Genomic DNA, 57671 nt, shown 5'->3' with positions numbered 1-57671 from the left:
ATGGACTCCTTCGTCTTCTTCCCCAACTTCATGCTGCTCGTCTGGCGGCCGAACTGGGTGCTCACGTACCACTACTGGCCGACCTCGTACAACACCCACATCTTCGAGGGGACGTGCTACTTCGTCCCGCCCAAGAACGCCTTCGAGCGGCTCCAGCAGGAACTGGCCGCCGTGTCGTTCAAGGAGTACGGCCTCCAGGACGGCAACACGCTGGAAGCGACCCAGACCATGCTCGAGTCGGGCACGGTCGACCGTTTCCCGCTGAACGACCAGGAAGTACTCCTGCGGCACCTCCACCGCTCCGCCGAGGAGCACGTCCGCGAGCACCAGCGCCGAACGTCCGGCGCCCCGGCAGCGTCCTGACCCCGAGGAGGACCCCACCATGGCCAGTGCATTCCCCGAGGGCTTCGAGGCCCTGGACCCGTTCGTCGACTGGGCGATCCCGACGGAGAAGGCCCGCTACGCCAAGCGGATCTCCAGCACGATGGACGAGCTCGACGCGTTCTACGACGTCGCCTTCCCGCTCCTGAAGTCCGGCACCGCGTACCTGGAGAAGACCCCGATGGAGGGCGTCTCCGAGCCCGACAAACGCCTGCTGTGGCTGTTCTGCTCGCTGGTGACTGTCGCTTTCTCCGTGGAAGCGTGGCGCCAGCCCAGGGTGCCCGACTCAGGAGCCTCCAGCATCGACGCGGTCCTCGAGCCGACGGTCTGAAGCACCGACAGACTCCGAGTTGACCGTTCGCCCGGCTTCAACGACGAGCTCACACCTAAGCGTGTCACTTGCCACAGTGCAGAATGCTATTCTCGCAGTTTGCAATCAGCCTTCTCAAGGTGTATGGGGGTCCGTATGCTGAGGGCTGAGCGGCCTCTGGTGCGCTCCAGGGGGGATGACATGAACGTGACATGACCAGCGTGTCACCCGCGGCGTACTCGGCCATCACCGATCAGCCTTACCCACCTGCCTCAATGGTCCTTATGGCTCCCGGAAGTGAGGTTGCGTCCAGATGCGGACAACCAGAAGGCGCCCCATCAGGCTGGGGTCGACAGCGACAGCGATCGCCGCACTCCTCGTCACTACGTCGGTTCAGTCCGTCGCGGCGCAGGCCGATGAGCCGCACGCGTCCATCTCCTCAGCGAAGGTATCAGTCGATTTCGGCTCGCAGCAGGGCGAACTGCCGCGTCCGGAGCGGCTGAACAACTTCGGCAACGTCACGGCATGGCCCAAGCAACGTGCCGACGACGTGGAGTTCCTGAACAAGCAGGGGCTGCACGGCGACGTCTACCGCGTGTGGGTCAGCAGTCCCAATGCCTCCGCCGCGGACAACGTCTTCAACCAGTGCGACCTCAAGACCCGGGCCTGCGACTTCTCCAGGCTAGACGCCTATCTCACCGAGGCGAGTACGGTGTCCGACTCGCTGCTGATCAACCTGAACCCGACGGACTTCGTCGAGGGCAAGAGGCCGATGCAGGACTTGGAGCCGATGCTCGAACTGATCCTGCAGAGGATCAAGGAGAAGTACCCGCGCGTCAAGTACGTCGAGGCGTTCAACGAGCCGGACTGGCAGTTCCACGGTCAGCAGCGCCAGCAGGGACGCCCGGCGGACCAAACGACGTTGCAACCCGGCGATCTGTACCGCTTCTACGAGCCGTACTACGAGGCCGTCCATCAAGTCAACAGGCACCTCCGGCGTGCGGACCGGCTCCAGCTCGGCGGACCGGCGCTGATGTACATGGACCCGAAGTGGATGAAGCCCTTCCTCGACGACTTCGCAGCCGACAAGGACCCGCACAAGCGTCTGGACTTCATCTCCTACCACGCCTACCTCTCTTGGGACGACAACTACCAGGTTCCGACGATGTACAACGGTGACCTGAGAGTGGTGGCGACGCAGCGGGAGACCCTCCGCGGATGGCTGGAGGAGCGCCGCATCCGCCGGGACATCCCGAGCTATGTCACCGAGACGGGCATCTATCCCGGTCCGGCCTACGACGACACCGATCCCAAGAAGGACTACATTCGGCAGGCGGCCGGCATGGCCACTTACGGCTACCTGTTCGCGAACCAGCCGGACACCTACATGTTCAACTGGTGTGTCCGGCACCGCGTCGAGGAACGCAAGGACCAGTTGGTGACCCGCACGCCGTACGGACCGGCCGCCGATACCTTCACTCCGTATGGGAACATGCTGCTGATGCAGTCGAGGATGAAGGACACTCGGGTGCCCGCTGTCTCGAAGGACAGCCTCGAGGGGGACAACGGCGTCTACGCGCTGGCGTCGAAGGACCGGACCGGCGCGTCCCTCATGGTCTGGAACTGGCAGCACGTGAACGACCGCAGTTACCGGGCCACCATCGACATGTCCCGGATGCCGTCGGACCTCAGGCACGGTCCGGTCCGCCGGCTCATGTACCGGATCGACCAGACGACGAGCAACTACTTCGCCGATCCAACCAAGGCAGAGCTCCAGCTGGTCGACAAGAGGGTCATCAGGCCCGGCAGAACCCACACCGAGATCGTCGACTTGCCGCCCAACGCGATCTATCTGATCGTCCTGGAGCGCGTGTAGACAAACCGGCGGGCGGGGCGGGCCGCTCAGCGTGGTGGAGGCGGGCGTAGGCGCCGAGTCTGGCGGCGAGGCATTCGGGGCGCCCATGGTGGCCCGGTCGACTTCGACGAAGGCTCGCAGCATCGAACTGCCCCCACCACCGTCGTCGGCGTGGTGCCGGTAGAAGAAGAGGGCGTCGGGGATGACGGCCTCACCCCCTCCGAAGGGAGTGAACCTCGGGGAGCCAGTCCAGGGGGAGGCTCGTCTCCCCGTTCCCGGGCGCTCTGGACGAACACGGGCCCGGCCTCGGGCACCGTCAGGGCATGTCCGACGCGCAGCCGGGCGGCGGTGCGGTCGGACACTGTCCGCGATGGTCGCCAGTTGCGCAGTTCGGGCCACTCGGAGGCGATCTGCGTCCCGTACTGGTGAGGAACCGGCAGCGCATGCGACTGGCCCGGGCAGCGTTGCCCCGTCCACCACCCCCTCCCGATCCGACCCCCTCAGGCTTCCTCAGCCCAGTGGTCATCCTCAGGTAGGAGAACGACGTCGTCGTTCTGCACGAGGATGGCCCACGCCTGCTGCGTAGCCACGAGGACCAGGTCACTGCACTGACACGATGCCCCGGCAGCACTTGGAAGGAGAGCCTTGGTACCTACCTGAGAACAGACTTTGGAGAGACCTTTCTCGTGGCTACCTTCCTTTACAGACTGGGCCGCACCGCCTTCCGGCGGCGTTGGCTGGTGACCTTGCTCTGGGCGGTGGTCCTCGGCGGTGTCGGTCTCGGCGCCGCCCAGGCCCCGGCCGCCGGTGACGACGGCACGTCGTTCATGCCCGGCATCGAGGCCCAGAAGGCGTTCGACCTGATCGGTGAGCGATTCCCCGGCTCGGATGCCAAGGGGGCCAACGCCCGCATCGTGTTCATCGCCCCCGGCGGGGAGAAGGTGACGGCCGAGGACAACCGCGTCGCCATCGACGAGCTGGTGTCGACGGCGGCCGAGGGCTCTCAGGTGGACAGCGCCGTCGATCCCTTCAAGGCCGGCGCGGTCAGCAAGGACGCCTCGATCGCATATGCCACGGTCACCTACAAGGTCAAGGCTGACGACCTGACCGACGCCAGCAAGGACAGCCTCGAGAAGGCCATCGAGAAGGCTCGGGGCTCGGGGCTCACGGTGGAGGTGGGCGGCACGGCTCTTGCCTCGCAGCCGGCCGCGGGAGGCTCGGCCGAGGCGATCGGCATCGCGCTGGCCGCCGTCGTCCTGCTGATCACCTTCGGCTCCCTGGCCGCGGCCGGGCTGCCGTTGCTGACCGCCGTCATCGGCGTCGGCGTCAGCATGTGCGCGATTCTGACCCTCGGCAGCGCTCTGGGGCTGTCCATGACGACCGGCACGCTCGCCTCGATGCTCGGGCTCGCGGTCGGCATCGACTACGCCCTCTTCGTGGTCTCCCGCTACCGCGAGGAGCGCGCGCACGGCCACGCCCCGAGGGAAGCGGCGGGGCTCGCGGTCGGCACAGCCGGTTCCGCCGTGGTCTTCGCCGGCCTGACCGTGATCATCGCGCTCGCCGGCCTGTCCGTCGTCGGCGTGCCGATGCTGACCAAGATGGGCCTGTGCGCCGCCGGAGCGGTCGCCATCGGCGTCCTGGTCGCCCTGACCCTGGTACCCGCCCTGCTCGGGATGTGGCCGAACGCCGTCCTGTCCCGGAAGGTCCGCAAGACAGGTAAGCGGGGCGGCGGCACCGGATCCCGTTCCGGGTCCGCTGTCAACGGCGGGACCCGGTGGGCGCGCTTTGTGATGAGGCGGCCCGTGGCGGTCATTGTGCTGAGTGTGGCCGGTCTGGGGGCCCTGGCGCTGCCCGCCGGCCAGCTGGAAATGGGCATGCCCGGCGATGAGGCGAAGCCCACGTCGACGACGGAGCGACGTGCCTACGACGCGCTGGCCGACGGCTTCGGTGCGGGCTTCAACGGCCCGCTGACCATCGTCGCCGACGTCAGGGGAGCCACTGACCCGCAGGCGGCTGCGGCCGCGATGGCCGACCAGATCAAGTACACCGACGGCGTCGTGTCCGTCACGCCCCCGCGGTTCAACGAAGCCGGCGACACCGCGCTCTTCTCCGCGGTCCCGGCCACCGGCCCCAACGAGGAGGCCACGAAGGACATCGTCCAGACCATCCGGGCGGAGCGCCCCGGTCTGGAGGCGGACACCGGTGCGACCTTCGAGGTCACCGGTAGCACCGCGATGAACATCGACGTCGCCCAGGCCCTGAAGGACGCCCTGGTCCCCTACCTGGCCGTCATCGTGATGCTGTCCCTGCTGCTGCTCCTGGTGATCTTCCGGTCCATACTCGTGCCCGTCAAGGCGGCTCTCGGCTTCCTGCTGTCGGTACTTGCCGCGCTTGGCTCGGTCGTCGCGGTCTTCCAGTGGGGCTGGGGCGCCGAACTGCTGGGCGTCGAGCAGACCGGCCCGATCATGAGCCTCATGCCGATCTTCCTAGTGGGCATCGTGTTCGGCCTGGCCATGGACTACGAGGTCTTCCTCGTCGCCCGTATGCGCGAGGCGTACGTCCACGGCGAGCGCCCCGGCCAGGCGGTGGTGAGCGGCTTCAGGCACAGCGCCCGCGTCGTCGTCGCCGCGGCCGTGATCATGATGGGAGTCTTCTCAGGCTTTATCGGGTCCGGAGAGTCCATGATCAAGACGATTGGGTTCGGTCTCGCTGTCGCGGTCCTCTTCGACGCCTTCGTCGTCCGCATGGCCCTGGTGCCCGCCGTACTCGCCCTGCTGGGTGACAAGGCGTGGTGGCTGCCCCGGTGGCTCGACAAGGCGCTCCCCCGAGTCGATGTGGAGGGCACCGGGCTCACCTCACAGGCTCAGGCGCCGACCCCGACGCTCCATGAGGCTCACCCGCGGGAATCGGCCCGCACGTTCTGAGACGAATCAGGCGCAGACGCGCCGCGGTGCCGTGCATCGGTGCCGCGGCGCTTCTGTCACCCTGAACCGGCTGGTCTCACCTCGGAGTATGACGATGAGTGCACGATGGAAAAACCGCGCCGCTGACCGTCCCTACACGGTTCAAGTGGCGACTACGGGCTTGCTGCTCGCCTTCACCGTGGGCGGTGTCTTCCTCACCCGGGCGGTCGCGGCCGAGGAGCCGCTCGTCCTCTGGCCCGGCCTGGTGCTGTCCGTCCTGGCCTGCGCGGCATTGCTGCTGCGCCGCCGCAGCCACCCGCTTCTCGTACTTCTGGTGACCACGGTATGCATCATGGCCGAGGGGTTCCTGGGGTACCTCATGACGCCGCTGCTCATGGGGCCGATGCTGCTCGCGCAGTACACCGTGAGTCTGCGTCCTGATCGTAGGACCACCTGGTACACCGCCCTGGCAGCCGCCGCCGGAATCGCGCTCGCCGGCTTCATTACCACAGACTTTCCGCACGAGTGGATCATCGGCTTGGTCAATCCGGCGGCCTGGGTCCTGATGGTCGCCTCCTTCGGCAGCTACGTGCGCGTTCGCCGCGAGTACGCCGTCGCCCGCGCCGAGCATGCCGCCCAGGAGCGGGACGAGGAGGCACGCCGGCGGGTGATTCAGGAGCGCATGCGCATCGCACGCGAACTGCACGACGTGGTCGCCCACCACCTCGCGCTCGCCAATGCCCAGGCCGGCACCGCCGCCCATCTGGCCCGGACCCGTCCCGACCAGGCCATCGCCATGATCGAGAAGTTGCCGGAAGTGACCGCCGCGGCCCTCCGTGAGCTCAAGGCCACCGTCGGCCTGCTGCGTCAGGAAACCGACTCGCAGGAGCTGGCTCCCGCACCGGGCCTCGACCAGCTGCCGCAGCTCGTCGAAACCTGCGCGTCAGCGGGCCTGGACGTATCCGTCAGCACCGAGGGCCAGCCACAAGCACTCACGCCCGGCCTGGACCTCACGGCATACCGGATCGTCCAGGAAGCACTGACCAATGTCACCAAGCACGCCGCCACACGCTCCGCACGGGTCCGGCTGGACTACACCGCTCACTACCTGACACTCACCATCACCAACGAAGCCGGCTCACCTCCCTCGGCTGCTGCCGCCTCCCGTGGCTTCGGACTGCTCGGCATGCGCGAACGTGCCTTGTCGGCAGGGGGAACGTTCCACGCCGGCCCGCGGCCCGGAGGCGGTTTCGAAGTCGCCTGCGCGCTTCCCCTTCCCAGCTCCGAGGAGAGCACCTCATGACCATCCGCGTTCTGCTCGCCGACGACCAGGCGCTGCTCCGGGCCACCTTCCGCATCCTTATCGACTCCGACCCGCACATGACGGTCGTAGCATAGGCAACTGACGGGCAGCAGGCCGTGCAACTGACCCTCGAGCACCACCCCGACGTCGTCCTCATGGACATCCGCATGCCGGGCACCGACGGACTGGCCGCCACTGCGGACATCTGCGCCCGGACCGAGCTGTCGAGCACCCGGGTCCTCATCCTCACCACGTTCGAGAACGACGAGAATGTCGCCGTCGCCCTGCGGTCCGGGGCGAGCGGATTCCTGGGCAAGGACGTCGGCCCCGACGTCCTGCTGGCGGGCATCCGCACCGTGGCGGCGGGGGACTCCCTGCTCTCCCCTACAGCCACCCGGGCATTGATCACCCGCTTCCTGGCCGCCCCGGCCGACCACGTGCCCCTCACCGCGCCAGAGCGTCTCACCCTGCTCACCGAGCGTGAACGTGAGGTCATGGCACTGGCTGCGCTGGGCAAGTCGAACCATGAGATCGCCGACCAGCTGGTCCTCAGCCATCTGACGGTACGCACCCACATCTCCCGCGCGATGACCAAGCTCGACGCACGTGACCGGGCTCAACTGGTCGTGATCGCCTACCAGAGCGGCCTTGTCCGACCGAGCCTCGGCGGTTGACCGGCCCCTCGCACGTTGTTGCCCGGTCGCCCCGATGACACGGCCGTGCTGCGCTACATGGGGCGTACTGTCCCGCCCGCCCGGGCGTCGGCCGCCGCGTTCGCGGGGGTGCTGGTGCCAGCGGTGGGCGGGCATCCGTGGACGGGGCGCACGTGCACTGCCGGTGGGATGCGCGCAACGTTCCAGCCGTCACCCTCGTTCCCCCTGGTGATAGTTGACCTGGACGTCGCCCGCGACGGGGTCGGCTGCTGGCGCCACCCGGTGCGTCTGCCCCGTCCTCGCCTCGACCCGGCCCTGGACGAGGCGCCGTTGTTCGATACGTGACCCAGATCCCTTTGTGCAGGTGCCGCATAGCCGTCTCGTCTTACCCGTGCAACCGACAGCGCAGCGCTGCGGCTGGCCGTACCGTGCAGGACGTCGGCAGTGACTGCGATGGTCTGAGCTGCACAGTCATGGTCGGGTGAGCAGGCCGTGGTCGGGATGGCGCAATAGTGTGAGGGTGAGAGCCTGGTGGCAAGCAAAGGCTTCATGCGTCTGGTGAGGTGCAGAACCGCTCTGCGTTGCGGACTGGCAGTCTGGCGGCTGCGGCTGCGGCGGCCTGCTCGGGTAAAGGATCCACCGATGTCGGTTCCCAGACGCTGGTCGCGTTCCTAGAGGGTAGGTGGGAGTTCAAGGGCGAGAGTGGTAAGGGGGCTGGGTCGACGTATTCGACGATGCAACGTATCTGGTGTTCGGAGGGGATGGATCCGAGTGGTCGGAACAGGGCACGTGGGAGTTCATCGAGGGCGGTGGCCTCTCCTACGCGGCGGAAGAGCGAGTTCCGTACATCCTCCGTCACATGCCGGAGAAGGCCGAGGATGCCCTCGGCGGCCCCTACACCGAGGTGGGGGGCTGATCGACAACGGTGGGCAGGGATCGGGCTATCCGCGGTTGTAGGTCACCGGTAGGACGAGGTCGTGCTCGCATTCGCCCAGAACGGTGAGGGAGAGCCGTGAGTCATTACCTGCCCCTGGGCACCGGGTGACGAGGCTCCTTGAGGTACGGGGCCGCAGGGGTTCGTCTGCCGAGGCCAGGTTCGTGGTGTGTCGGAGTTCGTAGACGTTGGAGCGGTCCGCGTTGACGGCGTAGAGGTGCTCCTCGGCGGAGACGGAGCAAGCGATGGGGTCACCGATGACGGTCCAGGTCTTCGCGGACCGTTCTGTTTCTGGAGTTCCCGCTGATGGTGTCGGTGGTGTTGGGCTTCGTGGGGCTGGTGAAGACCCGCTCGGTATATTTGCGCAGCACGGTCCAGACGCTGGGTTTGCCGGTGTACTCCTGTGCCTGCCTATCGGCGTTGATGCGATAGAGGTGGCTGGCGGTTGCGACCACGACGCCGGCTCCGCCGCCCCGGGGCTGTGCTATCTCGGGCTTGGTCGATGCGGGTGCGGACGATGCCGGGGCAGGTGACGACCGCGGCGTGTGCCGGACTTCCACCGGAGCCATCGGGCCGGTGTGCAGGGAACTCGGTCCCGCGGGTGCCGCGCTCTGCTGGACTTGCCGGCGGGGTCGCGGTCTCGGGCTGGTCGTTCGAGTTCTGGAGCCGGCTAGCGATGATGAGGACGGAGACCGCGATGGCCGCCCACTGCGCAGTTGCCGGGAGCGGATCGTTCGAGGCCGGCGGGTTGTCCGCGAACAAGCCCTCTTCTTCGCCGTTGCTGTTCGTAGGCTCCGGAGTTGAAGCCGGAGCCGGTCCTCATGCCTGGTCTCGATCGGCGCCGGCTTTGTCCTGGACGGACCGCGATGGTGGCGCAGCATTCGGTGCTGGTGCTGGTGCTGGTGCTGGTGCGGTGGCAGGGGAGGGGGCGTTGACCATGGCGGCAGCTTGGAGACGGCGTGCCTCCTGGAGTGTGGCGCTTCTGGTGCGGGCGCGATGCGGCGCCTTGCGGGAGTACCCTCTTCGCGTGACACGACCTCTGTCTGACGAACAGCCCTCCGGCAATCAGGGACGTAAGGTCGCCGCTCGCAACCGGGCCGCTCTCATCGCCGCAGCCCGGGAAATTTACGCGGAGCACGGTCTGGACGCACCGTTGTCCGCGATCGCGCGTCGTGCCGGCGTTGGTCAGGGTGTGCTGTACCGGCACTTCCCCGACCGGGCCGCCATCGGCACAGCGGTGCTGGAAGAGAATGTCAGGCAGATCGAGAAAGTCGCGGCGGCGGACGCCTCGGACATCGTGAGAATTCTGGGTGTGCTCACCTGGCATGTGACCGAGTCGACGGCCTTCCTGGGCATTCTCCACGCGCATGGTGCATCCAGCCGCTCTGGTGCCCTCGCGTATGCCGCCGCGCTGTCGAAGCGTGTTGAACAGGCTGTGCGGGCACGCATGCCGGGCGGTCACCGGCTCGCTGGCCATCCTGATGACCTGATGATCGCCATCGCCATGGTGTCCGGGGCTGCCACCGGCCCCACCCGCGAGCACCGGGAACACCGGGCACGGAGGGCCTGGCGGTTGCTGGGCGTCGAGGTGGGGCCGGTGCGGCCTTACGAAGAGTGACCGGGGTCAGCCGCCATTGGACTGCCGTACTCCCTCCGCGAGCGCGTCGAAGGCGTACAGGTAGCCTCCGTCCGGCCCGCTGACGGTCATGTAGGCCCGGGTCCCGCCGGGCGTGATGGCCACGTTGGTCGCCGATTCCAGCCCGGCGGCGGCATGGCCCGGGAGCTCCACGGTCGCCAGGCGTTCGCCGTTCTTGCTGTAGACCGCCATCGCGGGTCGGCCGTGCAGTCCCTGGTAGAGGTTGCCGTCGGCGTCCACGGCGATGGAGTCGGTCTGCGCGATGCCGCCGTCGACCCGGATCGCGGTGTGCCGGGAGGCCACGGTCCCCTCCTCGTCCAGGAGAAGGTAGGAGATGCGGTTCTGCGTCAGCTCGCTGAACCACAGTCCTCGGTAGTCCGCGTCGAAGGAGATGCCGTTCGGCGCGGCGAGGCCGTCCGCCAGGACGGTGGTGTCCTTCCCCGAGCGGTCGATGCGCACCACGCGTCCCTTCGCCTCGCCCTGCGACATGCCGCGTGAGTCACTGACGTACAGGTTGCCCTTCCGGTCGAAGGCGAGGTCGTCGGGATTCATCGGCGCGCCGTCGACCTCGCCGGAGAAGAAAGTCCGGGGATCGCCGCCGTCCGGGGCGAGGCTCACGATGTCGCCGCTGGAGAAGTCGGTCAGGTAGATCCGTCCGTCGTACGGGCTGATCTGGGCCGACGTGTAGTTTCCCCGGTCGTCGGTGTGGAACCGCTCGGACGTCTTCTTCCGGACATTCACGCGCAGCACCTTCGGCTCGCCGGCCGGGGCGGTGACGTCGACGACGAGCAGTTCGCCGTCCTTGTCGAAGACCGGCCCCTCCAGCAGCGTCATCCCGGTCTGCTCGTGCGGCTGCGTCAGCCGCATGACCTGCTGCGCGCGGAGAGTCCGGTCCCCTCCGGCGGCGCCCGGGTCCGCCGGGGCGCCGGCCGTCTGCGTACCGCATCCGGTGAGGGCCAGCACAGTGAGGCCGGCGAGCCCGGCGAGCGGGCGGATCGGGAGTCGTCGCATGCGAATCACTCTTCCTGTCCGAAAGTATGCGGAAGCAACCTGGAGGCCATCCGGACAACGCTGTCCGGTCCTTGTTACCGTAGTGCATGGCTGCTCAAGTCCCATGCCCTGTATCTCAGTTCATGGGCGAGGTGGCTTCCTGGCAGCGAACCGGAAGGAACGAGGTCCCCCCACATGGCACATTCACAGGAGCTGACTCCCGAGGAACTCGCGGGGCTCAGGGAGCGGTACCGGGCCGAGCGGGAGCGGCGTGTGCGCCCCGACGGCACCCGGCAGTACCTCGGTGCCGACGCCGAGTTCGGCTACTACGCCGCCGACCCCTACGCGGACGAGCCGGCCGCACGCGAACCGGTACGGGACCGGGTGGACGTCGCGGTCGTCGGCGGCGGCTTCGGCGGCATCCTCGCGGGGGCACGACTGCGGCAGCGGGGCATCGGCAGCGTCCGCGTGATCGAGAAGGGCGGTGACTTCGGGGGCACCTGGTACTGGAACCGCTACCCGGGCATCCACTGCGACATCGAGTCACACGTGTACCTGCCGCTGCTCGACGAGACCGGTTACGTGCCGGAGTGGAAGTACGCGCCCGGCGAGGAGATCCGTCGGCACGCGGTGCGGATCGCGGAGAAGTTCGACCTCTACGCGGACGCCCTGTTCTCCACGGCGGTCACGTCACTGACCTGGGACGACACGTCCGAGGCGTGGATCGTCACGACGGACCGGGGTGACAAGTTCCGGGCGACGTACGTCGTCACGGCCACCGGCACCCTGACCGAGCTGAAGCTGCCCGGCATCCCCGGCATCGAGAAGTTCGAGGGCCACACCTTCCACACCTCGCGCTGGGACTACGCCTACACCGGCGGCACTGCGGACGGCGGCCTGACGGGCCTCGCGGACAAGCGCGTGGGCATCGTGGGCACCGGTGCCACCGGCATCCAGGTCGTCCCGAAACTGGCCGAGGACGCTCGGCACCTCTACGTCTTCCAGCGCACTCCCTCCACGGTGGACGTGCGCGCCAACCGCCGCACCACCGCCCAGGACGTCGGCGCCGACCACCACGGCTGGGCGACCGAGCGCCGCGACAACTTCCTGCGCATCGTCTCGGGCGAGAGCGCGGAGGAGGATCTGGTGGCGGACCGGTGGACCCGGTCGGCCGGTCTCCTGGAGAAGCTCCTGCCGAGCTTCCGCCGGCCTGGCGACCGGGCGGCCTTCGAAGCCGCCTACGAGGTCGCGGACGCCGCCAAGATGAACGAGATCCGTGCCCGTGTCGAGGAGATCGTCACCGACCCGGACACGGCGGACAGGCTCAAGCCCTGGTACCGGTACGCGTGCAAGCGCCCCACCTTCTCTGACCTGTACCTCCAGGCGTTCAACCGGGACAACGTCACCCTCGTCGACACCGCCGACACCCATGGCATCGAGCGGATGACCGAGCGCGGCGTCGTGGTCGGCGACAGCGAGTACGAACTGGACTGCCTGATCTTCGCCACCGGCTTCTCCGTCGGCGTCTCCGGCATCCACTCGGGCCGGCTGCCCGTGCGCGGCCGGGACGGCACCCTGTTGCGGGACGCGTGGGCCGCGCGAGGACCGCGCACGCTGCACGGCTTCACCAGCAACGGCTTCCCGAACCTGATCCAGCTGGGAGGGACGCAGAGCGCGGCAAGCGTCAACTTCACGCATGTCCTGGACGAGCACGCCGTCCACGCCGCGGCACTCGTCGCGGCCGCCGAGGCGAAGGGCGCCCTCATCGAACCCTCCCGCGAGGCCGAGGACGCCTGGCTCGCCACCCTGGCCGAGGACGCCCCCGACCACGCGTGGTTCCACGCCGAGTGCACCCCCGGCTACTACAACGGCGAGGGACGCGGCCGGCCGAACGGCCCCACCGCCTACCCCCACGGAGCCTTCGCCTTCCACGCGCTCCTGAAGCAGTGGCGTGCACAGTCCATGGGCGAAGCGCTGCAGACCAGGAGGACTGTCCAGCTGTAGGGAAGGTCTTCGGACCACCGTCCGTCTAGGTGCGCCGCTCACCGGGCTGCCGGTGAGCGGCACGGGGTGACGCCGAAGGTAAGGAGCAGGATCGCTGCGACCAGCTCCTCCGGTTGTGACACACGGTCGAGGATGGCGAACCGGTCCACCGCCGCGGTTAGCGGGCTGCACCACCGAGCTGAGGCGACCCCAGCCACCCCAGTGACACAACAGGCAATGTGGGGGCAGAACCAGCACCCACACCGAGGACGGTCCTTGGAGCGCGAACGAATCGGTCATCCTCGCAGGGGGGCGGCGTCATTCGGCTGTCTCCTCTTCCTGCTGGACGCCGGATGATGGTGCGAGTATCCGCGTGAATGTCTCGGCGATGGCGACGATGTCTACGGTGGGTTCGTGCATTCACCGAAGCTGTAGGCCGTCCAGGAGCGCCAACATCGCCCTGGCCAGATGGTCGGCCGGTTCGTCAGCCCGGATGACGCCAGCCACCGTGGGCCTTCGTGGAGCCACGCACGCCGCAGGGTTTGGAGACGTCAACGTGATGCCGACTGCATGCTTCGTCCCTAGCCAATGTCACTGCCGGTATCAGCAACGACAGTCACGCTCGGGTTTGTAGAGCAGGCGCTTAGAAGGCACGTGCTCTATCCACTGAGCTACGGGGGCTGACCTGCGTAAACGCAGCTTCCGGAATCTGTCCCCCGGGTCGCGGGGGACACATGGGGGAATCGCGGATTCCCGGTGACCGGGGGACGCGAGCGCTCCCGGATCGGGCAGTACGTAGGGTCTCACACTATCTTCACGCCCCCGAAGGCTTTCGCTGAAACAATGCCGCACCCCGTCGGCGTTGGTGATCTTCGAGCCGAGGAGGGGAAGGTGTCGGGCCTGAAGCTGTTCCGCACGGACACGACGAACAGCGGCATGACGGAGGTCATGCCGCGTCTTGCTGAGATCGAGGCCGATGTGCAGGGCCTTGTCGAGGCGCACATGGAGACGCTGCTGGGCGTCCGGTTCCTGGCGAGCGAGTACAGCACGGGGCCCGCCCACGGGGGCCGGATCGACTCGCTCGGGCTGGACGAGAACGGATCGCCGGTCATCATCGAGTACAAGCGCGCCACGGACGCCGGCGTCATCAACCAGGGCCTGTTCTACCTGGCCTGGCTGATGGACCACCGGGCGGAGTTCGAGCACCTGGTCCGCGACCGGCTCGGGGTGACGGCCGCGTCCCAGGTCCTGTGGAGCGGACCACGCCTGATCTGCATCGCCGGCGACTTCACCCGCTACGACGTGCATGCCGTGCGCGAGCACCGGAGGTCGATCGACCTGGTTCGCTACCGACTCTTCGGCAGGGACCTGCTCGGGCTTGAGACCGTGGCCTCCGTGAGCGGCGGCGTGCAGGTGGCCCGCCGGGCACGGCGCCAGGCGGTTGCCCAGTCGGCGGCTGATGTCCAGGGCGCGGCGATGCGCGAGTTGGCGGGTGCGGTCGACGAGGTCCTGCTCGGGCTCGGGGACGGGGTGAACCGGGTGGAGCGCAAGACCTACCGGGCGTATCAGCGGCTTGTTCTCGCTTAACGACGGTGTCGCTTACCGTCTGAGGTACCACCTGACCTGCTCGTTTGTTTGTTGCACTCAGCTGGGTTGCATTGGTACTCATCGGCCATGCACCAATCGACGTACTCATCAGCGGGCTGGGAGTCCTGGGGACTTGCGTTCAGGCCGGCGATCCCGGAGGGGATGCCGTTGCTGTTCGACGACGACCTTCTCTTCGAAGACAGCAACGGCGTCCGTCCCACTACCGTGATCAACTGCTGGGCCTGCGAGCTGCCAGCGAATGGATGCCCATCGCCAAATTCGTGGCCCTACTACGTGCGTACGGTGCGTGAGTGGCTGGAGTTCATATCCGAGCACGGAGTCGCCCTGTTCGACACGCGGCGTCGTCTGAAGGCGGTGTTGGGCGCGTACTCCGTCTATCGAGCGCAGGGACCCATCAAGCATCGCTTCGAGGCGTCCACGTGGAACCAGAACATGGGGATTCTGGCGGGGTTCTACAAGTGGGCGAAGGATGAGGAGTACGCAGACTCCGAGCCGTTCACGTACCGGCAGGCGGTCTGGGCCTTCAAGGGGCAAGTCCGTCGCGGGCGGGTCAACCAGTCACGGCGGCGCCAGGCCAAGCCTCATGTGACGATCAAGTATCTCGACGACGACTTCACGGACATCTTTCTCAAGGCGTTGGCGGGGTTGGATCCTGACGGGGAGCGCGATATGCGCTACCGAGGACGGGAGTTGGCCCGGAACTCGGCGGTCGGCCGGATGATCGTCGCCAGCGGACTACGCAGCCAGGAGTACACGTACCTGCTGGTCTGCGAGGTACCCCTGCTTCCCTCGCGGCGGACTGCGGTGCCGGTCTCCTTCCCGGTCCCTTCCGGGGTCACCAAGGGAAGCAAGTACCGCGAATCGTGGATCGATTACGACTCGCTGGCTGAGCTGCACTCATACATCGCCCTCGACCGGGCAGCGGCGACGTTCGGATCGTCGTGGCGCCCGCCAGCCCGCTGGGGAGAGCCGCTGTTCGTGACGGACGCCGACCAGCGGGGCGGACGCGTCAACGGGGTTCGTGTGCAATGGAGTTCGCTCGGCCCTGACGAGCGGCGGCGTCTGGTCGCCCCGGAGGGGGGTTCGATGCTGCTGTCGGTGTGGGGCCAGGGACGTCCGTTCACCGGATGGGCCACGGTCTTCGCCAGGACCTCCGATCGCATCCGCGAGCGTTACGAGCCGCGTTTCCCGCACGTCAATCCGCACCGGCTGCGTCACACCATGGCGATGGCGACCATGGCGCGGCTGATGCGCGGCTGGTACGAGCAGGCTGCTCGGCAGGTCCGCGACACCGATGACGATGCCGCCCTGGCGCACTATCTGCGGACCCAGGAACCGCTGCTGATTCTGCGGGATCTGCTCGGACATACCAGTTCCCTGACCACGGAAGCGTACCTCCACCGCTTGGACGTGCTCCGCCTGTTCACATCCCTGTATCGGCGGGTCGGCAGGGAGTACGGTCTGCTAGACGGGGAGGCCGAGCTGGAGCTCGAGACTGAGTTCGACGACGAACCGGCGGTGGTCTGATGCCGGCCACCGTCACCCCTGACCCGCTGGGGGTGCACTGCATCTTCAGCGACGGATCGGAGTACCGCCGCCGCCTGCGCGTGCAGCGGCCAGTGGAGCTCCCGGGGCTGGCACGCACTCTGCTGGAAGGCGCTACGGATCTTGTCCATCCGCACGGGCAGGTCGACAGTGCGGGAGGCTTCGAGCTCTACCTCACGGCCGTCCGCGGCTTTACCGACTGGCTGGTCGAGTTCGGGTTCTCCGGCGGTGTCTCCGACCTGACGCGCGCGCTCCTCGCCCGGTACTGGCGGCAAGGGGTGCGTTCCTCCCAGGAGAGCGCGCTGCGGGCGATGTTGCGTTGCGCGGATGACCAGGCCCAGATTTTGGCGCCGGATGTGCGCGCGTTCGTCGATGGCCGGCTGTTCAACACGGGCGAGCGGTACGGCTCGCACCAGCCGTACAGCGAGGCCGAATGGGCTCGGCTCATCCGTACCTGCCGGGACGAGGTCAATGGCGCCTTCCGCGCGTTCTGCGCGGCCCGTGAGCAGGCTTCGTCAGCTGACGGTCCAGGGGCTTCGCTCCGCGAGCGCACTGCCCATCACTGGCTGGTGCTTCACGACGGGCCCAACCCGCTCGTCAGCGAGATGGCAGACTGCGGCTCCTCCCCCTTCCGGCAGAGATACGGGGTCGGTCTTCGCGCGGTGCTGGATCCGCTGATCCCGACCCTGGATGTGGTCATCGCCTATCAGCTGCTGTTCGGCGCCTACACCGGGGTCGTGCCGGACGGGATCGCGGAACTGGGACTTACCGACATCGAGTGGGCGGGTGACGAGAAGATCCTCCTCAGCTACGTCAAGGGCCGCACGGCGGCGGAGAGCCTTGCTCTGTCACGTCGGGCCACTCGCCTGCTGGAACAGTGGCTCGATCACTCGTCGGTGGCCCGCCGCTTCGCGCCCGAGGAACTGCGCTCCGAACTCTGGGTGCGTTTCACGCCGAGCGGCACATGGTCGGGGGAGCGATGGCTGGCCAAGCCGGCGACGCGCCTGTCCATATGCGCCTGGGTGGAGCGGCGCCAAGCCGTCGACGAGGACGGGCGTCCCACGCAGATGACTGGTGACGACGGTCTGCCCCTGGCCCTTCACCTGCACCGCATCCGCACTACCCACGATGCGCTGAAAGACCGGACGCACTGGCGCGGCAGCCGCCGGTCCACGCTGGATCCGAACCGGTCCCCCGGCGTCGAGGGGGACCACTACCTGACGAACACGACGCCGGCTCAGCGCGAAGCGGCGGAGGACATCATCGCCCAGGCGCAGCAGGACCTCGTCCGCCGGGCGATGCCGCCCCTGGTGCTGGCCGCCGCTGAAGTGGCCGACCTGGTGGAGAACTATCCCGAGCACATGAAGCGGCTCGGCCTGGATGACAACGCCTTGGCGCAGCTCCTGTCCGGGGAACGCGACGTATTCACCGCGGCATGTGGAGATCAGCTGTCGGGGCTCCACGGGCCGAAGGGCAAGCCCTGTCCGGCACGCCCGTGGGTGTGCCTGCTGTGCCCGCTGGCCTTGTTCGCCCCCCGCCATCTGCCGAGCCTGCTGCGACTACGGGCGTTCTTCTCCCGCCAGTGGCAGCAGATGACCACTGCCGAGTTCATCTCCGTCTTCGGCCCGTTCGCCCACCGTCTCGACGAGATCCTGACCCCCGACCGGTACTTCTCCGAGCACGCGCTACGGATAGCCGCTGCCGAGGTTACCGACTCCGACGCCGAGCTTCCCCTGCGACCTGAGGAGCACACCGTATGACCACCCTGCACCGGCCCACCAGCCTCGCGGCTGCCTTTTCACCTTCCGTCTTTCGAGGTGAAGACGTGTGCGCCGCGGCCGGTCCCAGTCCACGGCTCGGGCCCACATCCTCACTTCGACGACGCAATCTGGGACTTCACCGGCGTCATCGGGATGCCGCGGTACCTTGCACGCTACGCGCGGATCCTGTCCTTCACCGAGATCCTCAATCCCCAGTGGAGGGACCTCGCGAAGGAGTTCATCTTCGCGAGGCTCGCACCGGACCACCCAGCAGTACGGGAACTTGCCCACGCCTTCCGAATACCCGTGCAGATAGCCACAGTGCACGGGCGGCTGACCATGCTGACGGGCTGGCTCAACTGGCTCACCGAACAGGGCGTGGACAATCTCACGGAGGTAACGCAGCAGCACTGTGCTGCCTACCTGGAACTTCGCAAGAAGGTACGGGACAAGCACGGCGTCGTGATCCGCGACAGCAGCCCCGGCTACCGGATGCACCTGGTGGCGGTCATCCAGGAACTTGGCGGGTTGCAGGGCCTGCCACGGCTCGCCGATCCGCCGTCCCAGGACCTCGATGTCGTGCAGAAATCCGTAGGACATCTCGGGCCACACCCAGATAGCTTGCTGGTCAACCTAGTTTCAGCCACCATCCGTATACGGCCAAGAGTAGCCTTCTTCGCTGTGTCCAGAATTGAACTGCCCACCAGGCTTGCGATGACGTATACGCGAGCCGCGTCCAGCCGGACGCGCCCGAACCTGGAGTAGTCATACGTGTTGACTGATTCGACGCCCCCAACGTCCGAACCGTCTAACCAGCAGGTCTCCCACCCTCTGGATCCGGTCACGGCGGCGGAGATCACAGCCGCCCGGGATGTCCTGGTCGATGCCGGCAAAGTCAGCGAGACCACCCGCTTCACCGTCATGCAGCTTCGGGAGCCGCCCAAGTCGGACGTGCTCTCCCATCTTCCCGGCGACCCGGTAGAGCGCACTATCGACGCGGTTTTGATCGACACGGCCACCGGCTCCGTGCACGAGGCAGTCGTCTCGGTAACACAACGGGAGTTGCTCTCCTGGACGCCCGTCGACACTGCGCATCATCCCTACGGGCAGCCGCCCCTGGTCATGGAAGAGGGGCAAACAGTCACGGACGCCGTCAGGTCCGACCCCCGCTGGAAGGCCGCCATGGCGTCCCGCGGAATTCATGACACCGACCTGTGCGTGATCCTGTGCTTACCACCGGGCAACTTCGGCCATGCCGGCGAGACGGGACGCCGGGTACTGCGCGCTTTGACCTTCTGGCGCGAGCACGAGCAGGACAGCCCCTGGGCACATCCTGTCGAAGGACTCGTCGCCAGCGTCGATCTCGTGGAGCGGCGCGTCATCGAGCTCTATGACTACGGCAGCGCACCGTTGCCGCGGGAGCATGGCAACTTCCGTGAAGGTGACTGGGGCCCGCCGCGAACAACCCTCAAACCGTTGGAGATCACACAACCAGAGGGACCGAGCTTCCAGGTCGACGGCCGCTGCGTGTCATGGCAGAACTGGCACTTCCGGGTCGGTTTTGACCAGCGTGAAGGGCTGGTGCTCCACCAACTCACCTACCGAGAGGGTGAGCGAGACCGGCCCATCATCTACCGGGCCTCCATGGCCGAGTTGGCCGTCCCCTACGCCGATCCGCACCCAGCTCGGTACTGGGTCACCTACTTCGACGAGGGTGAGGACCTTCTGGGGCGGGTCGCCACCTCACTGGCGCTCGGCTGCGACTGTCTCGGTGTCATCCACTACTTCGACGCCGTGATGTCGGATGACTACGGACGTCCCTACACCGCCCCGAACGTTGTGTGCATGCACGAAGAAGACTATGGCGTCCTCTGGAAGCACACCGACTACTTCACCGGGGTCAGCGAGACACGGCGCTCACGACGGCTCGTCCTGTCAACGTTCACGGCGATCGGCAACTACGACTACGGCTTCTTCTGGTATCTCTACCAGGACGGCACCATCCAGTTCGAAGCCAAGCTCACCGGCATTCTCTTCGCAAATGCACAACACGAAGGAACAAACAACCCGCACGCCACTCCCGTGGCGCCGGGCGTCGTTGCCCCCTACCACCAGCACCTGTTCAACATGCGCTTGGACATGATGGTCGACGGTGTGCGCAACACCGTCGAGGAAGTGGATGTCGTGCCCCTCCCCATGGGTGAGGGAAATCCACACGGGAACGCCTTCACCACTGCCAGTACGGTCCTGCGACGCGAGTCCGAGGGGGCCCGTATGGCTGAGGCATCCGTGTCGCGCATCTGGAAGGTGATCAACTCCGACTCCCGTAACAGACTGGGCCAGCCTGTCGCCTACAAACTGGTGCCGAATCAAGTACCGGTACTGCTCGCCCAACCGGACTCCCCACTCGCCCGACGCGCCGCCTTCGCGACCAAGCACCTGTGGGTCACCAAGTACGACCCGGCAGAACGCTACGCCGCAGGCGACTACCCCAACCAGCACGCCGGAGGGTCTGGTCTGCCGGCATGGCAGGCTAAAGATCGGTCGTTGGCCGACGAAGACGTAGTGCTCTGGCACACATTCGGCACCACACACATACCCCGCCCCGAAGAATGGCCGGTCATGCCAGTGGAGTACACCGGCTTCACTCTCAAACCCGTTGGGTTCTTCGACCGGAACCCAAGCCTCGACCTGCCACGCTCACCACGTCCCGAGGAAGGCGGCGGGTCCTGCCACGCACAACCTGGGCTCCCAGTGACTCCCGACGAAGCTCACCATCCGACCGGCTGAGGAGGTAGGCGTGAAGTACGGCATCTATGTACCCAACTGCTGGAACTATGGCTCGGTCGCCGCCCTCACCCGCCTCGCCCAACACGCCGAGCAAGCAGGATGGGAAGGCTTCTTCATCTGGGACCATCTCTTCGTCGCAGACGACATCCCGGTAGTGGACCCCCAGATCGCACTGGCCTCGATCGCGGCAGCGACCGCACCGGACGGCCTCCGGCATATCGGCGCGCTCGTCACACCTCTGGCGCGCCGCCGCCCCTGGAAGGTCGCCCGGGAGACAGCCGCCCTCCAAGAATTGTCCCAGGGGCGGCTCGTCGTCGGCGTGGGACTCGGCAGGCCACCCGAGTACGACTTCTCCACCTGGGAGCTATCCACGTCGGCCGAACGTGCCGCAGCACTCGACGACGGTCTGGAACTCCTGAAGCTGTTCTGGGAAGGCAAGCCCGTGCAGTGGAGAAAACCGACCGAGGGGCAGCCAGCCTCCCTTCACGCGCGAGAAGTTGACGCTCCCGCCTTCCTCCCTGCGCCCCTACCCACGCCGCCCATCTGGGTAGCGGGCGCCATCCAGTACGACGATCCCGACGCGGAGCGGGCCGCCACCGGACCATCCGCCGGCGGCGGTGGCCGCAGGTCGGCGGAACGAAGCGTACGGCAGCCACGGCGCCCCTTCCGACGAGCCGCCAGCCACGATGGTCTGTTCCCTGTGCGGATGCCCTGGGACAACGCCCATCCCCTCAGTCCTGAGGACTTGTCCCGGGCCATTCGGCTCACCTTCCCGTCCCAGCCGTCTCCCCCCGGCTACGACATTGTGGTGACGGGGCGTACCAAGGGGCCCGACGCCCCCGTCCCACAAGGTGACTTGGATGACTACGAGGAGAGGGGGCGCGACCTGGTGGTTGGAGGCGATGCCCGACCTCGCCACGCTTGATGAGGCGCAAGCCATAGTCGCCGCGGGACCGCCCAAACACTAGTCCGGCGACCCCCTGTCAGACGTGGGCGCTGCACAGACCAAGTGAACAGCCGATGATCCCGGGAGTAAGAGTGAGCAATATCCAGCTTCTTTCCCTGGCCGAAGCGCAGCAGTCACAGGACTGGGCCGGACTGTGCGGCTCGGCGGACCTCTTCGCCCATCCCACATGGCTGGCGATCGAGCGCACAGGATCCGGTCCATGGGTCCCCGCTGGAAACGGCTGCCTCGCACTGACAGAAGGCGGGCGCATAATCGCGGGGATGACTCTGCAGCAGTTCGACATGACGGTCGACGACGTCATCGTGCGAGCGGACAGGATGATGCACTCGCATGCAGCGTGGAGCGATCTGACCCAGAAAGAGCTCGAGGACACCCTGCTGCCGTCACTGATGTGCGGCGGCTGGTTCAACTCCCGGATTCTGGACCTACCCGGCACGCCGCGCGAAGAGGCCCAGACAGCTCGGCGAGCGCTCATCGCCGAGAGTATCGCTGTGGGACGCGACTGGGGCAGCGCTACCATCGTCTACCCCTACCTTGATGCCACTCGGACGGAGCTGCGCGCCGACCTTCGCGATGCTGGGTTCGTGGAGATACCGGCACCGAACCGGCATGTGTTCCACAGCGACTACCCCAGCTATGACGAGTACTTCGACCACGTCCTGAGAAAGAAGACGAGGAACCAGATACGCCGAGAGCTCAAACGGTTCAACGAGGCGGGTGTGAAGACCGCGCACGAACTCATGGACGACTCCAACGTTGAGAAGCTGGCACAGCTCGCGCACAACCTCGAGCTCAAGTACGGCCAGAAGTCCACCTTCGAGCAGATGGCCGGGTGGTTCTCCGTCATCGCCGCGAACACACGAACCTCCGTCTTCACAGCCGAGCTCGACAGTCGGCTCTTCGCCATGAGCATGTGGGTGCACTACGAAGGCCGCATGTACGGATTTCACTGCGGCTTCGACTATGGGGTAGGCGAAAGGCTGCACACATACTCGGTAGTCGTCTACCGCCTGCCCATCGCCTTCGCCTGCTCAGACCCCGACACGCAGCACCTGGAATACGGAGTGGGCGGCGACCATGCCAAGCTCACCCGGGGTACAGAGGCAATTCCGCAGGTGCTAAGCGTCAAGCCGCTCACTGCCAAGGCGGAAGCTGTCGTCGCGCGTCTGCAAGACGTACCCGATGGCCACGCCGGCCCCGTGGGCACGTGGGTGTGACGCACGTGCATGTACGCGCAAATCCCCAGACGCCCATGGGCGCCCCCGCACCGCGGAACAGGCTGCTCGCTCACGGCGACAGCGGGCCGAGCACGGGCAGCCCCATCACCGTCTTGCTGGTGCACGGATGGTCATGCTCACGACGCCAGTGGAAACATCAACTGCCGTTGCTGTCCCGGTGCTACCGCACCATAGACCTAGATTTGCCGGGGCACGGGGACAGCCCTGCGGATCTGCTGGCCGAGCCTCCGACTGTCGAGGCGCTGGCTGGCTCCGTCGTCACGCTGATGAAGACCCGCGTGCCGAGCGGGCCCATCGTGGTCGTTGGGCATTCGCTCGGTGCCGCGGTGGCCATCGAAGTCGCGCGTCAACAGCCAGGGCGTGTCGCACACGTCATCTCTCTTGACGGGCTTGTCCACTTAGGGGTGTACGAGAAGCAGGATGAAGCCGCAGTAGCCAAGCTCTTGGAACCGCTGGTCGAAGACTTCAGACGCTGCGGGGACTTCGGCGCCGCAGCAGTGCGCATGCTCGACGGCTTCATCTCCGCCCGTGACCGCCTGCCCCGTGACGAGCTGGCTGCCACGTGTTCGGCTCTCGACGCCCGTTTCGGTTTGGACCTATACCGCTCGATTCTCTCGTGGGACATGCGGGAGGCCCTGGCGCACACGGCGGTTCCGGTGACTGCCATGTGCGCTGCCGCTACCCTGTCGCCGCAAGTGCGTCGTCGCTATGGCACCCGGCTCAGCCTCGTACCTGTCGCAGGCGTTGGCCACTTCCTGCATCTAGAAGCTCCCGAGGTCGTCACCCCGCTCATCCGAGGATTGATCGACACGCTCGCCCGATAGGACGCCCGCTCTCTGCTCCTGCGGCGATGCTGTGCCTTTCGGCCGCCGTGTTCCTTGCCCGCGACTGGCCGCTGTGAAGATTACGAAGGTCACCGCGGCAAGGATCTCGAAGCCAGCGGCCACGATGAGCGAGCCGGAGAGGGACCAGGTGGCGATCGGCCCGCCGATACCCGCCCCGACGGCATAGCCAGTGATCTTCAGACTCGCGCCCGTGGTGAAGATCTGGCCGCGCAGCCGCTCCGGCGCCTCGCGGTGACGCACTGCGAACAGTGCGGTCAACTGCGGCCCCGCTCCCGCTCCGGCGAGCACCATCGCCAAAAAGAGGGGCACTGGCGAAACCGTGGCAGCGAGAAGAAGCGCGGCAGCGAGCACCAGTGTGCTGCCAAGCACGGCGGTATCAGGACGCAGCGAGTCAGGGCGCTTCGCTACCAGGGCGTTCGCGGCAAGAGAGGCGGCAGCAAGAGCAGCCAGAAGGAAAGTACCGGAGTTCGTCGTGCCCAGCGCTTTCTCACCAAGGAGAGGACTGCACGTGACGAGCATGCCGACACCGATGTACGAGATCACGGATGTGACCGTGGCGCGGGCCAGGAGCCTGGCGCGCACGATGGCAATGAAGCCGGAGGCCAAGTCAGTGACAACCGATGTCTCCGGGCCCTGACGGGACGCCGCAGGGTTCTTGGGTAGCGTCCACGCGGCCGGCAGCGCGAGTACGATCAGCGCGACAGCCGCAACGACGCCAGCATGGGCACCAGCAAGGATGGCGATCGCTCCGGCGAGGGCCGGGCCCGCCAAGCTCGCAAGGTTGTATGTCATGGCGTCGAGCGCGTTGGCCCGCGGCAGCCTCTCGGACTCCACCAGCAGGGGAAGCTGCGAGGTCCACCCGCCAGCCAGGGCGGGACCGAGGAGCCCGCCGAACACGGCGGTCGCGATGACCACAGGCAGCGGAAGGTGCCCCAAACTCAGCAAGATCACTAAAAGAACTGCAGAGTAGACGGCCAGGGCCCCGGTCAGCAGCCGCCCTGGCGTTGCCGACCTGTCGAGCATGGCTCCGAAGACGGGTCCGCCGACCGCCGCCGAAATCATGATCCCTGACAGGAGCGCCGACCCCACCGAGGCAGAGTTGGTGACTGCTATGCCCACCAGGAGCAGAGCCGGACCCGACATCTCATCGCCGGTGCGCGCAGCTGCGGCCCCGGCAATGTAGAGCGGCAGTCTGTAACGTGTCGACATAGATTTTACGTTACACGGTAACGCTGGATCTTCCCATAGGCGTTACGCTGTCCACCGTGCCTCCGAAGAAGCAGCTCCAAGACAGGCCCGAGGACGGCGGGGACGCCAGGGGCGACTGGTACACCCGCCACTCCGTCTTGCAGACCGCTCAGCGTGCCGCTGCACTCGTCAATGTCCTGGCTGCAGAGAAGTCCACGCCGGAGGATGTCGCGGCTGTACTGCGCGAACACGGCGAGGCCGACCCGCTGGAAGTGTCACGCGAGGACGTGAAGCAGATGCGCGTCGTTGCTGGTTCCTTGCGGGACGTATTCACCACCCCCGATGTAGCGGAGGCTGCGACCCGCCTGAACCGGCTCCTAGCGGAGGGATCCGGCCCGGCACGTCTCACCTCGCATGGTGGACGCACTCCGTGGCACATCCATCTCGACGGCGACGACGAGGCGCCGTGGTCGGAGTGGTTCCTTGCCTCCTCCTGTATGGCTATGGCCGTCCTCATCTGGGACCGTCAGCGTCCCCCCGGTGGCGTGTGCGCATCCTCGCGCTGCACCAACGTTTTTGTCGCAGGCGGCAGTGGAGCACCTCGCCGGTACTGTTCAGGTCGCTGTGCGACACGGGAGCGCGTCGCAAGCCACCGCCGCTCCCGGCCCGCCTCGGCGAGAAGCTGAGACCCCGGCACGCGAATGCCCCATAGTGTCCAACGGCCGTCTGGATACCCAGGTGGGCGGCAAGCTCGGCATGGCCGCCGTCATCCAAAGCATCACGCTTGGTCGTGACTCCGACTGCTGATCCAAGTGCCGGTGGCGGCCACCGCCCCCAACCAACGCTGCCGAGACAGGTTCCGATCGCGGCGGCGAAAGCCTCTGGAGGCACCGGCCGCATCTGCCTACGAAGTTGACGGTCCTCGTACCTGGATGCAGAGCAGTTCCGGCATCCGCGGCACACTTCACGTATGGCAGGTCAACAGGCAGCGTCCAAATCAACCGCTTGGATGCCTACCGCTCGTAGAGTGTCACCTGCGCATGGAGTTCAGCCCCCGCCTCGTGTCCGCCTACTGGATGTGACATCCGACACAGGCGGTGTCCAGGAAAGAGACACCTGGGCCCGCCGTAACGCGACACCCGTCGGAAGCTCGACCCTGGCCTAAAACGACACGACCTGCGGGGGACACCGTCTCTGCTGAAACAAACCTGTTGCGCAACTTTGCCTGCCTGTGCCCGCCGCAGCGCAGCAAGCTGCTGGTCTACCTGAAGGTCGACCCGAAGAACGTCGATCTTGTTCCGGGCTTCACCCGGGACGTGTCCGGTCTTGGTCACCACGGCACGGGTGATCTGGAGGTCCAGCTCCGTACGCTGAGGGACGTGGAGCGGGCGCAGGACTTGTTCCGGGCGAGCTACGCGGCGGCGTGATCGCCCGGCGCTCCCGGCCTCGTGACGGGCTGCGCTACGTGTCGTGTCTGCGGTCGTGGGAGGAGCCTCTCGACGTGCGGGCAGGGCGTGGCGGTGGACTATCTATGGTGCGCGGGATCGCCGGTTTGGCCAACCGGCGATCCCGCGCTATGTTGCCCCGCTCGTGCGGGGGCGATGATCAGCGTGAACGGCTGGCGGGTCGGCCGGCCGTGACCGCCGGAGCCGCCGGTGCACTGGCTGCGAGGCGGGTCCTGTGCTCGCGGCCCGGCTGGGGCTGGCGCGTGCCGGTCTCGTGGGCGAGAGTTTCGGAGAGGTCGGCCAGTAGCGAACTCGGGGTGTGCGGGGACGCGGTGATGGCCCAGGTGGGCCGGTCCGGTTCGGGGCCGGCCCAGATGGTCCAGGTGGCTGGGTTCTGGGGGGCCTGCGCGGTCAGTGGGTCAAACCGGACGCCTGCCTGCCCGTCGGGGGACGTCCACCGGATCCCGTGCCCTGTCAGGGTGTGCTTCCACCCGGCCTCAGTGAGCGGCTGCGTGGCTGTGGTGACCGTCCTCTCGCCCACTGGGACGCCGATGACCGTGTCCCAGCCGTCGCCGTCGGCGAGGTGGTTCAGCAGATTCTGCAGTACTGGGGCGGGGGTGGCGCTGGTCGCGGTGAGGTGCCACATGCGGTCGGAGACAGGCGTTTCGTAGGCGGCTACGATCCAGGCGGTCTCGCGGGCCTGGGTTTCGTGGACGCGTTCGATGCGCAGGGTCTGCGATTCGTGGATGGCGTGGGTCGTTTCATCGGACCAGGTGCGCCACTTTTCGAACTCGCCGTGCGTGTCGAGGAAGGTGCCGAGGAGCGCGTCGTGGTCGCCGGCATCGGCCAGGTAGATGGGGACCGCCTCCGGCTCCGGGCGGGACGGTTTGAGCTTGGCTGTGGTGACGTCGAAGACGGAACGCGCTGCGGTGGCGGCGCGTTCGGTGTCGGTCAGGGGCGCTGGGCCGGGGCGCATTTCGGCCGCGTGGGCGTTCTCGAAGGCCACCAGTGCTTCCGCGGGTGAGTCGAAGGTGTCGGCGATCTGACGCAGATGGTCCTCGCCGTGGAGGTAGACGGACTTGCCGCCCTGGTGGAGGTATGTGCCGACCGCGACGGTGGTGTGGCCGTCGTGGGCGTGGGCGTGAATCAGGAGGTGGCCGTTGCGGATGTCGTCGTGGATCTTCTGCGCCTGGTCGGAGACCTCGCGGATCTCGTTGCGGGTGCACCAGGGCATTGGGTAGTTCGGCCAGGTCCATTCCTCGTCGATGGCCTCCTGGAGGCGCGGGGTGATCTCGACGGTGATGTTTTCGGCGGTCAGGTGCTGGGCGGCGTCGGCGGCCCAGTAGGGCTCCTCGTGATCGATGCGGGCCAGGACCAGGACGTTTGTGGCGGCGGCACTCCAGTCGGCAGCCTCCAGAGCCGTGGATGCGGCGCGGGCCTGGGTGCCGGTCAGGTGGGCTTGCACGGCGCTCGGGTGAGTGGGGTGGGTGTCGAGGCGGACATGGGCGTCGATGGAGGCAGTCACGTGAGGGTCTCATCCGTTCTGCCGGTGGCCGGACCCGCGGGCCCGGCCACCGGCGTAATCGGGAGTTATCGGGTTGCTCGTGTGGGCCGGGCGGCGTGTGCGGCCGTGGTGGTCGGCGGGCCGGCGCGGGTGGCAGGCGCCGCTCGCCGCTGCTGCGGCGGAGTGGCTCCGGCGGCGTGCTGCCAGCGGGTGCGGACGGCGGCGATGTCAGCGAGAGCGCGGCGGGCCCCGGCGACGAGCTGGAAGGGGGTGTTCGCCGAGTCGCCGGCGTACGCCTCGACGCGCCGTCCGGTGTGTTCGGCCGTGGCCAGCAGGGAGCGCCGCAGGGCGCGTTCGGCCCAGTGCCCGACGGATCCGGCCGGTTCGGCCAGCATGCGCAGGACCTCGCCTGGTTCACGGCCGTAGTCGAGCAGGCCGCGCTGCTGGGCTTCCCACAGGACGGTGACGGGGTCGATGGGCTCGTCGCGGCGGGCGAGGGTGGTCAGGCACTGCCACAGGCCGGCGTGCAGGGGCAGGGTGAGGTCGTCGGGGAGCAGCCACCGGACGGCGTCGATGTCGTCCGGGCGGGCGGTGGCGGTCGCGAGCAGGAGCTGCTCCTCCTCGACCGCCTCGGTGTCGTCGGCGGCGGTGGGAGGAGGTGCCGGGGTGCGGGGAAGGACACCGGAGCGCGGGGGGAAGCGGTTCGCGATGTCGTCCACGACCGCAGCAAGTGCATCCGCCTCGGCGAGCGCTGTCTGGACGGGGTGCGGGAGGGAGGCGTCGTGGACGGTGTGGACGAGGCGTTCGGCGGCCGTCAGCAGGCGACGGCGGGCGTGCTCGGCCTCGACCATCCGGGCGTACGCGGGGGCGTGGCGGGGCCAGGGGCAGACCTGAACGAGGGCGTGCAGGTAGGAGGCGGTCAGTCCGCGCGCCTCCTCCAGGGCGGTAGCGAGTACGTGGTCGAGCCACGTGGTGTTCTTCGCGTGCTCGGTGGGGTCGGGCCGCGGCAGGGTACTGATCGCGGCATACAGGGCGGCGTGCGCGGCGGTGGAGAACGAGTCGGCGGCGATGCCGTTCACGTCGTCCAGGCGGTGCGGGTTGAGGAGGAGGGCCCCCAGGAGGGCCTGCTCGACGTGGAATACCGGCTGGGGCGGTGTGATGGTGTCGAGGTCGTCTTCGTCGGGTTCGGGGGTGTGGGGCATCAGGCGGCGAGGGTGAAGTCGTCGGGGTCGAGGGTGACGCCGAGGTGGGGGGCGAGGAGGTGGCCGGCGAGCAGCGGGGGAACGGCGTTGCCGATCTGGGAGAACTGCTGGCCCTTGTTGCCGGCCCAGGGGTAGTCGGCGGGAAAGGTCTGCAGGAGGCCCGCCTCGCGGGCGGTGATCCGGATCGGCTCGGGAACGGCCGGCGCATCGGTGTCCGTGGCCGAGGGTGTGGCGGGTTCGGCGACCCAGGTGCACTCGTTGGCGCGGTGCCCGAAGAACAGCGTGCCAGCCGGCTCCTGGATGGACCGGACGGTGGCGTTGGCCTGGTTGTTGCTGCGCAGGGACCAGGACCAGCGGTGCGCCTCGGCGGTGAACGTGGGCGCCGGAGCGTCGGCCGCACGATTCTCGCGCGTGCCGTGCCGGGCCGCCCACCCCGCGCCTTCCCGGCGGGACTGCAGAACCACCCCGTCCGGCCGCGGCATCCAGCTGCCGCGCTCCCGCGCGTCGGACAGCGTCTTGCGAGAGCCCGACGGGAACGGCTCGGGGCCGCCGCCAGGCCCACCTCCTGCACAGACGGTGGGGACGGGCCGGTCGGTCGCGCCCCATCCCAAGGCTTCGGCCATGCTGACCCAGCGGGCACGGCCCGGACCGAACAGCGATTCCGGCTCGGCGAGCTGGGCGTGCGTGGGCGTGGGCGGCTGCGCCGTGCGGACGCGGGAGGCCAGGAGGATTGCCCGCTTCCTGGTCTGCGGGACACCGAAGTCGGCGGCGTTGAGGATCCCGCACCAGACGGAGAACCCCCACCCGCGCAGGACGGCCGCGTACTGCTTCCACAAGGGCAGCACGTCCGGTACTTCCTCCATGGCCACCCAGTCGGGCTCGCCGACCGCGTTCAGCGCGTACAGGTAGCGCATCGGCTCGGCGGCGAGCAGGGAGCGCTCGTCGCGGCAGGCGGTGAGGAGGCGCTCGCGGGTGTCGCGCCCGGCGGCCAGGTCTTCGACCGCCGCGTGCACCAGCGGCTGGTCGACCAGGCCGAGGCGCTTGCCGGCCATGCTCCACGCCTGACACGGCGGCGAAGCGATCACACCGCAGGTGCGGCCGAGGAACGGCCATACCGGATACCTCACCACGTCGCACCGGATGGTCAACTGCCCCGCCGCAGCACGGGTCTTACACGCCCACGGGTCCCATTCCAGGCCGACGTCGCGCACGCCCAGGACGTGCAGTGCCCTGCTCCAGCCGCCCGGCCCCGCGAAGAGGTCGAGTATCACGTGGCCAGCCCGAAGTCGTCCTGCGTCAGCGCGTCGGCGTCGCCCCGGCACGCCCAGGGCGAGCAGCCGTCCTCGACACCGTTCTCCAGGACGTCGGCCTCGTCCGCGCTGATCCGCAGGGCGGCCCGCTCGGCGGCGGTGACGTGATCGATGGGGGCTTCGCTGAGCGGGACGCGGGAGCGGTGCAGGAACGCCTCGCCGAGCAGTCTGTTGCCGGTGGCGTTGGCGCGGGCGTTGCCCTGCCGGATGGCCGTGTCGAATTCGACGACGTCCGCCCACTCGGATGGAGATGTGTCCCTGATATGCCGCCACTGCGCATTTCCATGGAACGGGCATCCCAGGCAACTCGATTCCGGGGTATCGGCGAGACCGAGGGAAGTCAGGTAGCGCGCGCAGTCGGCCCTGCTCCAGGACATGTCCAGAAGGGGATGCCGGTTACGCATGTACTTGACTTCCGCGTCCTTCGCGCGGTGGAATTCATCCGTGGAGATTCCTACCCACTGCTCGACGAAAACGCCCTTTGGGATGCGTGCCGGATAGGGGTAGCCGAGCAGTTCGCGGACCTTCTGCTTGATTGGCTTGACCTTATATTCGCCGGTGCACTGCCGCCGGGTCATCCCAGGTCGCCCGTCCTGATTGAGGATGTGGAGCGGCATGGAGGCGAACCGGTGATCCGGGTTCAGGGCGTCGTCTCGGATATTTCCGGCCGACACGCGCAGTACGGGTATCCCGGCGGGGGCGGCTATCTCTTCTTCCAGGCGGTCAAGGTGTGCGTAAACCGCTTCGGGTTCCCATCCGGTGTCGGCGAAAATCGCATAGTCGACCCTGGGGAGAATGCCCTCGGCTGACAGGGCAAGGAGCGTGCTGGATTGAACTCCCGCACCGAGGGTGAGGGCGCGGAATCGGGGCTGATCTGAAATGGTCTGTCCTGGGTTTAGGGAAAGGGGAGGGAGTACCCGAATCGCGGTCGCGTCAGCGGCAGGGGGATTGCGGCCGGTCGCGGGATACGGCGTCGCAGAGGGCGGGGATGTGGTCGACGAGGTCGGTGGCCGACTCGATGAACTGCTGCGGTGTCGGCCCGATCAGAACCACCCGCCGTGATGTGGCGGTGGCCTGGCGGCGCTGGTTCTCCACGGCGCGGGCAAGAGCAACCGTCAGTTCGGCGGCGGCGTCCTGGGCGGCCTTGGCGATCTGCGCGACGCGGTGAAGGAGCAGCAGGTCCGTAGGGGAGGGCCGCGTCGTCTGGCGGCTGAGGGTGAGAAACAGCCGCAAAGCGGTGCCGGCGAGGTCCTGGGCGTCAGTGAGGCGCGGGGCCAGTGTGGATGCGGATGCGCCTCGTTCGGCGGGCAGGAAATGCAGGGCCTGGTGCAGCGAGGCCGCGTCGGACGAGATGCGGGCGAGGACCGGGGCCGGGTCGGCGGGGTCAGGCACGGGTCTCCGTGGTGGCGTGCGGGTTCAGGGTTTGGGCGAACGCGGTAGTGATTGCCGGGGCCTGCTCGGGGGCGGTCATCAGGGCGCGGACGACGGGGGTGCCGATGACGACGGCGTCCACCAGTGGCGCGACGCGTTCCGCGAGGGCCGGGGTGGAGATCCCCACGCCCGATACGACGGGCAGGGGACTCGCGGCGCGCAGGCGTGTCGTGAAGTCGGCGAGAGTGGGCACGTCGAGCGGGCCGCGGTAGCCGGTGGGGGCGGTGCTGGCGGGTGCGTAGAGCCATCCCGATGCGCCGGCGGCCACGGTGGCGAGGCCGGTGTCAGTGAGGTGGCGCGGGACGAGGCGTGGGGTGGAGAGGTTCGTGGCCTTCGCTGCGGCCTGCCAGCGCTCTGCCTGGTTGTCGGGCAGGTCGACGACCATGGCGCCGGCGGCACCCGCGTCAGCGAGCAGCCGGGCCAGGCGTTCGGGGCCGTGCCGGCTGACGGGGTCCCAGTAGGTCATAACGACGGTCGGCCGAAGGCCAGCGGCGTGCTCGATCCCGCGCAGGGCGCGGGTGAGGAGGTGCCCGCGGCTCAGGGCGCGGCGGTAGGCGGCTTGGATGATGGGCCCGTCGAGGTCGGCGTCATGGTGGGCGAGGCCGATCTCGAACAGGTCGGCGCCGGCTCGGGCGATCTGGTCGAGCTGATGACGCTCGGCGCGGGCCGGATGCAGTCCGGCGGGGACGAACACGCCGAGCGCGCAGCGGGGTTGGGCGAGGAGAGCTTGGAGGGAGTCGGTGGCGGCCAGGAGATGTCTTTCTCGGAGGGCGCTGTCGCGGCAGGTCAGCGGTGGCGTGGGGCCGGTGAAGGCGGGGAGGTTGCGAGGGTGGTGGCGCTCTGGCCGTGGGCGGCCCGGGCACGGGGTGTGGTGTCCGTGGTGGGCGGGTGGCTGAAGGCGGGGGCCACGCGGTCGAGGGCCTGGGCGATCTGCTGGGCCTGGTCGTGAGCAGTAGCGAGCTGCTCGGCGACATCGGTGGGGAACCGGTCCCACTGGGCTCGGTACTGGTATCGCTGGATGATCTCGGCGGCGTTGCGCAGCTGCTCGGCGACCTGCCGCAGGACGGCGGTTTTCTGTTCCGGGGCGGTCGCGGTGTGTGTGGCTTGCAGAAGCGCGTCCAGGGCGGTGGGCAGCGACTCGTCGGGCGTGGGAAGGCCGTAGAGGGCGGCGTGCAGTGCTTGGGCGTAGACCGTCACGGGTCCGCCCCGACCGCGGCTGCGGTACTCGATGGGGGCTTGCCGGCGGGCGCCGAAGTTGACGGTCACGTCCCGGGGAGCGGCACCGGGGTGAAGCTGGTCGGCGAGGGCACGGGCGAGATCATGCACGGTGGGGGTGTCGGACGTGGAAGCTCCTCGGATGGCGGTGCCGGATGCGTTGGGGTGGTCAGCGGGTGCGGCGAGGGGCCGATGGTGTGGTTCGTGGACCGGTGGCGGGAGCTGAGCGGCGGCGGGTGCTGGCGGGGATGTCGGCTGGTGTGGGGATGCCCAGGTGGACACGCGCGCTGAGACCGTGGGTGTACGCGTGTGCCTCGGCAGCGGTGACGGCGCTGAGCAGTTGGCGCTCGTCCAGCCCGTCCCGAGTGCGGTAGGACGCGCCGTCTGCTGTGGGGACGAAGCCGTGTTGCTCCAGCAGCAACCGGGCGGCGGTGGTCGAGGCAGTCACGGCAACCGTGCCGTCCCTGACCTGGAAGTGCAGGTCTGGGCCGCCTGCCGGCTGGTCGGGACTCCAGCGGGTGGTCCAGGAAAGGTCGACGAGGTCGTGGGTGTGGGCCAAGAGCCCGTACATCGCCACGCCGGCGCGCTCGTGTACGTCCTGCGCGATGCCTGGAGGCAGCAGGTGGAGCCTGCGGCCGTGGTGTTCACGAGGGAGGAAGCCGGCGTCGGTGAGCAGCCGGTCGGCGTCGCGGATGGGGCGGTTGAGGATGACGAAGGTGTGGCCGTCGTCGGTGGACCCGATGAATACCTCGGGGATGTCCAGGAGTGACACGGTGGTCCAAGGGATTCGGAAGTGCAGGCCGGGAGAAATGGCAGTGCGCTCGCGGCAACGGACGGGTACGTGCAGCCGAGTCAGGGCGTCGTTGTGCCGGGTGAAGTAGCCGGCGAGGAGCAGGAGGTGCTCGGCCGGCCCAGTCGGCTCGTTCAGCTGGGGATGACGGGTTTCGGTGAGGCCGGTGTCAGCGGCGGTGTACGACGCGGCCGAGCTGGGCGCCGGCGTGGTGGACGTGTGGGTTCACGGCGGCTCGGTGCACGGGGGTGATGAGCGCGTCGTCCAGGTTCTGCACGAGGTAGGGGACGTCACGGAAGGTGCGCTCGACTGGGGTGGTCGTCGCGAGGTGGGTGAAGAACTGGGCGACGAGCCGCTCCGGGGGTGTCCTGGGTGAAGGAGGCGTCCCAGTGGGTGTCGAAGCCGTCGTACACGTGGTGCCGGAAGCGCCACGGGGTGTCTTCCGCCGGAGTGTGCTGCAGGTGGCAGTGGCCGTCGGGCGAGGTGAACGTGTCGTCCTCGCGGTGCCAGTGGTTCAGTTCGGCGATCTGCGCGAGGGGGGTGGTGGTGAGCGGGATCCGGTCGATGTGCCGGTCGTCGCCGAGCAGCTGGGGCAGAGCCTGGGTGACGGCGGCGATGGCCTCGATCGGGGTCTGCCGGGTGAAGCGGGCTTCCCAGTACGGCTCGTGGTGCGCGAGGGACCACCAGTGGCCGAGGGTATGCCGGGAGTTGAAGTTGACGAACAGGCTGCCGTCGGGGCTGTGGACGCTGATGCGTCCGCTTGCGCGATCGTGCTCGCTCGGCCAACCGAAGAGGTGGACCAGCGGGCCGATCGCATCGGCGAGCCGGTCGATGCCCGCTCCCGCCAGATAGCGTGGGGAGACCAGGACCCGGTCCTGGGGCGCGAAGGGCCTCACCGCCGGGCCTTGTACCGCAGGCGGCAGTGGGCCAGGACTGATCGGGTGCAGCGCGTCGGTGCCGGTGTGCAGGAGACGTCTGAGACGCGTGCGGGCGGGGCCTCGTATCCGTCCACCCGGGCGCGGGGTGGATCCGGGTGTTGGGCGCGGTTGTGCGAGGTCATGGGCTGCTGTGGGCTCCGATGGGTCAGTTAACGGCTGCGGGCGGCCGTCTTCGCAGCGGTGGGTGCGGGCGCGGGCGTCGTGCCGGGCGCCCTGCGAGTGGGCGGGCTGCTGATGGCCGTGGCCAGCGCGGTGGTGCCGGCGGGAGTGAGGCGGACTCGGTCCTGGAGCGGGCCGCCCACATAGGCGGCACGCGCGGACTGCGGAACGCGCTCCGCGAGCCCCATTGCCTCCAACGCCCGCAGCGTGCCCATGAGCACGCGCTCGTCGCGGTAGTGGACGTTCTGCCGTCCCAGGGAGCTGGTGACCACCACGTTCCCGCAGGCGATCTCCGTAAGTTGTTGGGTGGCCCGGGAGGGCTGGGTGTGGCACAGGCGTTCTTGTCTGCAGTGGCTCTGTGGGAGTGGCCGCCCGGCCCTCCGGGGCGCCCTGGCTGCTGATTGAGATGTGCGCTTCGGTCGCTGATTACGGAGATGACAGCGGGGTGTTCCTCGGGCCGACGGCATGCCGTGTGGAACGAGGAGGGGCAAGTGAGCAAGCGACGGGCCTGCGTCTGGGCCGGCATCGACGCGGGTAAGGGCCACCACTGGACTGCGGCGGTCGACGAGACCGGGGCGACCTTGTGGTCGAAGAAGATCGACAATGACGAGTCGGCGATCCTGAGCGCGCTCGGCGAGATCCTGGACCTGGCGGATGAGGTCCGCTGGGCGGTTGACATCTCCGGCACGGCCTCCGCGCTACTTCTGGCCCTGCTCGCGGCGCACGGCCAGCAGGCCGTCTACGTTCCCGGCCGCACGGTCAACCGGATGGCCGGGGCCTACCGGGGCGAGGCGAAAACCGATGCCCGTGACGCCTACATCATCGCCGAGACCGCCCGGCACCGCCGGGACTTTGCGACCATCGATGTGCCCGCCCAACTGGCGGCTGAACTAGCCCTGTTGACCGCCCATCGCTCTGACCTGGTTGCAGACAGGGTGAGAATGATCAACCGTCTCCGCGATGTCCTGACCGGCGTCTTTCCCGCTCTGGAACGGTCTTTCGACTACTCGGCTCACAAAGGTGCCCTGGTGCTGTTGACCGGCTACCAGACCCCCGCCGCGATCCGCCGCCGCGGCCGAGCCCGGCTCACGGCCTGGCTGGCCAACCGGGACGTGCGCAGCGCTGACGCCGTCGCGGTCACTGCTCTGGAGGCTGCCCGGACCCAGCAGACCGCGCTGCCCGGCGAGGAGGTCGCCGCCCAAATCGTCGCTGACCTAGCCGAACAGATCCTGGCCCTGGATGAGCGGCTCAAGCGCATCGAGAAGCGTATCCGCGAGACCTTCCGCAGCCATCCACAAGCGGCGATCATCGAGTCGCTGCCCGGCATGGGGCCCATGCTCGGGGCCGAGTTCGTCGTGGCGGCAGGCGACCTGACCGCCTACGCGGACGCTGGTCACCTGGCGTCAGCGGCCGGACTTGTACCTGTGCCACGCGACTCCGGCCGGCGGACTGGGAACCTGCACCGGCCCAAGCGTTACAGCCGCCGTCTGCGAAGGGTGTTCTACCTGTCCGCGCAGACCAGCATCATCCGCGAGGGCCCTAATCGGGACTTCTACCTCAAGAAGCGTGGCGAGGGGTGCAAGCACGTCCAAGCCATCATCGCCCTGGCTCGCCGACGAGCGAGCGTGTTGTGGGCACTACTTCGTGACGGACGAATGTTCACGACCGCCCCGCCAGTCACGCAGGCGGCTTGACTTCGTCATTGAGACTCCCACAGGGCGGTGTGGTGAGCGGCGGTCAGGGTGTGCTCCGGACCGTCGCCTGCTGCCGTCCCCCCGCGGCGTCGGATTTCGTAGGCGAGGGTGTTGGCGCAGCCCATCGCGGCTTCGGGTGCCAAGGCGGTCAGAGTGCGTGCCATCGGGAGCTGCTGGTCCGCGGAGGCACTGCTCAGGAAGGCGAGCTGCTCAAGGCGGACCACTGCGTCCGACAGGTCGGGACTGCGGAAGAGGCGTCCGTCGGTGACCGCTTTGAGGGCGGTGCGGGTCGCAGAAGCGAGTCGCTGGGCGGAGGCGGCGTGGGCGTTGGGCTCGGATGGCGGATAGGCCCGCAGGAGACGGTCGAGCATGTCGTTGTGCTGCACGTACTGGTCTGCGAGCAGCAGCAGGCGCTCAACCGGCGTCGGCGGGGCGGCCACGTCGAACAGGAAGCCCTCGGGCGGCGTCGTCATCCGCGGCGCCGGGCAGCGAGCACGGGCGGTGCGGAGGGCGCCTTCTGCGGGCTGGGCCTTTGGGCCTCGGCGATGAGTTGCCGGTCTTCAGCGCGCGCCGAGAATGAGGCGAGGCGTCGGGAGAGCCGTCGCGCTACGGCGCGATAAGTGGTGGCCGCTTGCTGCATCTCGACACCGGCACGACGAAGCTGATCACGGCTGCTCGCCGGGGTGGGATCGGCGTCCTCGTACAGCAGGATCTCGGTGCGGTGATGGACGGCGAGGTTGCACAGGGTGGCGGCCAGTGAGATCTGGGAGCAGGCGCCGGCGAGGAGCGCCAGGTTGTCGGCCCCGTCCTTCATTGCGGGGTACTGGCTGACCGACAGGTCGTGCACCTGCCGCGTGCACTTCATCGCCAGCTCGTGCACCCGCAGGCTCAGGGGTGCGATCTCTCGGACGGGCTTGGCGATCTCGCCCTCCCGGATGCGTGCCGCCTCCACGGACAGCTCCTTCAGGGCGGGGGCCACCTCGCCGAGAAGGCGAGTGTGTTCGGTCAGGTCGACGGTGTGCAGGACAACTCCGGGAGGACGCGGGGCGGTACGGGGCAAGGTGAGATGGTCGGTCCGTTGCTGTGCAGGAACGGGCTCGGTCACAGGGCTTCCCACAGCAGGCGGGTGACGTGGTCGTTGCCGTGACCGGCTCGTGGGCGGGACGGGGTGTGCCATCCGGCGCGGGGCGGCCGGCTGGCGATCACGCGCCACCCGGCGCCGCGCAGTGATGCGCCGCTCTCGCCGTCCTGCGTGTAGGTGACCAGCCGGCGGTAGCCGAGGGCCTTCGCCGCCCGCCACGCGGCACCGTAGAGCAGTGAGTTGGCGTTGCGTGCGCCGTCGCTGGCGGTCCGGGTGACTTCGAGGGTGGCGCCGTCGTCCAGGTGACGGGCCACCGGCCGGCCGACGATGGCCACGGCGCGCAGCGTGCCCCTCTCGTCGGCGGCGCCGACCGCGAAGATCTGTCCTGCGGGCGGCGGGTGGTGACGGTGCCAGGTGCGCACGAAGTCCTTCGCCTCACGGGAGCGGACCGGCACCAGGCGCAGCGGTATGTCGCTCACGCGGCCGTCCCGAAGTCGGACTGTGTCGGCGCGTGCTTCGCGACGGCGCGAGCCGTGATCGCCTTCGACGCGCGGGCGGACGCCGCGGACAGTTCCCCGGCTCCTGGCTCTCGGTACCACGGTCGCAGGTCGAGCACGGCGGCGCGCATGCCGGTGGCGAAGCACAGGGCGGTGCCCTTGGGCAGGGCTCGGATCGCGTCGGCGGGCAGGATCCGTTCCTGCCGCATCGACACCGACGTGCTCTTGCCGGACTCCGAGTGCGAGGTCGATGTGGTCTCGACGTCGTGGTCGCCGATCAAGCGGGAGAGCTTGTCGGCGAAGTCGGGGTCGTCGATGCCGGAGCCGATGACCTTGACGGTCGAGGCGGACCACATGGCGTCCATGCCCGCGTCTCCCCAGACCTTCTGGCCCTGGCGGTAGGACTGGAGGATGGTGATCGGGATGATTCCGCGGGAGCCGAGGTGGGAGTACAGGTCCGGCAGGTCGCTGATCTTGCACACGTTGGCGGCCTCGTCGAGGATCGCCAGCATGGGCGGGTCCAGGCGTCCGCCGGCCCGTTCGGCCTGGGCGGTGGCCGCGCGCATGACGGAGTCCGCGCACGCGGCGATCAGTGCCGAGGCCCCGCCTCCCCCGTCCTTGCTCAGCAGGTACAGCGTGTCGGTGGAGGTGACGAACTCCGACGGGCGGAACTCGGGAACGTCCTTCTGCGGGGTGACCCAGGCGGCGATCTCGTTGTTCAGCAGTGCGGCGGCGTACTGGCGGGCAGTCTCGTAGATGCCGTCGCGCGTCTCCGGGGGTCCCTCGACGGTGCCCTTGAGCTGTGCTGCGACGGCGGCGAAGTCGTGGTCGCGGAGGATGTCGAGCGGGGTACGGTCGGCGGGGAAGGCGAGCCACTGCATGATGTCGGTGATGGGCCGCTCATCGAGCGCTGCGGCCAGCAGCAGTTGGGACAGGATGTTGCTGCCGGCCTTGGACCAGAAGTCGCCCTGCTGGGAGGCGTCCACCGAGGCGGTGAGGAAATGTCCGGCGAGCCGGTGCGCCCCGTCCAGGGTTTTCGCGCTGGCGAGGGGGTTCCACCACATCTCGCGTGCGGCATGCGCGATCTGCTGCGGATCCATGGTCCACACCTGCCCGACGCGGGAGCGGGCCTCGTATGTGGCAGTGAATGCGTCGCCGGCGGCCTTGTTCGAGGTCAGCAGGACGGGGCCGGGCGCGGCGAGCATCGAGGGGATGGCGAGCGAAGTCGTCTTGCCCGAGCGGGGCGCCATGATGGCGACGGCCACATCCTCATAGCCCATGCGCACCTCGTGCCGGGTGTTCTGCAAGTTGCCCAGGAGGATGCCGGTGTCGCGGGCTTCGATGTGCTTGGCGTCCTTCAGGCTCGGGCGCAGCGAGCGGGCCTTGTCGGTGATCGCCTTGGCCATCAAGGGCTCGATGTCCCGTGCCTTGGCCATGCCGGTGATCTTCTTCCGGCCGCCGCCGCGGTTCTTGCGCCGGACCCACAGCGCGACCGACGTCACCCCGAGAGCCAGGAGAAGCAGAACGGGAACGATGCGTGCCCCGATGAGCAGGGCGTTCTCCCCGGCCTCGGGCCAGACCTGCTCGGGGTGGAGCAAGGCGTTGGTCGGCTGGTAGGGGGCCCAGCTGCCTCCGGCGAGGGAGGCGGTGAGGTTGCCGCACAGCCAGGCCAGGTGGGACAGGGGGACGACGACGGCGAGCACGCCGAACAGGAGGCGCAGGACGAGGTCGTATCCGTCGGTGTTGCTGCTGGAGGAGGGGGGCAAGGGCTAGGTGCTTCCAGGCGGGGAGGGAGGGATCAGCGCAGGCGGTGGCGCTCGGCCTGCGGCCGTTGCGGAGGAGGCGTACTCGTCGCCGGCGGGCCGGATCGGCGTGCGGCGAGGGAGCGGACGCGTTCTTCCAGGGCGCCGGCGACCTGCTGGGCGGGTACTTCCCGGTGCGAGAGGGTGATGAGGTCCGGGTTGCGAGTCGGGAGGCTGGAGGGGCCTGCGGTGCGCGCCACCGGTCGGGGGTCGGTGAGCGCGGCGGTGAACGCGGTGATCAGGTGCGGTGGGGTGTGCTCGCTGAAGTGGGCTTGCCACAGCAGAGTCCGGAAGTCGCGAAGGGCGGTGTCGACCCACCAGGCCCCGGTTGTCTTGTCGGCCTCGACGCGGACGGTGCCGTCGGGTGAGGCCAGCCGGTGGTGGCTGTAGGCCGGAGACCAGCCCGCTTTCAGAAGCGGCTCCTGCGGATCCCAGTTGTCTCCTTGATCGGCAGTGGGATCAGTCAGCACGTCGGTGAACGCAGCGATCATCTCGACGGGGGTGCGGGCATCGAAGCTGGCGAACCAGGCGGGCCGGTCCGGCGCGGCGGCGTGCTGCAGAGTCCACCACCGTCCGTCGGGGTCAGGCTCCAGCCGCAGGGGTGCCTTCTGGTCGGGGCTGGAAAGCAGGACGCGGGGCATCAGGGGGTCGTGACCGTAGCTCCAGCTGCAGGCACGGTGGAGGGGGACGGTGACCCAGGCGGGGTCACCGCCGCCGGCCAGGTGGCGCGGGGCGATGTAGTCGATGTCGACGTTGACGGGGACCTCGGGCATGGTCACCGCCCCCTCGCGCCGTGTCCGCTGCGCCGGGACGTCAGGGCGGGAAGCTGCGGGCGCTTCGGCCGGGACGGTGCTCGGCGTGCGGCGGCCTGGATGTCGAGGACGACGCGGCCGTGGCAGGCCCAGTCGTCCAGGTAGCTCCAGCACTCCGCGTGATGCTCGTCCAGCGCGTCGACATACGCTGCGCTGCCCGGTCCGGTGCCCTCGGGGAGCTGGGCCCTGGTCTCTTGCCACCGGGCGTCCAGGGCGTCGAGGTGGCTCAGTGCCTCCTCCAGGATGGTCAGCTGCCCGGGCCAGCTGGCCCGCGTGAGGTGTGCGGGCAGGTGCTGGAGCTGGAGCCGGGCGGTGGCCAGCAATTGGCGGGCACCGGGGCGGATACTGGCGAACGCTGCGGCGGTGTCTGCGTCACGGACGGCGGCCCGGCGGCCGTAGGCGTCCTGGTCGAAGGGCCAGCCGTCCAGGTCGGTGTTGAACGCGGTGAAGGCGTCCCAGGACGCCAGGATCCGTTCACTGTGGCGCAGGTAGCGGTTGAGGCGCCGCAGCGAGGTGCGGCGGCCGTGGTTCGTGGTGCGGGAGATGAGAGCATCCTTTGAGGTCAGCGGCGGGCGGCCGGCTGGACGGCGGTCGTGGGCGCCGGGGGTGTCGCGGGGGCGGCCTGCTGACGGCGCACGGCGCGGGCCTGTGCGCGGAGCGTCTTCACCCGGGCGGTGTGCGCGTCGACTACCTGCTGCGGGCGCAGCGGGCTCGGCTCCCGGACGGCGCTGTAGTGGGCGGTGCGGTCGAACATGCCGCGCTGCAGCGGGCTCTGGTCGGCCAGCGCGCCCAGGAAGGCACCGGCGAGGCGATCGGGAACGTGCTCGTCGAGGAAGGCGTGCCAGATCTGCGGGCCTGGGAATGATTCGTCGCTGCTTGTCCTGACCTCGATGTGCCAGGACGGCCGTTCATGGAACTCACTCGTGGGGCGGTGTTCGATGCGGCACAGCGAGTCCGGAGAGAGCGCTGTCTTGGCATCGTCGTGCTGCCAGCCTGCGCTGGTCACGGGCTGCCAGGGGTCCGGTTGCGATGAGGGCGGTGTGATGAGGGCGTCGGTGAGGCCGGCGAGGACCTCGGCCGGCACGAGTTCACCGAACTCGGCGTACCAGCCGTGTTCATTGTCGCCGGGGGCGGCCCGCAGCCGCCACCAGGCGGAGGTGGCGGTCTGCGGGTCGAACTGCAGGCGGTAGCGGTGATCGGGGCTGGCCATCACGATCTCGGCGCTGAGCGGGTCGGAGACCGTGGCCCATCCGGCCGCGGCCAGGCCGTGGGTGACGTGAGGGGCGTCGCCCGGGCCGGCGAGGTGGCGGGGGCTGGTGTCGTAGGGGATCTGCCCGGCGTGCTTGTCGGCGAAGGCGTCGAGCTGGCGCTCGCTCAACGGCACCGGCTGCACCCCTGCTCGCTCTCGGCGTCGTCGTGCAGCGCGCGCAGTTCGTCCAGGACGTAGTGGAGGGTGTGCTGGTCGGTCTGTTCCCAGGCGGCGGAGCGCAGCTCGGCGATCAGGAGGTTGACGTGCGCGGTGCGTGGGATGGCCTGGTGTTCCTGGATGGTGCGGGCGAGGGCACGCAGGGTGTCGGCGAGCTGGACGGGCAGGCCCGTGTACTCGTCGAGGAGCGGCTCAACGAGGGCGAGGGCTTCATCGGGGTCGGGATTCTCGCGCAGGTACTCGGTGACGTCCGACAGCGTTTCGGTCAGGGCGCGCAGGGTTTCCGGGGTGGGGGCAGGCATCGGGCTCCTTCAGATGGGGATGGAGATCAGCGGCGGGTCCGGGCACCGCCGGCCGGGGCGTAGGGACGGGCGGTGGTGCGGGGCCGGGCGCTTCGGGCGCTGTTGCGGGCCCAGGCGGCGGCGCGAGCAGCTGTAATCCGGGCCTGCTGCCAGGCGCTGAGCTGGGAGGGCTTGACGGAGACCGACCAGGTCCGGATCTGGGCGCTGTGCGGGACACGTCCGCGTGGGCGCATCACCGGGTCCGGGCCGGCAAGTTCGGTGGATAAGGCTTGGACCAGGTGCATCGGCGTGTTCGGCGTGAAGTGGGCAGTCCAGCCGTTGCCCTGCTTGTCCTGCGCTCCGGTCCACCACATCGCCGAGCCATCGACGCCCTGGCGGTACTGCATCCACGCGGTGCCGTCGGGGCTGCTCGCCGAATAGTCCTGGCCCTCGAACCGCGTGTGCCAGTTCTGCTCCTGCAGAGGTGCCCAGACGTTGGGGGCGTGTGCGGAGCGGGGGCGGGTGAGGGCGTCGGTAAGACCGGCGACGATCTCCACCGGAGTCTGCCGGCCCAGGTGCGCAGACCATTCACCGGTCGCGCCGCCTGCCCGGCCGTGGATGGTCCATCCGCCCGGCAGCATGTAGGGGTCGTAGGCGACGCGGACGGTGCGGTCCGGGCTCTCCATGAGCAGCGGGCCGCCCTTCTTGGACTTCTCCCGCCAGCCCGAGGCGCGCAGGAACTCCGAGACGTGCCGGACGTCACCGCCGCCGGCCAGGGCACGGGGCTGGACCAGGTAGTGCTGCTCGGCCTGCTCGCCCGGCCCCCAGCCCTGCCACTGCTTCTTCTTCACCGGCGCCGCCGTACGACGAGCGGGGCAGGAGCCGGAGGCTTCGCCGCGCTGGTGGCCGGTCGAGTACCGAGGTGCTGGAGGAGGTCCTGGTGCTCGTCCAGGTCCAGGCTGATGTCGTGCAGTTCGTTGGCGGCACGGCCCAAGGCGAGCCATACCTCCGCTGGCAGGGCGCCTCGTTCTGCCTCGCTCTTGGCGAAGTGGCTGCCGGTGATGACGAGGTGAGTGACGCCGCCGAGGACTCCGTTGTCTGGGTCGAGGACACGGGCGATGACCTGCGCTGCCTGGGGCGGGGGAAGCTGAGAGAGGTGGTCGGAGAGCTGGCCGAGCTGGCGAGTGATCTCGTCGGCCAGTCTCACCGGGTAGGGCGCGGGGTGGGACATGCTCCTCCGGGTGCGTGGACGGTCAGTGGTGGTGGCGCTGCCCGACGCGTTGCGCTTCGGTGGGGACGGCTTCCGGGCGGGCGCCGGCCATTGGGGAGGCTCGGTCGGGGCCGGCCGTGATGCAGGCGCGTAGATAGCGGCGGAACAGGGCGGTTGCGAGCCGGGGTTTGAGCCGATGGCTGATCGGTGCGGGTGTGCGTTGTGCTACGGGTTTCTCCGTGGAGTTGGGCGGCGGGGAGGTGGGCGGCCCCAGCGTGGTGCCGGGGCCGCCCGGGCTTACGGGGCGCGGCGGGCCGGTGCGGGGCGCGAGGGGGAACTGGCGGGCGCCGGTTGCTGCGGGGCGGGGCGGGCCGCGCGCGCCCGGAGGCGGTGCACGGCCTGCTGGTAGAGGGCCTCGTCGAAGACCTCGGGGTCGCAGTTGACCGTGTATCCGGCCAGGAGCAGGGCGGGGATGGCGCGGTTCGCCAGGTGTTTCTGCTCCTCGGCACCGAGGTGGTCGGGCACGGTGTGCCAGATGTAGAGCGGCTCGCCTGTGGGGTATTCGTGGCGTTCGAGGCCGAGCTGTTCCAGCAGGTCGTGGAGGCCGGCGGGGGCGCCGGTGGGGGTGTCGGCGTGGATGGTGGTCGTCAGGGCCTTGATGTAGATCTCGACGTCTGTGCCGTACTCGTCGGCCAGATTGGCCATACGTTTCTTCTCCGGGGTCAGCGGCGGCGGGAAACCGGGGACTGTGCACGGCCCGCTGCCGGTGTCGGGGCCGGTGCGGTCGCTGGCCGCTGCGCCGGGCGGGCGGCGTGGTTGCGGGCGCGCAGGATGACGCGGGCGGCCTCGCTCAGGGAGTTGGCCGTGCTACCGAGCCGTGCGATGGGCTCGGGTTCATCGCCGGGCGCGGCGCCGTGGAGATCACTGGCGGAGATCCAGGCGCGGACGATCACTTCTCTGGTCAGGGGCAGCAGCCCGTGCACGGGGGCCGCGACCTCGGTCAGGACCTCGGCCACCTCGCTGCTGGTCTCGGCGGCCGAGACCCGCTCGGCGAGTTGGGTGAGGTAGCGCACGGCTGCGTCACGGTCGCCGTCGGGGGCGGCCAGCATGTTCAGGGCGGGGTCGAGGTGGACACTGTGGCCGGCGGCGAGCAGGGCGTGCGAGGCGGTGGTCGCCTTCAGGCGCTGCTGCTCGATGGGCAGGCCGTGCGGAAGACGGTGGTAGTCCCCGCGGGGTCCGGGAGAGGTGAGGAAGCCGCCGGTCCGCTGAAGGATGTCTGCTGCTTGCTCGGTGCCGCCGATGGCCACGACCAGTCCGGTAGGGGGGTCCTTGGTGATGGTGACGTACTCCAGGACCCAGAAGTCGAGCTCCGTCTGGTTCATCGCGTCCTGGCGGTGGGTGTGCGGGCGCCGGCGGGGGCCGGCGGCACGGAGGCCGGGGCGGAGGTGGGCGCGTGGCGTCCGGCGGGGTGCTGGAGGGCGGTGCCGATGCCGAGCGCGTCGAGCTGCGGGCCGATCTCGCGCAGCGCGCGGGCCTGGGCCTGGGTGTCGTCGCCACTCAGGCGGTAGATGCCGCTGTGCGGGTCCTGGATGAAGCCGTGGGCGGCGAGGATGGTGCCGGCCCGGTCGTCGGCGGGGGCGGTGGCGACGCTGCCGTCCGGCTGCCAGGTCAGGACGACCCGGTCCGGCTGGGAGGGCTGGATGCCGTCCAGGGCGTTGTGCCGGACCTGGGCGAGCGCACGGTCGTAGCGGACGAGGAGATCGCCGGCGACCTGCTCGGCGCCGAGGAACGGGTCGTCGGTCAGGGCGATGCCGTTGGGCTCGGGGACGCCGCGGTACGCCTCGTCCGGCAGGGCGTGCGGGGCGACGGCGGCGAGGAGGAAGCCGTCGCGTTCGTCGTGCCGGTCGATCAGGACGAGCTGGGCACCGTCGGGGCGGCTGAGGACGGCTGCCTGCTGCAGGGGGTGTTCGGCCAGGGAGGCGGCGACCAGGTCCAGGTCCCAGATGCGGTCGGTGAGTTCGATGAGGTCGTCCTTGGCGTCGCCCGTCAGGTGGGTGCTGGTCCAGGTGTCGGGGAGTTCGCCGGCGAGGACGTCGGCGTAAGACGCAAGGCGCTCGGATATGTCGTGGTCGTGCATGGTATCCTTGGGCAGTTGAAGGGGCTCAGCGGCGCAGGCGGGTGGCACCGACGGGTGGCGGTGCCGGGGCCGGCAGTGCACGCGGCGGGGGCGGGCAGGCGCACACCGCGGAGCGTTCGGGCTCATGGTCGGGAACCTGCTCTGCGCAGGCGCGGCGGCCGGGGTGAGGGGCGTGCCGGTCGGCCAGCCGTCCGCGGGTGTGCGCGAGGTCGGAGCGGATGACGCGGACGTATGCGTCGGCGAGGTAACGCAGGCGCCCGGCGGTGTACGGATCGCTCGCGTCGCCGAGCCCGTCGAAGAACTCCGCCAGGGCGCCGAGGGTTTCCTCGAACCCAGCGAGGATGCCGTCGTGGGGCGCGGTGAGTTCGGTGAGTATGTCGGCTGCCTCGGCGGTGTCGGTGGCCTCGCGCAGGCGTTCGGCGAGGTGGGAGACCGAGGCGCCGAGCGTGGGATAGCTGGCGGGGCGGGCGTCGGTGTCGAAGCGCTCGTCGCAGTCGACGTGGTACCCGACGGCCCGCAGGCGTCCTACGGCATCGATGGCGAGACGGGTCTCCTCGTCCTCGGTCAGGCCGGCGGGGGCGCGGTGGTAGCTCTCGTGGAGGCGGACGACAGCGACGAATCTCGCGCGCTGGAGAATGCTGTGCGCCTCAGCGTCGCCCCCGCGGGCGAGGAGTTCGCCGGAGTGCTGGTCACGGCGGATGTCCAGCAAGCGGCCGGTGGTGCGGGGCAAAAAGACGTTTCTCCTACAGAGATCGGTGGGTGGTGCGCCGGGCCGCGGCCGGTGCGGCGGCGGCCCGGGGCTGGGCCAGATGGGCCGCAGTGGCGTCCAGGTCCTGCTGAATCGCGTGGAGGCGGCGGGCGATCAGCTCCAGACGGTGTGCCGTGTCCGTGCCGGCAGCCCCCGGTTGGCGGGCGATCCGGTAAGCGGTGTGCTCGACCAGACCGCGGACCGTGGCCAGCGGGCCGGCCTGTTCGTCGGCGAGCTGCGCGAGGACGCCCGCGAGCTGCGCCGACGCGGTCGGGACCGTACGGGCAGCGGACCACTGCGTGGTGCCGGTGCGGACGGGGATCAGGTTCAGGTCCTGCTCGATGCGGCGCGCTTCGTCCGCAAGCCGTCGCAGGATGTCGGCGGGAGGGGTGCGCCAGGTGCCGTCGAGGTGGATCAGGTTGGCGATCAGATCCAGACGTCCGGGCTGGCCCTGGACAGCGATCCACCGCCACCCGTGCTCTGCGGCGCCGGGCACCTCGATACCAGCGGCCCGCGCGAACCGGTGGGCGGTTTCCGACCACTCGGGACCTGTCAGCTCCCGGTCGTCCGGATGGAGCCGGACGTCGAGATGGAGGATCGCGTGCCGGTCGTCGTCCGGGCTGGCAGCGAACGGATGCTCCAGGTACGGATCTTCGAGGTGCTCGGCCCACTCAACGGACGTCCAGGTCCTCTGCTCGTCGTCCGGGGTGTAGTAGTCCAGGCCCGGCCAGTGGGCGACCACGGTGTACTCCGTCAGGCCCTCGTTCGGGGAAAGGGGCCGCCCGAGCGCCTCGGCCAGCGGCTCGCGCGGCGAGTGGGCCCTTGGGTGCAGGCGGGGGATTATGACGGCACCCCGCTCGACGTGCGGGTGGGTGACCGGTGCTGATGAAGGTCGCGGGCTGCACAGAGCAGCGAGCGCTCGCGGACCAGGTCGGCGTGGACCGAGATGTCTCCTGGCGGAAGACAGTCGATCGCCCTGTCGATGGCGCTCAGCCCCTCGTCGTACCGGCCCAGCCGGCGCAGGGCACCCGCCGTGCGGAAGAGGACGATCGGGTCAGTGCCGGTGGCGAGGGCGGGCCGCAAGCTGAGGGCCAGGAGACGCTCCGCACCCTCGTCCAGGTCCTGGCCGAGCCACAGTCCGTGCAGCAGGACATGCAGGGTCTTGGGGTGCTCCTCGGCCGTGGCGAGGACCTCGTCCATGACCGTCAGGCCCTCGGGGCGGGACTGGCCAAGCAGCGCGAAGGCGTACAGGGCGCGGGTGTAGCAGTCCAGCGGCTGACGTGCGGTCTGCGCGAGCTGTTCGACGAGGCGCTGGAGGGTGGGGCAGCGGAAGTCGAACCGCAGGGCGCTCAGGTACAGATGCGCCAAGGTGCGGGTGGTGATCGGATCACGGTGCGTCGCGAGGACATCCTCCGGGGACAGCAGGCCCAGGACGCTGCGGCCGGCTGACCGTGCTGCCCAGGCGGCGTCCGCGCACACCTCGGCTGAGGTTTTCCAGTCGGCCCGGATGCCGTGGAGGTCTTCGGCCAGGTGCAGCGGCCAGGAAGGATCGTCCGCAGTTGCGGTGGCTCGGGCCCTGGCCCTGTGGAGCGCAGCGGCACGGTCGGGGCGGTTCGTGGGGGGAGTCACCGGCCGCCCCTGGTGTCTGCGGTGTGCACGAGCTGGCCCAGGGCGGTGGTGGTGTACCAGCCGCAGTCGATCAGCTCGTCGCGGCCGGCGAACCGCGTAAGGAGGGCGTCTTCCATGGCCCGCAGGTAGATCAGGCAGTCCGGGCAGCGGCGTGAGAGGTGCACGAGGTAGCGGGGGTGAGCGGTGACGTAGGACTGGGCGCCCCCGGTGGGGTCACGCAGGCGCCATCCGTCCTCGTCGGTGGGGGTGTGCCAGGAGGGGGCGACGATGCGCATGGAGTCTCCCCACAGTTCTCCGCCGGCCACCCCCTTGAGGACGACGACGGTGTCTCCGGCCAGAAAGTGGGCGTGAGTGATATCTCGGGTGGGAGTGAGCGGGTCGGGGGTGCGGGCGGTGACGGGGGTGGGCTGATGGTCCCAGGACGGAGGGAGCACGCGGTTCCTTCCACGCGATGGCTGTCGGGGTGGGAGCATCAATAGTCCGGAGGAACGCCGGTTTGGCTAACCGGCGTTTCCCGGCTATGTTGCCCCGCCGTCAGCGGAACGGATTCTCCGTCCCGCGGTCCGCCTCGGTGGCTGCGTTGAGGAGTTCGAGCAGGTCAGTGCCTTCGGCGTCACGCTGGTCGATCCACCAACCGGCACGGGTTATGGAGCGGGCCTTCTCCTCCAGCTCCGCCCAGTCCGCCTCGTCCCAACTGCCCTCGACGACCAGGGCGGTGTGCGCGGCCATCATCAGCTGATGGCGGGAGCGCTCACCCCAGTCCAGGGCCTTGGCCGGGCCCTCCAGCTGCGGCATGTCGAACTGCTTGGCCCAGGTGGCGGCTGCCTCTAGCTCCTCGGCGCGCTTCTCCGCGAGCCACTTCTCCTTGGACGCGGAGTCGGCGTCGCGCGCCGCCTTCCAGCAGTCGGTGCAGTCCTTCGACGCGAGCCAACGGGCGAAGCCGGCCCGCTTGTCGGCGGGGCGGTTGGACAGGTCGTGATCTACCCGGTGGGAGCAGGCGTGCTCCACGGTCCAGTGCGTACTTACCCCCGGGGAATTCCGTTTGATGGGCGTTACGTTCGAGGTCGGGCTGCTGGTCTGGGGCTTCAAATCGAGTGCCTTTCGTTGACGGTTGGGGTTGCACGAGTCATGCGACGGACGGGGGTGGTCTGGAGTGCTTGGCGGTGGTCTCGGGGACGCTTCCGCCTTCTGCGTCGTCTCAGCGGGTCCTGCGGATGGCGTCTGTGGCCGCCTTGGCGATGGCGGCGGGAGCGCTGGAGGGCTGGGGCAGGTGCAGCAAGGTGGTCCCGGGCAAGTGGCGGGATTCCGCGGTGAGGGTGAGCTGGAGTACGGCGCAGCTGGCGGTCGCGAGCTGCTTGACGAGGGTGACGGCTTGAGCGGTTTCGTCGCTGCCGTAGTGGGCGTCGGTGACGATCACGAGGACGCGGCCGGCGCCGGGGCGGCTGAGTTCGAGGCCGTGGTCGAGTGCGTCGATGGCGTTGGCGAGGTTGTGGTGGCCGCCGGTGGCATCGAACGTCGTCACGCGCTCTGGTGCTCGGTGGGTGGGTCGGGTCAGTGCGGTCAGGTGCCTGTCGTAGGCGATGGTGGCGGTACGGGAGTCGGGGTCGGTCAGGGCTGCTGCGCGTGCCACGATCCAGGCAGCGGAGGCGACGGGCTTGCAGGCGGCACGCATGGAGCCGGAGACGTCGACGGCGATACCCACACGCAGCGGTGGGGTGGGAGAGTTCCGGCGGCGGGTGTGGGTGAACGGTTCCGCGGTGGGGACCGACCCGGCCGCGCGCTGAGCGTCGCGGGCGAGGGCCGCGCGCATGTTGAGGCGGCCGGGCGGGGTGGGGCTGGTGGTCCGTTCCTCGGTCCGCTCGCGGTAGGCGGCGGCACGCAGGGCGCGGCTCAGGCGCGCGGCGGCACTCTGCTCGGCGGCGGTGGGCCTGCGGGTGCCGGTGACGGGGTTGCCGGAGGGTGCCGGTGTGCCGTCGGGGTGGACGGTGGTGCTACGGGCGTTGAAGACCGACTTGGCGGTGGCGGCGGCTTTGCGTCGCTGGCGGGCCCGCTGGGCGCGGTCCTGAGCCTGCGCCTTGGAGCGCGACGCCATGGCGTTGGCCGCTGCGTCCTGTGCCGCGAGGTCGGCCGCGTCGGTGGCTGCCGCGTGGTCCATGACGACCCCCACGGCGCCGGTCAGCAGATCGGAGAGGCCCTCCGGCACGGGCAGGGCGGGGGCCGCGGCATCCAGAGCGTCGCACCATTCTTGACCGTGCGCGAGCATGGTCGTGGCGTCGTGGTCGGCGCACTGGTGAGCTGCGGTCCAGATGCGGGTGAGGGTGGCCAGCAGGTCGGCGCCCAGCACCTTTTCGCACAGATCGGCGACAGCCCGGGTCTCGCCGGCGTCCAGGATGCCGACATCCCGGCGGCCGAGGATCAGGGCGGCCACGGCGGCGGCCTGCTCGATGCCCTGGAAGGTGGGGTGCGCGATGTCGGGCATGACCAGGGTTCGGGCGCTGGTGCGCAGGTACGTGCGGTCCGTGGGCCGCGTGATCAGGTGCGCGCCTTCGACGCGGCTCTCCTCCAGCAGGAGCGCGGCCTCGACGACGCGGGGGTTGGCTCCGGCAGGCTGTGTCCAGACGGAGTGGGCGGCGTGCGCGGCCTCGTGGACGAATACGCCCCAGGCGGCGGGATACCGGTCCTCGTCGCCCACGATCCGCGGATGGATCTCGTGGGGCTTCAGGGGGGCGAACAGGCGGGCGTCGAACTCGACCTCGCCCAGCGTGGGGAAGTAGGCGGCCGGTGCGCCGCTGCGCGTGCCGGGGCGGCAGGTGACGAGGAGGTCCTGGCGGCCGGAGAGGGCGACCAGCCGGTCGCCGAGTTCGGCTCCCACCCGCAGCCACGCGGCCGGGGAGGAGCGGGGTTGGGCGGGCGGTGCGCCGTCGTCGTCCCAGCGCGCGAGGTCGGCGTCGTCGTCCGGCGTGGACTGGATGTGGTGGTGGGCGCTCATCGCGGGCGGCCCCGGTGTGCGGAGCCGGTGCTGCCCGGGGGCTGCCGGGCGGCTGAGGCGGGGAGCTGCTTGCCGAGGGTGAGAGGTGCGATCTTCTTGATGCCGACAGCCTTGGTGACGGCGTCGGCGACGGCGTCGCGATCCTCCACAGGAGCGATGCCGACGAGGTTCGCGAGCGCGGCTTTGGTGCCGAGGACGGCCTCGGTCTTCTGGTAGCTGAGCAGTTCCCGCAGTTGGGGGGCCCAGCCCAGCTCGCCGAGTTCGACCTGCTGGGCGAGGTGTCGGGCGACCCGGACCACTCGGGCATCGATCCTCAAGGCCAGGGCGAGGTCGTAGTCCGTGCCGATCTGGATCTGCACGCTGAACCGGCTCGCGAGCGCCTCCGTCAACACCGCCCCGTGGACGCCGGGATTGTGGCCCGCCACCACGTAGAAGCCCGGCTCGGCGTTGATGGTCTCGCCCTTGTGGGCCTTGACCTGGATCTGCCTGCGCCCGTCCATCGCGGGATACAGCGCCGCCAGGACCTTCGGTGAGATCAAGGTGGCATCGTCGATCAGCAGGGCGCGGCCCTCGGTCATCGCGGTGACCAGCGGACCGTACTGGAAGACGTAGGCTCCCGCGTCGTCCTGTGTGTACTCGCCGATCAAGTCGCCGACCGTGGTGTCGCCGTCACCGGCGACGGTGAGCAGGTCCGGGAACGCCGCCTCGACCAAACTCGTCTTGCCGGTGCCCGGAGGGCCGTAGAGCAGCACGGGCACGTCGGCGTCGCGCAAGCGGTTCAACGCCTCGACGTCGGGCAGATCGGCCAGCTCCCGGGGGTGGTAGAGCTGGCCCCCCGCGCGGCGGATCGGGCCGGTCTGCTTGGGCGCGGCTGCTGCGGTGTAGGTCGTACGGGCCGTGGCCGCCTGGGCGCGGGGAGCGTGAGTGCCCGGTGGGCTGATCACAGCCCTCTGCGCGGCTGCGGCGGTCTTCGCGTTCGCGCGGAACTCCGGTTGTCCGGTCCCGCTTTGGTCGGCCTCGCCGCGTCGCACCAGGGTGAGGGCGGCGTTGCGGACGGCGCCGTGGGAGTGGCCCAGCTGCCTGGCCATGTCCCCGATGGTGAGCTTGTCCGCCGGCCGGTCGGTCAGCAGTCGGGCCACCTTGGCTCGCAGTTCGCCGCCCTTGGTGCGCGCTGGTCTGGTAGGCGTTCCGGGTGTGGTCAAACGAGGATCCTTCAACAGGTACGGGTGCGGGCGGGGTCGGCGATGCCTTGGAGAGGCTGGCCGCTCGCGGCACGGATCACGGACTGTGCCGACATCGGCGACCGGGCCAACCGGGGCGTACTGTCGGCGCTCACCGGCCGGCCGAGGGCTCGGTCCAGGTGCACGGGACGGCCGGCGACGAGCAGCTCGCTGGCTGCCGAGCAGGCCCGTGCGTCCGCTCCGTACCGGGTTCCGTCGCTCGGCAGGCGCAGCCTGGCGTCTCTTCGAAGCCGTCCTGGAGCAGAATCCGCCGGGCGGCGGCGTTGTAGCCGGTGGTGGTGATCTCGCCGGTGATGGCGTGCCGGATCGGCATGAACGGCTCTGCTGGTGCCTCGGGCAAAGCGGATCTCCTATCGGTGGCGGGCGGTCATGTTGGCGCGGGGCGGCGGCGCGGGCGGTGTGGTGTCCACGGCCGGGCGCGGGCGGGTGCGCAGCACGGGGGTGCGGTGCGGGGGCAGGACGGCGACGGTCGCACCAAGGTCCTCGGCTGCCTCTTCGACTTCGCGGGTGAGGAACTCGATCTGGCCCAGCGCGGAGAGGCGGGCGGCGATCTGACGGCCCTGCACGGTCTCCAGGGCGCTGGCGAACTGGCTGCTCGTCTCCAGAAGTTCCTGCAGGCGGACCATCGGGCCGGCGGCGTAGCCGCGCTGGACGGCTCCCAGGAGAGCGTTCGATGCGTCTCCGGCACTGTGGCCTTCGACGACGTCGCGGATGAGGTCCTGCAGGGACAGCTCCGGGGCCGGTGCCGGGCGGTTGAACCGGGAGATGTCCGAGCGCAGCACGCCGGGCGGGACCGGAGCGGGCAGGGACTTGCCCGCCTCGTACTCGTGGGCGAAATGCCCGATCACCTGCCAGCCCGGTACGCCCGGGTCGCCGCGCAGCGCGACCACTGTGGAGTCGTCGTCCTCGACCAGATAAGCGAGGGTGATCGGCTGTCCGTCGGCGGCATACCACGACTCGGTCAGCTCCAGCGCGCCACGCGTCTGCGCGGCCCGGGCCCTGTCGGTCCACAGCTGCTGTTCCTCGTCGGTCAGCGGAGCCTGGTGGTGCTGGCCCTCGCGCTGGTCGGCGAGGTTGCTGGCGATCGGGCTGTGGTCCGCCCAGGCAGTGAGATGCGGCCACAGAGCCGCGTGCTGAGCACGTTCGGCTGGAGAGCCGGGCGCGGCCGGCCGGTCGAGGGCCCGGCGGATCTCGGCGGCGGACGATGCCAGGCCGTCCAGGACGGCCCGCCACCCGGTCAGGTGCCGGGCGGGCGGCAACTCGTCGAGCGCGAGTCGGGCGGCATCGAGGAGAGCCTCGGCGTGCGGGGCGAGGTGGGTGGTGTACGCCTCCAGCGCCGCCTTGTCACGGTGGGCTCGTGCGGCTGCGGCGGCGTCTGCGTGGACGGTGCGGCCGTGGCGGTCGCGTGTCATGTCGAGGGCGGCATCGGTCTCGCAGTCGACGACGGCCATCCGCAGCCGGAAGTCGCGTGCCTTGCTGGCCAGTGCGGACGCTGTCGGCAACGGGCTGTCGGGGGCCGGGCTGCTGCTGTGGGTCATCGGGACCGCCCGCTGGCTGCGGCCGTCAGGTGGACGGTGGGAGCGTAGGTGGGCTTCGGCGGGATCGGCCGGGCCGACGGTGGGGAGGTGGTGGGCGTGGTGGAGCGCTGCGTCGTTCGGCCGGCGGCGGCCTGGGCGAGCCTGCTGCGGCGCTCCTGGAGTCCGTGGGGCCGGACGGGGCGCGGCGGGCCGGTGGAGAGGGCCGAGTTGAGGCGGATGTCGGCCTGCACCGTGTAGCCGTGGCGGCGCAGGTCGTGGACGGCCTGGCGGGTGCGTCGGACTCCGTCGCGCTCGGGATCGCTGAGGCGGTACAGCCCGGGTTCACCGGGAACGGGCTCGAACTGCTCGCGCTCCAGGAACCAGTGGGCGAGGTGGCTGGGGAGGGTGGGGGTGAAGGAGGCGACGAAGCCGTGTTTCTTGTGGTCGCCGAAGGAGAAGTGGGTGCCGGGTTGCAAGGGGGCGGAAGTCTCCAGATGTTGTCGGGGTGGCACGGTCAGTGGCTGCGGTACGCGGGCCGGGCGGCGGCGAGGGGGCGGGCTGGTGCTGTGACGGGGAGGGCCGGGCGGCGGTGGGGTGCGCTCAGGCGGGCCTGGCGGAAGAACGCGTCGCCGTCGGTGAGCCAGGTCTCGATGGCCGGCCACGCGCGTGCTCGGCGCTCCTGCTCCGCCACAGCACCACCGTGGACGAGGTCGTCGAGCAGGGCTTCGGCATGCGGCTCCGTCCCTCACGGACTTTCCTTGATGGGAGGGGTCGTTGCGGCGAACGGATGCGGAACTTGCCGTCCGGGGGTTCTCCCCACCCCCGCAGGGCCCGCTGGCCGGACCTCGGACAGGCCCGCTGACCTGATGGATCAGTTCCTCTTGATCGCGGAGGCTGAGCACGTCGCACTTGCTCGTCCGATCGGAGAACCAGTGTTCAGCCTGAAGTCCTCGCGCCGCACGGTGGCGCGCACCTCTGCGGTCGCCCTGGCCGGAGTCGCGTGCGCCGCCATGATGACCGGCAGCGCCGAAGCCATCGTCAACGGGAAGGATTCCACGCAGCGTTACCCGTCCATGGTGTCGATCCCGGTGACGGGGGTGGACGACCCTACGTTCAAGGGTGTCTGCGGGGGATCGCTGATCGACTCGCAGTGGGTGCTCACAGCTGCCCACTGTGTGGACCCGGCGCTTGTCACCCTGGACGGCACCGTCCGGATCGGCAGTGAGTGGAAGAACTCCGGGGGCACGGTCCGGTCCGTCGCAAAGACGGTGTCCCACCCGGGCTACAAGAACGGCGAGGGCACGGGCCCCAACCGCGACGACGTCGCTCTGATCCGCCTGAGCCGCCCGGTCGGCGAGAAGCCGATCCGCATCGCCGACCAGCCGGGGCGGCCCGGCACCCCGACCCGGCTCCTGGGCTTCGGCACCATCGACGACGCACCCGACCCCACCCAGTGGGTCTTCCCTGACCGGCTCCAGGAACTCGACACGCGCAGGGGTGCGGTCTCCGAGTGCGCACCGGGCTACGCGGACAACACCCGCCTGTGCACGATCAGCCAGGTACCCAAGGCCATGGCCTGCAACGGTGACTCGGGCGGCCCCCAGCTCCAGCGGGACCGGAAGGGCCACTGGGAACTCATCGGCGTCACCTCGGGCCCCGGCGCCCCCGGCGTGCGCTGCAGCGAGGGCTCGGGGCTCTATACCAGCGCGCCCGCCTACGCGGGCTGGATCCATAGGGCGATCGGCCGCAACGGCTGATTCAGGACTCTTCCCACCGCGTAGCGGACCACGGGCCTCTGGTTCTTCGAGCCAGTCGGCCTCCTCCGCCAGGCGACGGTTCGCATTGAACGTCCAGGGGACGCCGAGGCTGAGGGGTGCGGAGCGGCGCGTTGGGTATCAGGAACCAGCGCGGTGCTTCGCAGGGAGGCGACAAGTGGCAACTACTGAAAGCTCCGCTGCCCATGATCACGCGGAATTGCTCGAACGGTGCTCGTGATCACGCGGAATTGCTTGCGAGATCGCGGAACCTAGGTCCTCGCCACCGTGCACGACGGCGCGCAGGCTGCGCCCGTACGCCCAGGCGTGCTCCCGGGCCGCCGCCTCCAGCTGGTCGTATCCGTCCTGGGCCGTCATCTGCCCAGGGTGCTTGCGGTATCTGTACACCGGCACCGGAAGCAGGATCCCGGGCGCCAGCGAGGTCACGCCGAGGGCCGCGCAGTAGTCCTCGCCCTGGACGAGGCCGCCCATGGGGGCGGCGCGCACGAGGTCGGTGCGAGCGAGGATCGTGGTCGGCCCGATGGGGATGGTGTCCGCAGGCGACTTCCAGTACGTCCACACCTCCCCGGCCTGGTGCCGGCCGGGCGGCGTGGGGCAGCGCCAGAGGGTGGTCGAGCCGTCGGGATGCTGGTCCTGGCTCCAGCCGGCGCACCAGCCGACGCCGGTCGACTCCAGGATGTCTAGCCGCACGGTCATCGCGTCGTCCGCGAACTCGTCATCGTCATCCGCCCAGTTGACGTAGCGGGTACGGACGTGGGTGAGAGCGAGGTTGCGGGCACAGGCAGCGCCGACCGGCCGGGGCAGGGCCAGCGTGCGGACCCGGGGATCCTGCGCGAGCGGGGCCGGCAGGCGGTCCGGCGAGGCGCCGTCGAGCGCGATCACGGCCTCCCACGGCACGGACTGCCGGGTGAGGCTGGCGTGCATGGCGGTCAGGTAGTCGAGGCGGTCGTCGCGCAGGCGGGTGGCGATGACGACCGTAATCAGGGGAGCGGGCAGGGAAGTCTCCGGCAGTGAGAGCGGTGAGGGTCAGCGGCGGGCAGCCGTGCGGGGCCCGGTCGGCGCTGCACCGGCAGCGGGCAGCGGCGGGCGCGCGGTGCGCGGAGGTGTTGGGCGACCGGCGTGTGGTGATGGCGGGCCAGTGCGCCGGGTGGTCGCTGAAGGGGGTGCTGGGGTCGGTGTCCCAGGCCACGAGGGGGCCCGTGCCTGTGTGAGCCATGCTGATCACTTCGATGCCCTGCGGATGCAGGATGTAGCCCCACGGCATGCCCAGTTCGCCGGCGGTTGTGGCGGTGACCGTCATGCGCACCGGGGGCGAGCCGTCCGGAGTGATCAGGTGATCGAGGGTCCGGCTGGGCCAGTGTTCGCCGCCGGTCAGCGCGGCCACGAGCGTGGGCGGGGCGCCGTCGAGGAGATCGGTGCCGAGTTCGTCCCAGCCGACGGCGATGTCGTCGATGAGGTGCTGGGCCATGGCCTCGATGTCGCGTCCGAACTTGTACTGGTAGGCGGCCAGGAGGAGCGGGAGGTGGTTGCTGGGCACGCCGTCGAGCTGGACGTGGATGCCGCTGTACCCCGTGCCGGCGGTGGGGCGGGCGATGAAGGAGTGTGTGGACAGGGAGTTCTCCGGAGCGAGCAGGGGGGCCGGGGGATGTCCTCGGTGGCCGTCGAAGTGGCGGGCGGGTGCAGCTACGCGCGGTGTGACCAGGAGGGGACCGGGGGGCCGGAGGCGTCGGTGCGGGCGCAGGCGTAGCCGATCAGGCGGGTGGGCTCGGCCTTCGCGGGGACGGTGGCGGCGTCGTTGCACACGAACGTGTACCGGATGGACATGCGGGGCACGTCGTGGAGCCAGGCCCGGTCTTCCTTGCCGGGGTTGATCTGCAGGCCGGAGTGCGCGACGGCGTCGGTCTGGGTGTGCGTGTGGGAGAAGAGGACCAGCGCGCCGCCGTCTGCCG

Annotated in this window: 57 protein-coding genes and 3 pseudogenes (2 of these 60 only partly in view); 21 read left to right on the top strand and 39 right to left on the bottom strand. The window is 69.3% G+C overall.

What is annotated here, in order from left to right; all coding sequences use genetic code 11:
* From QC283_RS15920 to QC283_RS15890, 7 genes and pseudogenes are all read left to right on the top strand, one after another.
* On the top strand, positions 1-363 hold the final stretch of the coding sequence (locus tag QC283_RS15920) for an aromatic ring-hydroxylating oxygenase subunit alpha (protein ID WP_279562157.1). Its footprint begins 924 nt before the window's first position; the window shows 363 of its 1287 coding nt (coding positions 925-1287); the start codon falls outside the window, past its left edge; it ends in the stop codon at positions 361-363.
* Between the two features lie 19 nt (positions 364-382).
* Positions 383-712: a hypothetical protein gene (locus QC283_RS15915; protein ID WP_279562156.1), complete on the top strand. Its 330-nt coding sequence runs from the start codon at positions 383-385 to the stop codon at positions 710-712.
* A 292-nt stretch (positions 713-1004) separates the two neighbouring features.
* Positions 1005-2567 (top strand): GH39 family glycosyl hydrolase, encoded by a 1563-nt coding sequence (locus tag QC283_RS15910; RefSeq protein ID WP_279562155.1) that lies wholly within the window; start codon positions 1005-1007, stop codon positions 2565-2567.
* A 665-nt stretch (positions 2568-3232) separates the two neighbouring features.
* Positions 3233-5470, top strand: a complete 2238-nt coding sequence (locus tag QC283_RS15905; RefSeq protein WP_279562154.1) for an MMPL family transporter — start codon at positions 3233-3235, stop codon at positions 5468-5470.
* A gap of 94 nt (positions 5471-5564) precedes the next feature.
* Complete coding sequence (locus QC283_RS15900; RefSeq protein WP_443032613.1) at positions 5565-6752, top strand: sensor histidine kinase; 1188 nt, start codon at positions 5565-5567, stop codon at positions 6750-6752.
* A pseudogene (locus QC283_RS15895) lies at positions 6749-7426 on the top strand (response regulator). Before QC283_RS15900 ends, QC283_RS15895 begins: the two are co-directional and overlap by 4 nt.
* Positions 7427-7594: 168 nt before the next feature.
* Entirely contained in the window at positions 7595-7750 is a 156-nt protein-coding gene (locus tag QC283_RS15890) for a hypothetical protein (protein ID WP_279562152.1), read from the top strand.
* An 840-nt stretch (positions 7751-8590) separates the two neighbouring features.
* Here the strand turns inward: QC283_RS15890 and QC283_RS15885 are convergent.
* Complete coding sequence (locus QC283_RS15885; protein ID WP_279562151.1) at positions 8591-8794, bottom strand: hypothetical protein; 204 nt, start codon at positions 8792-8794, stop codon at positions 8591-8593.
* Positions 8795-9366: 572 nt separating this feature from the next.
* On the opposite strand from QC283_RS15885, the gene QC283_RS15880 reads away from it, so the two are divergent.
* Positions 9367-9957: a TetR/AcrR family transcriptional regulator gene (locus tag QC283_RS15880; RefSeq protein WP_279562150.1), complete on the top strand. Its 591-nt coding sequence runs from the start codon at positions 9367-9369 to the stop codon at positions 9955-9957.
* Positions 9958-9963: 6 nt separating this feature from the next.
* Here QC283_RS15880 and QC283_RS15875 read toward each other — a convergent pair whose 3' ends face one another.
* Positions 9964-10986, bottom strand: coding sequence for an SMP-30/gluconolactonase/LRE family protein (locus QC283_RS15875; protein ID WP_279562149.1), 1023 nt, complete (start codon positions 10984-10986; stop codon positions 9964-9966).
* A 174-nt stretch (positions 10987-11160) separates the two neighbouring features.
* Here QC283_RS15875 and QC283_RS15870 point away from each other — a divergent pair, with 174 nt between their 5' ends.
* The 9 genes and pseudogenes from QC283_RS15870 (at position 11161) to QC283_RS15830 (ending at position 23680) form a co-directional block, all read left to right on the top strand.
* On the top strand, positions 11161-12969 hold the full coding sequence (locus QC283_RS15870) for a flavin-containing monooxygenase (RefSeq protein ID WP_279562148.1): 1809 nt from the start codon (positions 11161-11163) through the stop codon (positions 12967-12969).
* Positions 12970-13839: 870 nt separating this feature from the next.
* A pseudogene (locus tag QC283_RS15865) lies at positions 13840-14523 on the top strand (DUF5655 domain-containing protein); the annotation flags it as partial.
* Positions 14524-14697: 174 nt separating this feature from the next.
* Entirely contained in the window at positions 14698-16083 is a 1386-nt protein-coding gene (locus tag QC283_RS15860; protein WP_279562147.1) for a site-specific integrase, read from the top strand.
* Positions 16083-17861, top strand: coding sequence for a hypothetical protein (locus QC283_RS15855; protein WP_279562146.1), 1779 nt, complete (start codon positions 16083-16085; stop codon positions 17859-17861). The genes QC283_RS15860 and QC283_RS15855 overlap by 1 nt, the downstream gene beginning before the upstream one ends.
* Before the next feature lie 57 nt (positions 17862-17918).
* Complete coding sequence (locus QC283_RS15850; RefSeq protein WP_279562145.1) at positions 17919-18626, top strand: hypothetical protein; 708 nt, start codon at positions 17919-17921, stop codon at positions 18624-18626.
* 6 nt (positions 18627-18632) lie between these two features.
* Positions 18633-20651 carry a primary-amine oxidase gene (locus QC283_RS15845; protein WP_279562144.1) on the top strand — a complete coding sequence of 673 codons (2019 nt, stop codon included), beginning with the start codon at positions 18633-18635 and terminating at the stop codon, positions 20649-20651.
* A 10-nt stretch (positions 20652-20661) separates the two neighbouring features.
* A complete protein-coding gene (locus QC283_RS15840) occupies positions 20662-21576 on the top strand; it encodes an LLM class flavin-dependent oxidoreductase (RefSeq protein WP_279562143.1) in 915 nt (304 codons plus the stop codon).
* 113 nt (positions 21577-21689) lie between these two features.
* Positions 21690-22835, top strand: coding sequence for a GNAT family N-acetyltransferase (locus tag QC283_RS15835; RefSeq protein ID WP_279562142.1), 1146 nt, complete (start codon positions 21690-21692; stop codon positions 22833-22835).
* A 35-nt stretch (positions 22836-22870) separates the two neighbouring features.
* The gene (locus QC283_RS15830) at positions 22871-23680 is read left to right on the top strand and encodes an alpha/beta fold hydrolase (RefSeq protein ID WP_279562141.1); all 810 of its coding nucleotides are present in this window, start codon (positions 22871-22873) and stop codon (positions 23678-23680) included.
* Here QC283_RS15830 and QC283_RS15825 read toward each other — a convergent pair.
* The gene (locus tag QC283_RS15825; RefSeq protein ID WP_269959785.1) at positions 23618-24910 is read right to left on the bottom strand and encodes an MFS transporter; all 1293 of its coding nucleotides are present in this window, start codon (positions 24908-24910) and stop codon (positions 23618-23620) included. The two genes, QC283_RS15830 and QC283_RS15825, sit on opposite strands and share 63 nt — an antisense overlap.
* A gap of 56 nt (positions 24911-24966) precedes the next feature.
* Between QC283_RS15825 and QC283_RS15820 the strand changes: the two genes are divergently transcribed.
* Both QC283_RS15820 and QC283_RS15815 read left to right on the top strand, forming a co-directional pair.
* On the top strand, positions 24967-25575 hold the full coding sequence (locus QC283_RS15820; protein WP_210964592.1) for a CGNR zinc finger domain-containing protein: 609 nt from the start codon (positions 24967-24969) through the stop codon (positions 25573-25575).
* 525 nt (positions 25576-26100) lie between these two features.
* Positions 26101-26316, top strand: a pseudogene (locus QC283_RS15815) (DUF5655 domain-containing protein); the annotation flags it as partial.
* 178 nt (positions 26317-26494) lie between these two features.
* Here QC283_RS15815 and QC283_RS15810 read toward each other — a convergent pair.
* The 10 genes from QC283_RS15810 to QC283_RS15765 all read right to left on the bottom strand — a co-directional run bounded on the left by QC283_RS15810 (position 26495) and on the right by QC283_RS15765 (position 35158).
* On the bottom strand, positions 26495-27859 hold the full coding sequence (locus tag QC283_RS15810; RefSeq protein ID WP_279562140.1) for a DUF317 domain-containing protein: 1365 nt from the start codon (positions 27857-27859) through the stop codon (positions 26495-26497).
* Positions 27860-27924: 65 nt separating this feature from the next.
* Positions 27925-29040, bottom strand: a complete 1116-nt coding sequence (locus QC283_RS15805) for a DnaB-like helicase N-terminal domain-containing protein (protein WP_279562139.1) — start codon at positions 29038-29040, stop codon at positions 27925-27927.
* A complete protein-coding gene (locus QC283_RS15800) occupies positions 29040-30311 on the bottom strand; it encodes a DNA cytosine methyltransferase (RefSeq protein ID WP_279562138.1) in 1272 nt (423 codons plus the stop codon). The genes QC283_RS15805 and QC283_RS15800 overlap by 1 nt, the downstream gene beginning before the upstream one ends.
* Complete coding sequence (locus QC283_RS15795; RefSeq protein WP_279562272.1) at positions 30308-31231, bottom strand: hypothetical protein; 924 nt, start codon at positions 31229-31231, stop codon at positions 30308-30310. The genes QC283_RS15800 and QC283_RS15795 overlap by 4 nt, the downstream gene beginning before the upstream one ends.
* Before the next feature lie 52 nt (positions 31232-31283).
* Positions 31284-31742: a hypothetical protein gene (locus QC283_RS15790; RefSeq protein ID WP_279562137.1), complete on the bottom strand. Its 459-nt coding sequence runs from the start codon at positions 31740-31742 to the stop codon at positions 31284-31286.
* On the bottom strand, positions 31735-32475 hold the full coding sequence (gene trpA, locus QC283_RS15785; protein ID WP_443032608.1) for a tryptophan synthase subunit alpha: 741 nt from the start codon (positions 32473-32475) through the stop codon (positions 31735-31737). The genes QC283_RS15790 and trpA overlap by 8 nt, the downstream gene beginning before the upstream one ends.
* A gap of 92 nt (positions 32476-32567) precedes the next feature.
* The gene (locus QC283_RS15780; RefSeq protein ID WP_279562136.1) at positions 32568-33107 is read right to left on the bottom strand and encodes a hypothetical protein; all 540 of its coding nucleotides are present in this window, start codon (positions 33105-33107) and stop codon (positions 32568-32570) included.
* A 58-nt stretch (positions 33108-33165) separates the two neighbouring features.
* Entirely contained in the window at positions 33166-33768 is a 603-nt protein-coding gene (locus tag QC283_RS15775) for a hypothetical protein (RefSeq protein ID WP_279562135.1), read from the bottom strand.
* A gap of 308 nt (positions 33769-34076) precedes the next feature.
* The gene (locus QC283_RS15770) at positions 34077-34682 is read right to left on the bottom strand and encodes a DUF317 domain-containing protein (protein WP_279562134.1); all 606 of its coding nucleotides are present in this window, start codon (positions 34680-34682) and stop codon (positions 34077-34079) included.
* A 191-nt stretch (positions 34683-34873) separates the two neighbouring features.
* On the bottom strand, positions 34874-35158 hold the full coding sequence (locus QC283_RS15765) for a hypothetical protein (protein ID WP_279562133.1): 285 nt from the start codon (positions 35156-35158) through the stop codon (positions 34874-34876).
* Between the two features lie 216 nt (positions 35159-35374).
* Between QC283_RS15765 and QC283_RS15760 the strand changes: the two genes are divergently transcribed.
* A complete protein-coding gene (locus tag QC283_RS15760) occupies positions 35375-36577 on the top strand; it encodes an IS110 family transposase (protein WP_279562132.1) in 1203 nt (400 codons plus the stop codon).
* Between the two features lie 5 nt (positions 36578-36582).
* Here the strand turns inward: QC283_RS15760 and QC283_RS15755 are convergent, their stop codons facing one another.
* From QC283_RS15755 to QC283_RS15640, 24 genes are all read right to left on the bottom strand, one after another.
* Positions 36583-37050 (bottom strand): hypothetical protein, encoded by a 468-nt coding sequence (locus QC283_RS15755; protein WP_279562131.1) that lies wholly within the window; start codon positions 37048-37050, stop codon positions 36583-36585.
* Positions 37047-37637, bottom strand: coding sequence for a hypothetical protein (locus QC283_RS15750; protein ID WP_279562130.1), 591 nt, complete (start codon positions 37635-37637; stop codon positions 37047-37049). The genes QC283_RS15755 and QC283_RS15750 overlap by 4 nt, the downstream gene beginning before the upstream one ends.
* Positions 37638-37678: 41 nt before the next feature.
* On the bottom strand, positions 37679-38137 hold the full coding sequence (locus QC283_RS15745; protein ID WP_279562129.1) for an XF1762 family protein: 459 nt from the start codon (positions 38135-38137) through the stop codon (positions 37679-37681).
* The gene (locus QC283_RS15740; protein WP_279562128.1) at positions 38134-39921 is read right to left on the bottom strand and encodes a type IV secretory system conjugative DNA transfer family protein; all 1788 of its coding nucleotides are present in this window, start codon (positions 39919-39921) and stop codon (positions 38134-38136) included. The genes QC283_RS15745 and QC283_RS15740 overlap by 4 nt, the downstream gene beginning before the upstream one ends.
* 32 nt (positions 39922-39953) lie before the next feature.
* A complete protein-coding gene (locus tag QC283_RS15735) occupies positions 39954-40730 on the bottom strand; it encodes a DUF317 domain-containing protein (RefSeq protein ID WP_279562127.1) in 777 nt (258 codons plus the stop codon).
* 2 nt (positions 40731-40732) lie between these two features.
* Positions 40733-41092: a hypothetical protein gene (locus QC283_RS15730; RefSeq protein ID WP_233534871.1), complete on the bottom strand. Its 360-nt coding sequence runs from the start codon at positions 41090-41092 to the stop codon at positions 40733-40735.
* 239 nt (positions 41093-41331) lie between these two features.
* The gene (locus QC283_RS15725; protein WP_279562126.1) at positions 41332-42153 is read right to left on the bottom strand and encodes a DUF317 domain-containing protein; all 822 of its coding nucleotides are present in this window, start codon (positions 42151-42153) and stop codon (positions 41332-41334) included.
* Complete coding sequence (locus tag QC283_RS15720) at positions 42144-42497, bottom strand: hypothetical protein (RefSeq protein ID WP_279562125.1); 354 nt, start codon at positions 42495-42497, stop codon at positions 42144-42146. The genes QC283_RS15725 and QC283_RS15720 overlap by 10 nt, the downstream gene beginning before the upstream one ends.
* A gap of 26 nt (positions 42498-42523) precedes the next feature.
* Positions 42524-43327: a DUF317 domain-containing protein gene (locus tag QC283_RS15715; protein WP_279562124.1), complete on the bottom strand. Its 804-nt coding sequence runs from the start codon at positions 43325-43327 to the stop codon at positions 42524-42526.
* The gene (locus QC283_RS15710; RefSeq protein ID WP_052836952.1) at positions 43324-43707 is read right to left on the bottom strand and encodes a hypothetical protein; all 384 of its coding nucleotides are present in this window, start codon (positions 43705-43707) and stop codon (positions 43324-43326) included. The genes QC283_RS15715 and QC283_RS15710 overlap by 4 nt, the downstream gene beginning before the upstream one ends.
* 276 nt (positions 43708-43983) lie before the next feature.
* The gene (locus tag QC283_RS15705) at positions 43984-44391 is read right to left on the bottom strand and encodes a hypothetical protein (RefSeq protein WP_279562123.1); all 408 of its coding nucleotides are present in this window, start codon (positions 44389-44391) and stop codon (positions 43984-43986) included.
* A gap of 17 nt (positions 44392-44408) precedes the next feature.
* Positions 44409-45068, bottom strand: coding sequence for a hypothetical protein (locus QC283_RS15700; protein ID WP_279562122.1), 660 nt, complete (start codon positions 45066-45068; stop codon positions 44409-44411).
* Complete coding sequence (locus tag QC283_RS15695; RefSeq protein ID WP_279562121.1) at positions 45065-45823, bottom strand: hypothetical protein; 759 nt, start codon at positions 45821-45823, stop codon at positions 45065-45067. The genes QC283_RS15700 and QC283_RS15695 overlap by 4 nt, the downstream gene beginning before the upstream one ends.
* Positions 45824-45848: 25 nt before the next feature.
* Entirely contained in the window at positions 45849-46553 is a 705-nt protein-coding gene (locus tag QC283_RS15690) for a hypothetical protein (protein ID WP_279562120.1), read from the bottom strand.
* A 13-nt stretch (positions 46554-46566) separates the two neighbouring features.
* Positions 46567-47415 (bottom strand): relaxase/mobilization nuclease, encoded by an 849-nt coding sequence (locus tag QC283_RS15685; protein ID WP_279562270.1) that lies wholly within the window; start codon positions 47413-47415, stop codon positions 46567-46569.
* Entirely contained in the window at positions 47412-48200 is a 789-nt protein-coding gene (locus QC283_RS15680; RefSeq protein WP_279562119.1) for a hypothetical protein, read from the bottom strand. The genes QC283_RS15685 and QC283_RS15680 overlap by 4 nt, the downstream gene beginning before the upstream one ends.
* Entirely contained in the window at positions 48197-48634 is a 438-nt protein-coding gene (locus QC283_RS15675; RefSeq protein ID WP_279562118.1) for a hypothetical protein, read from the bottom strand. The genes QC283_RS15680 and QC283_RS15675 overlap by 4 nt, the downstream gene beginning before the upstream one ends.
* A 100-nt stretch (positions 48635-48734) precedes the next feature.
* Positions 48735-49208, bottom strand: a complete 474-nt coding sequence (locus tag QC283_RS15670; RefSeq protein ID WP_279562117.1) for a hypothetical protein — start codon at positions 49206-49208, stop codon at positions 48735-48737.
* Positions 49209-49398: 190 nt separating this feature from the next.
* Positions 49399-51189, bottom strand: a complete 1791-nt coding sequence (locus QC283_RS15665; RefSeq protein ID WP_279562116.1) for a hypothetical protein — start codon at positions 51187-51189, stop codon at positions 49399-49401.
* Complete coding sequence (locus tag QC283_RS15660; RefSeq protein ID WP_279562269.1) at positions 51186-52328, bottom strand: AAA family ATPase; 1143 nt, start codon at positions 52326-52328, stop codon at positions 51186-51188. The genes QC283_RS15665 and QC283_RS15660 overlap by 4 nt, the downstream gene beginning before the upstream one ends.
* 193 nt (positions 52329-52521) lie before the next feature.
* Positions 52522-52743 carry a hypothetical protein gene (locus tag QC283_RS15655; protein ID WP_279562268.1) on the bottom strand — a complete coding sequence of 74 codons (222 nt, stop codon included), beginning with the start codon at positions 52741-52743 and terminating at the stop codon, positions 52522-52524.
* Between the two features lie 37 nt (positions 52744-52780).
* Positions 52781-53968: a hypothetical protein gene (locus QC283_RS15650; protein WP_279562115.1), complete on the bottom strand. Its 1188-nt coding sequence runs from the start codon at positions 53966-53968 to the stop codon at positions 52781-52783.
* Entirely contained in the window at positions 53965-54423 is a 459-nt protein-coding gene (locus QC283_RS15645) for a hypothetical protein (RefSeq protein WP_279562114.1), read from the bottom strand. The genes QC283_RS15650 and QC283_RS15645 overlap by 4 nt, the downstream gene beginning before the upstream one ends.
* 38 nt (positions 54424-54461) lie before the next feature.
* Complete coding sequence (locus tag QC283_RS15640) at positions 54462-54638, bottom strand: hypothetical protein (RefSeq protein WP_279562113.1); 177 nt, start codon at positions 54636-54638, stop codon at positions 54462-54464.
* Between the two features lie 241 nt (positions 54639-54879).
* Between QC283_RS15640 and QC283_RS15635 the strand changes: the two genes are divergently transcribed.
* Complete coding sequence (locus tag QC283_RS15635; protein ID WP_279562112.1) at positions 54880-55704, top strand: S1 family peptidase; 825 nt, start codon at positions 54880-54882, stop codon at positions 55702-55704.
* Positions 55705-55911: 207 nt separating this feature from the next.
* On the opposite strand, the gene QC283_RS15630 is transcribed toward QC283_RS15635, so the two are convergent.
* Positions 55912-56706 carry a glycosyltransferase family 2 protein gene (locus QC283_RS15630; protein WP_279562267.1) on the bottom strand — a complete coding sequence of 265 codons (795 nt, stop codon included), beginning with the start codon at positions 56704-56706 and terminating at the stop codon, positions 55912-55914.
* Positions 56707-57405: 699 nt separating this feature from the next.
* On the bottom strand, positions 57406-57671 hold the 3' portion of the coding sequence (locus tag QC283_RS15620; protein ID WP_279562111.1) for a hypothetical protein. 529 nt of this gene lie beyond the right edge of the window; 266 of the gene's 795 nt are visible here — the last part of the coding sequence; the start codon falls outside the window, past its right edge; its stop codon occupies positions 57406-57408.

Source organism: Streptomyces sp. DH41, assembly GCF_029813785.1.
Classification (GTDB): Bacteria; Actinomycetota; Actinomycetes; order Streptomycetales; family Streptomycetaceae; genus Streptomyces.
The sequence above is the reverse complement of the archived record's forward strand: the minus strand, read 5'-3'. Positions and strand labels throughout refer to the sequence as shown.

What these genes read in the sequence shown, in the direction of transcription:
- QC283_RS15915 (WP_279562156.1), top strand. Translation starts at nt 383, where the DNA reads ATGGCCAGTGCATTCCCCGAGGGCTTCGAGGCCCTGGACCCGTTCGTC.
- QC283_RS15910 (WP_279562155.1), top strand. Translation starts at nt 1,005, where the DNA reads ATGCGGACAACCAGAAGGCGCCCCATCAGGCTGGGGTCGACAGCGACA.
- QC283_RS15900 (WP_443032613.1), top strand. Translation starts at nt 5,565, where the DNA reads ATGAGTGCACGATGGAAAAACCGCGCCGCTGACCGTCCCTACACGGTT.
- QC283_RS15890 (WP_279562152.1), top strand. Translation starts at nt 7,595, where the DNA reads ATGCGCGCAACGTTCCAGCCGTCACCCTCGTTCCCCCTGGTGATAGTT.
- QC283_RS15875 (WP_279562149.1), bottom strand. Translation starts at nt 10,986, where the DNA reads ATGCGACGACTCCCGATCCGCCCGCTCGCCGGGCTCGCCGGCCTCACT.
- QC283_RS15870 (WP_279562148.1), top strand. Translation starts at nt 11,161, where the DNA reads ATGGCACATTCACAGGAGCTGACTCCCGAGGAACTCGCGGGGCTCAGG.
- QC283_RS15860 (WP_279562147.1), top strand. Translation starts at nt 14,698, where the DNA reads ATGCCGTTGCTGTTCGACGACGACCTTCTCTTCGAAGACAGCAACGGC.
- QC283_RS15855 (WP_279562146.1), top strand. Translation starts at nt 16,083, where the DNA reads ATGCCGGCCACCGTCACCCCTGACCCGCTGGGGGTGCACTGCATCTTC.
- QC283_RS15830 (WP_279562141.1), top strand. Translation starts at nt 22,871, where the DNA reads ATGGGCGCCCCCGCACCGCGGAACAGGCTGCTCGCTCACGGCGACAGC.
- QC283_RS15825 (WP_269959785.1), bottom strand. Translation starts at nt 24,910, where the DNA reads ATGTCGACACGTTACAGACTGCCGCTCTACATTGCCGGGGCCGCAGCT.
- QC283_RS15805 (WP_279562139.1), bottom strand. Translation starts at nt 29,040, where the DNA reads ATGCCCCACACCCCCGAACCCGACGAAGACGACCTCGACACCATCACA.
- QC283_RS15755 (WP_279562131.1), bottom strand. Translation starts at nt 37,050, where the DNA reads ATGACGACGCCGCCCGAGGGCTTCCTGTTCGACGTGGCCGCCCCGCCG.
- QC283_RS15735 (WP_279562127.1), bottom strand. Translation starts at nt 40,730, where the DNA reads ATGCCCGAGGTCCCCGTCAACGTCGACATCGACTACATCGCCCCGCGC.
- QC283_RS15720 (WP_279562125.1), bottom strand. Translation starts at nt 42,497, where the DNA reads ATGCCTGCCCCCACCCCGGAAACCCTGCGCGCCCTGACCGAAACGCTG.
- QC283_RS15710 (WP_052836952.1), bottom strand. Translation starts at nt 43,707, where the DNA reads ATGTCCCACCCCGCGCCCTACCCGGTGAGACTGGCCGACGAGATCACT.
- QC283_RS15705 (WP_279562123.1), bottom strand. Translation starts at nt 44,391, where the DNA reads ATGGCCAATCTGGCCGACGAGTACGGCACAGACGTCGAGATCTACATC.
- QC283_RS15700 (WP_279562122.1), bottom strand. Translation starts at nt 45,068, where the DNA reads ATGAACCAGACGGAGCTCGACTTCTGGGTCCTGGAGTACGTCACCATC.
- QC283_RS15695 (WP_279562121.1), bottom strand. Translation starts at nt 45,823, where the DNA reads ATGCACGACCACGACATATCCGAGCGCCTTGCGTCTTACGCCGACGTC.
- QC283_RS15665 (WP_279562116.1), bottom strand. Translation starts at nt 51,189, where the DNA reads ATGAGCGCCCACCACCACATCCAGTCCACGCCGGACGACGACGCCGAC.
- QC283_RS15655 (WP_279562268.1), bottom strand. Translation starts at nt 52,743, where the DNA reads ATGCCGATCCGGCACGCCATCACCGGCGAGATCACCACCACCGGCTAC.
- QC283_RS15650 (WP_279562115.1), bottom strand. Translation starts at nt 53,968, where the DNA reads ATGACCCACAGCAGCAGCCCGGCCCCCGACAGCCCGTTGCCGACAGCG.